This is a genomic window from Lentimonas sp. CC4 (assembly GCF_902728235.1).
GTDB lineage: Bacteria > Verrucomicrobiota > Verrucomicrobiia > Opitutales > Coraliomargaritaceae > Lentimonas.
Map to the genome: position 1 here is coordinate 2,007,501 of NZ_CACVBO010000001.1, position 57,186 is coordinate 2,064,686.

General features: G+C 50.2%; 51 protein-coding genes and 1 tRNA gene (2 of these 52 running past the window's edge). 26 read left to right on the forward strand and 26 right to left on the reverse strand.

Annotated features, from left to right (window positions below; genetic code table 11):
• From GZZ87_RS08765 to GZZ87_RS08780, 4 genes are all read right to left on the reverse strand, one after another.
• A protein-coding gene (locus GZZ87_RS08765; RefSeq protein WP_162027858.1) for an alpha-L-glutamate ligase-like protein crosses the window boundary here: on the reverse strand, positions 1–769 show its 5' portion. Its footprint begins 197 nt before the window's first position; the window shows 769 of its 966 coding nt (coding positions 1–769); it begins with the start codon at positions 767–769; its stop codon lies off the left edge, out of view.
• On the reverse strand, positions 766–2,325 hold the full coding sequence (locus GZZ87_RS08770) for an inactive transglutaminase family protein (RefSeq protein WP_162027859.1): 1,560 nt from the start codon (positions 2,323–2,325) through the stop codon (positions 766–768). The genes GZZ87_RS08765 and GZZ87_RS08770 overlap by 4 nt, the downstream gene beginning before the upstream one ends.
• Positions 2,325–2,939, reverse strand: a complete 615-nt coding sequence (locus GZZ87_RS08775) for a RimK/LysX family protein (RefSeq protein WP_162027860.1) — start codon at positions 2,937–2,939, stop codon at positions 2,325–2,327. The genes GZZ87_RS08770 and GZZ87_RS08775 overlap by 1 nt, the downstream gene beginning before the upstream one ends.
• 117 nt (positions 2,940–3,056) lie before the next feature.
• Positions 3,057–3,827 (reverse strand): phosphatase PAP2 family protein, encoded by a 771-nt coding sequence (locus tag GZZ87_RS08780; RefSeq protein WP_162027861.1) that lies wholly within the window; start codon positions 3,825–3,827, stop codon positions 3,057–3,059.
• Positions 3,828–4,133: 306 nt separating this feature from the next.
• On the opposite strand from GZZ87_RS08780, the gene GZZ87_RS08785 reads away from it, so the two are divergent.
• The 8 genes from GZZ87_RS08785 (at position 4,134) to GZZ87_RS08820 (ending at position 19,498) form a co-directional block, all read left to right on the forward strand.
• The gene (locus GZZ87_RS08785; protein WP_162027862.1) at positions 4,134–4,961 is read left to right on the forward strand and encodes an HAD-IIB family hydrolase; all 828 of its coding nucleotides are present in this window, start codon (positions 4,134–4,136) and stop codon (positions 4,959–4,961) included.
• A 48-nt stretch (positions 4,962–5,009) separates the two neighbouring features.
• A complete protein-coding gene (locus GZZ87_RS19745; protein WP_244648193.1) occupies positions 5,010–7,997 on the forward strand; it encodes an alpha-amylase family glycosyl hydrolase in 2,988 nt (995 codons plus the stop codon).
• Between the two features lie 303 nt (positions 7,998–8,300).
• A complete protein-coding gene (locus GZZ87_RS08795; RefSeq protein WP_162027863.1) occupies positions 8,301–10,043 on the forward strand; it encodes a NirA family protein in 1,743 nt (580 codons plus the stop codon).
• A gap of 33 nt (positions 10,044–10,076) precedes the next feature.
• Positions 10,077–11,672, forward strand: coding sequence for a DmsC/YnfH family molybdoenzyme membrane anchor subunit (locus GZZ87_RS08800; protein ID WP_162027864.1), 1,596 nt, complete (start codon positions 10,077–10,079; stop codon positions 11,670–11,672).
• Positions 11,669–13,924: a nitrate reductase gene (locus tag GZZ87_RS08805; protein ID WP_162027865.1), complete on the forward strand. Its 2,256-nt coding sequence runs from the start codon at positions 11,669–11,671 to the stop codon at positions 13,922–13,924. The genes GZZ87_RS08800 and GZZ87_RS08805 overlap by 4 nt, the downstream gene beginning before the upstream one ends.
• Positions 13,925–13,935: 11 nt before the next feature.
• Positions 13,936–15,669 carry a flavodoxin domain-containing protein gene (locus tag GZZ87_RS08810; RefSeq protein ID WP_244648192.1) on the forward strand — a complete coding sequence of 578 codons (1,734 nt, stop codon included), beginning with the start codon at positions 13,936–13,938 and terminating at the stop codon, positions 15,667–15,669.
• A gap of 335 nt (positions 15,670–16,004) precedes the next feature.
• A complete protein-coding gene (locus tag GZZ87_RS08815; protein WP_162027866.1) occupies positions 16,005–17,480 on the forward strand; it encodes a NarK family nitrate/nitrite MFS transporter in 1,476 nt (491 codons plus the stop codon).
• Positions 17,481–17,764: 284 nt separating this feature from the next.
• On the forward strand, positions 17,765–19,498 hold the full coding sequence (locus GZZ87_RS08820; protein ID WP_162027867.1) for a bifunctional protein-serine/threonine kinase/phosphatase: 1,734 nt from the start codon (positions 17,765–17,767) through the stop codon (positions 19,496–19,498).
• A 128-nt stretch (positions 19,499–19,626) separates the two neighbouring features.
• On the opposite strand, the gene GZZ87_RS08825 is transcribed toward GZZ87_RS08820, so the two are convergent.
• A complete protein-coding gene (locus tag GZZ87_RS08825; RefSeq protein ID WP_162027868.1) occupies positions 19,627–21,939 on the reverse strand; it encodes a VIT domain-containing protein in 2,313 nt (770 codons plus the stop codon).
• A gap of 201 nt (positions 21,940–22,140) precedes the next feature.
• On the opposite strand from GZZ87_RS08825, the gene GZZ87_RS08830 reads away from it, so the two are divergent.
• Together GZZ87_RS08830 and GZZ87_RS08835 are read left to right on the forward strand one after the other, a co-directional pair.
• On the forward strand, positions 22,141–22,632 hold the full coding sequence (locus tag GZZ87_RS08830) for a hypothetical protein (RefSeq protein ID WP_162027869.1): 492 nt from the start codon (positions 22,141–22,143) through the stop codon (positions 22,630–22,632).
• Positions 22,629–23,363, forward strand: a complete 735-nt coding sequence (locus tag GZZ87_RS08835) for a thioredoxin-like domain-containing protein (RefSeq protein ID WP_162027870.1) — start codon at positions 22,629–22,631, stop codon at positions 23,361–23,363. Before GZZ87_RS08830 ends, GZZ87_RS08835 begins: the two co-directional genes overlap by 4 nt.
• 39 nt (positions 23,364–23,402) lie before the next feature.
• Here GZZ87_RS08835 and GZZ87_RS08840 read toward each other — a convergent pair whose 3' ends face one another.
• The 3 genes from GZZ87_RS08840 to GZZ87_RS08850 form a co-directional block, all read right to left on the reverse strand.
• On the reverse strand, positions 23,403–24,245 hold the full coding sequence (locus GZZ87_RS08840; RefSeq protein WP_162027871.1) for a hypothetical protein: 843 nt from the start codon (positions 24,243–24,245) through the stop codon (positions 23,403–23,405).
• A 378-nt stretch (positions 24,246–24,623) separates the two neighbouring features.
• Positions 24,624–25,316, reverse strand: coding sequence for a tetratricopeptide repeat protein (locus tag GZZ87_RS08845; protein ID WP_162027872.1), 693 nt, complete (start codon positions 25,314–25,316; stop codon positions 24,624–24,626).
• Between the two features lie 318 nt (positions 25,317–25,634).
• Positions 25,635–25,931: a hypothetical protein gene (locus tag GZZ87_RS08850; RefSeq protein ID WP_162027873.1), complete on the reverse strand. Its 297-nt coding sequence runs from the start codon at positions 25,929–25,931 to the stop codon at positions 25,635–25,637.
• Positions 25,932–26,147: 216 nt separating this feature from the next.
• Here GZZ87_RS08850 and GZZ87_RS08855 point away from each other — a divergent pair, with 216 nt between their 5' ends.
• The gene (locus GZZ87_RS08855; protein ID WP_178092142.1) at positions 26,148–26,306 is read left to right on the forward strand and encodes a hypothetical protein; all 159 of its coding nucleotides are present in this window, start codon (positions 26,148–26,150) and stop codon (positions 26,304–26,306) included.
• Between the two features lie 33 nt (positions 26,307–26,339).
• Here the strand turns inward: GZZ87_RS08855 and GZZ87_RS08860 are convergent, their stop codons facing one another.
• The 3 genes from GZZ87_RS08860 to GZZ87_RS08870 form a co-directional block, all read right to left on the reverse strand.
• Positions 26,340–27,806, reverse strand: a complete 1,467-nt coding sequence (locus GZZ87_RS08860) for a hypothetical protein (protein WP_162027874.1) — start codon at positions 27,804–27,806, stop codon at positions 26,340–26,342.
• The gene (locus GZZ87_RS08865) at positions 27,799–29,262 is read right to left on the reverse strand and encodes a S1C family serine protease (protein WP_162027875.1); all 1,464 of its coding nucleotides are present in this window, start codon (positions 29,260–29,262) and stop codon (positions 27,799–27,801) included. Before GZZ87_RS08865 ends, GZZ87_RS08860 begins: the two co-directional genes overlap by 8 nt.
• 288 nt (positions 29,263–29,550) lie before the next feature.
• On the reverse strand, positions 29,551–30,900 hold the full coding sequence (locus GZZ87_RS08870) for an MATE family efflux transporter (protein WP_162027876.1): 1,350 nt from the start codon (positions 30,898–30,900) through the stop codon (positions 29,551–29,553).
• 496 nt (positions 30,901–31,396) lie between these two features.
• On the opposite strand from GZZ87_RS08870, the gene GZZ87_RS08875 reads away from it, so the two are divergent.
• The 4 genes from GZZ87_RS08875 to GZZ87_RS08890 all read left to right on the forward strand — a co-directional run bounded on the left by GZZ87_RS08875 (position 31,397) and on the right by GZZ87_RS08890 (position 35,169).
• Positions 31,397–32,740, forward strand: a complete 1,344-nt coding sequence (locus GZZ87_RS08875) for an arylsulfotransferase family protein (protein ID WP_162027877.1) — start codon at positions 31,397–31,399, stop codon at positions 32,738–32,740.
• A 107-nt stretch (positions 32,741–32,847) separates the two neighbouring features.
• Entirely contained in the window at positions 32,848–33,108 is a 261-nt protein-coding gene (locus tag GZZ87_RS08880) for a hypothetical protein (RefSeq protein WP_162071414.1), read from the forward strand.
• A gap of 90 nt (positions 33,109–33,198) precedes the next feature.
• A complete protein-coding gene (locus GZZ87_RS08885) occupies positions 33,199–34,527 on the forward strand; it encodes a sulfotransferase (RefSeq protein ID WP_162027878.1) in 1,329 nt (442 codons plus the stop codon).
• A 108-nt stretch (positions 34,528–34,635) separates the two neighbouring features.
• Complete coding sequence (locus tag GZZ87_RS08890) at positions 34,636–35,169, forward strand: NAD(P)H-dependent oxidoreductase (RefSeq protein ID WP_162027879.1); 534 nt, start codon at positions 34,636–34,638, stop codon at positions 35,167–35,169.
• Positions 35,170–35,221: 52 nt separating this feature from the next.
• On the opposite strand, the gene GZZ87_RS08895 is transcribed toward GZZ87_RS08890, so the two are convergent.
• On the reverse strand, positions 35,222–35,974 hold the full coding sequence (locus GZZ87_RS08895; RefSeq protein ID WP_162027880.1) for a DUF4339 domain-containing protein: 753 nt from the start codon (positions 35,972–35,974) through the stop codon (positions 35,222–35,224).
• A gap of 312 nt (positions 35,975–36,286) precedes the next feature.
• Positions 36,287–37,231 (reverse strand): DMT family transporter, encoded by a 945-nt coding sequence (locus GZZ87_RS08900; RefSeq protein WP_162027881.1) that lies wholly within the window; start codon positions 37,229–37,231, stop codon positions 36,287–36,289.
• A gap of 166 nt (positions 37,232–37,397) precedes the next feature.
• Here GZZ87_RS08900 and GZZ87_RS08905 point away from each other — a divergent pair, with 166 nt between their 5' ends.
• From GZZ87_RS08905 to GZZ87_RS08915, 3 genes are all read left to right on the forward strand, one after another.
• Complete coding sequence (locus GZZ87_RS08905) at positions 37,398–38,027, forward strand: 7-cyano-7-deazaguanine/7-aminomethyl-7-deazaguanine transporter (RefSeq protein ID WP_162027882.1); 630 nt, start codon at positions 37,398–37,400, stop codon at positions 38,025–38,027.
• A gap of 95 nt (positions 38,028–38,122) precedes the next feature.
• A complete protein-coding gene (locus tag GZZ87_RS08910; protein ID WP_162027883.1) occupies positions 38,123–39,046 on the forward strand; it encodes a VPGUxxT family thioredoxin-like (seleno)protein, type 2 in 924 nt (307 codons plus the stop codon).
• 422 nt (positions 39,047–39,468) lie between these two features.
• Positions 39,469–40,146 carry a hypothetical protein gene (locus tag GZZ87_RS08915; protein WP_162027884.1) on the forward strand — a complete coding sequence of 226 codons (678 nt, stop codon included), beginning with the start codon at positions 39,469–39,471 and terminating at the stop codon, positions 40,144–40,146.
• A 486-nt stretch (positions 40,147–40,632) separates the two neighbouring features.
• On the opposite strand, the gene GZZ87_RS08920 is transcribed toward GZZ87_RS08915, so the two are convergent.
• The 5 genes from GZZ87_RS08920 to GZZ87_RS08945 all read right to left on the reverse strand — a co-directional run bounded on the left by GZZ87_RS08920 (position 40,633) and on the right by GZZ87_RS08945 (position 44,241).
• Positions 40,633–41,241 carry a hypothetical protein gene (locus GZZ87_RS08920; RefSeq protein ID WP_162051282.1) on the reverse strand — a complete coding sequence of 203 codons (609 nt, stop codon included), beginning with the start codon at positions 41,239–41,241 and terminating at the stop codon, positions 40,633–40,635.
• A gap of 983 nt (positions 41,242–42,224) precedes the next feature.
• A complete protein-coding gene (locus GZZ87_RS08930; RefSeq protein WP_162027887.1) occupies positions 42,225–42,707 on the reverse strand; it encodes a hypothetical protein in 483 nt (160 codons plus the stop codon).
• 68 nt (positions 42,708–42,775) lie between these two features.
• Entirely contained in the window at positions 42,776–43,231 is a 456-nt protein-coding gene (locus GZZ87_RS08935) for a DUF2314 domain-containing protein (RefSeq protein WP_162027888.1), read from the reverse strand.
• A gap of 91 nt (positions 43,232–43,322) precedes the next feature.
• Positions 43,323–43,778: a hypothetical protein gene (locus GZZ87_RS08940; protein ID WP_162027889.1), complete on the reverse strand. Its 456-nt coding sequence runs from the start codon at positions 43,776–43,778 to the stop codon at positions 43,323–43,325.
• Between the two features lie 58 nt (positions 43,779–43,836).
• Positions 43,837–44,241, reverse strand: a complete 405-nt coding sequence (locus tag GZZ87_RS08945) for a hypothetical protein (RefSeq protein WP_162027890.1) — start codon at positions 44,239–44,241, stop codon at positions 43,837–43,839.
• Positions 44,242–44,329: 88 nt separating this feature from the next.
• Between GZZ87_RS08945 and GZZ87_RS08950 the strand changes: the two genes are divergently transcribed.
• Together GZZ87_RS08950 and GZZ87_RS08955 are read left to right on the forward strand one after the other, a co-directional pair.
• Positions 44,330–44,620, forward strand: coding sequence for a transposase (locus tag GZZ87_RS08950; protein WP_244648024.1), 291 nt, complete (start codon positions 44,330–44,332; stop codon positions 44,618–44,620).
• On the forward strand, positions 44,620–45,540 hold the full coding sequence (locus GZZ87_RS08955; RefSeq protein WP_162026961.1) for an IS3 family transposase: 921 nt from the start codon (positions 44,620–44,622) through the stop codon (positions 45,538–45,540). The genes GZZ87_RS08950 and GZZ87_RS08955 overlap by 1 nt, the downstream gene beginning before the upstream one ends.
• A 106-nt stretch (positions 45,541–45,646) precedes the next feature.
• Here GZZ87_RS08955 and GZZ87_RS08960 read toward each other — a convergent pair whose 3' ends face one another.
• Positions 45,647–46,009: a hypothetical protein gene (locus tag GZZ87_RS08960; protein WP_162026960.1), complete on the reverse strand. Its 363-nt coding sequence runs from the start codon at positions 46,007–46,009 to the stop codon at positions 45,647–45,649.
• A 423-nt stretch (positions 46,010–46,432) separates the two neighbouring features.
• Positions 46,433–46,687 (reverse strand): hypothetical protein, encoded by a 255-nt coding sequence (locus GZZ87_RS08965; protein WP_162026959.1) that lies wholly within the window; start codon positions 46,685–46,687, stop codon positions 46,433–46,435.
• A 219-nt stretch (positions 46,688–46,906) separates the two neighbouring features.
• On the opposite strand from GZZ87_RS08965, the gene GZZ87_RS08970 reads away from it, so the two are divergent.
• Complete coding sequence (locus GZZ87_RS08970; RefSeq protein WP_162026958.1) at positions 46,907–47,884, forward strand: transposase; 978 nt, start codon at positions 46,907–46,909, stop codon at positions 47,882–47,884.
• Between the two features lie 231 nt (positions 47,885–48,115).
• On the opposite strand, the gene GZZ87_RS08975 is transcribed toward GZZ87_RS08970, so the two are convergent.
• Together GZZ87_RS08975 and GZZ87_RS08980 are read right to left on the reverse strand one after the other, a co-directional pair.
• Complete coding sequence (locus tag GZZ87_RS08975; protein ID WP_162026957.1) at positions 48,116–48,832, reverse strand: DUF2971 domain-containing protein; 717 nt, start codon at positions 48,830–48,832, stop codon at positions 48,116–48,118.
• A gap of 148 nt (positions 48,833–48,980) precedes the next feature.
• Positions 48,981–51,521, reverse strand: coding sequence for a DUF3516 domain-containing protein (locus tag GZZ87_RS08980; RefSeq protein WP_162026956.1), 2,541 nt, complete (start codon positions 51,519–51,521; stop codon positions 48,981–48,983).
• Positions 51,522–51,854: 333 nt separating this feature from the next.
• Between GZZ87_RS08980 and GZZ87_RS08985 the strand changes: the two genes are divergently transcribed.
• The 3 genes from GZZ87_RS08985 (at position 51,855) to GZZ87_RS19680 (ending at position 53,644) form a co-directional block, all read left to right on the forward strand.
• On the forward strand, positions 51,855–52,265 hold the full coding sequence (locus GZZ87_RS08985) for a YchJ family protein (RefSeq protein WP_162026955.1): 411 nt from the start codon (positions 51,855–51,857) through the stop codon (positions 52,263–52,265).
• 120 nt (positions 52,266–52,385) lie between these two features.
• Positions 52,386–52,649, forward strand: coding sequence for a GIY-YIG nuclease family protein (locus GZZ87_RS08990; protein WP_162026954.1), 264 nt, complete (start codon positions 52,386–52,388; stop codon positions 52,647–52,649).
• An 86-nt stretch (positions 52,650–52,735) separates the two neighbouring features.
• Positions 52,736–53,644, forward strand: coding sequence for a hypothetical protein (locus GZZ87_RS19680; protein ID WP_178106568.1), 909 nt, complete (start codon positions 52,736–52,738; stop codon positions 53,642–53,644).
• Between the two features lie 244 nt (positions 53,645–53,888).
• Here GZZ87_RS19680 and GZZ87_RS09000 read toward each other — a convergent pair.
• From GZZ87_RS09000 to raiA, 3 genes are all read right to left on the reverse strand, one after another.
• A tRNA-Arg gene (locus tag GZZ87_RS09000) sits at positions 53,889–53,962 on the reverse strand.
• A gap of 89 nt (positions 53,963–54,051) precedes the next feature.
• Positions 54,052–54,417, reverse strand: a complete 366-nt coding sequence (locus GZZ87_RS09005) for a hypothetical protein (protein WP_162026953.1) — start codon at positions 54,415–54,417, stop codon at positions 54,052–54,054.
• Between the two features lie 95 nt (positions 54,418–54,512).
• On the reverse strand, positions 54,513–54,878 hold the full coding sequence (gene raiA / locus GZZ87_RS09010) for a ribosome-associated translation inhibitor RaiA (RefSeq protein WP_162026952.1): 366 nt from the start codon (positions 54,876–54,878) through the stop codon (positions 54,513–54,515).
• Positions 54,879–55,019: 141 nt separating this feature from the next.
• Between raiA and GZZ87_RS09015 the strand changes: the two genes are divergently transcribed.
• Positions 55,020–55,859, forward strand: a complete 840-nt coding sequence (locus GZZ87_RS09015; RefSeq protein WP_162026951.1) for an SDR family NAD(P)-dependent oxidoreductase — start codon at positions 55,020–55,022, stop codon at positions 55,857–55,859.
• A complete protein-coding gene (locus tag GZZ87_RS09020; protein WP_162026950.1) occupies positions 55,856–56,641 on the forward strand; it encodes an RluA family pseudouridine synthase in 786 nt (261 codons plus the stop codon). Before GZZ87_RS09015 ends, GZZ87_RS09020 begins: the two co-directional genes overlap by 4 nt.
• An 83-nt stretch (positions 56,642–56,724) precedes the next feature.
• Here GZZ87_RS09020 and GZZ87_RS09025 read toward each other — a convergent pair whose 3' ends face one another.
• Positions 56,725–57,186 carry the 3' portion of a hypothetical protein gene (locus GZZ87_RS09025; protein WP_162026949.1) on the reverse strand. Its footprint extends 135 nt past the window's final position, so the window shows 462 of its 597 coding nt (coding positions 136–597); its start codon lies off the right edge, out of view; it ends in the stop codon at positions 56,725–56,727.

A 57,186-nucleotide genomic window follows, 5' to 3' on the forward strand; every position in this document is an offset into this window, starting at 1 on the left:
CGAGGTAGCCCATTTCACTCATTTCGTAGCATTGTGAGGAGAGTAGGATGAGCTTGTTCCATTGGGGGACCACGAGTTCTTTGAGCGCGCGGCCGGTATCAGGGTGCTTGTCGATGGGGCGCCCGTGCTGCACGGCGCTGAGGGCTTTGCCGGTGACGAGGTCGATGCCCACGCCGACGGCGCCTTGGTGTAAGTTCGCTTTGCCGTCGGAGGCTTCGGTTGAGAGACGTATCATGGCCATAACTGGATAGCCGAGGAACATGACGACGCGCACGTCGGGCACACCCTGGTAGGAGAAACCGTCAAATGCGTCACTGAATTGGATCGCATATTCGATCATGGCCTTGTCGTTACGACCGCCGAGGCTGTAGAGTCCGCTGAGCGTGTTACTTACATGGCGCTGCAGGTCGTGCAGTGTGAGTTTATCGCCGTTGGGCTTGAGGAAGTAGTCACCTTCGCGCCCCAGAATGACTAGGATGCCTTTGCCTGCGCTGCCTTGGCTGGGTTTTATGACGAAGCTGTTGTGCCCTTCAAGCATCTTGCCCAGTAGCTTAACCTGTGATTGATACTGCACGGTGCCATAGAGCTCGGGCACGTTGAGGCCGAACTCGTTTGCGAGTATTTTTGTCTCTAGCTTGTCGTCGACGCGTGGATACAGTGCGCGCGGGTTATAGCGGGCAATGTATTCGCCATTTCGCTTATTCATCCCGGCGATGCCTAGCTTGCGCAAGTCGCTTGGGCGGCACCATTGGAAGAGATTCTCGATCACGCTGCTCCCTCCTTGTTATCTTTCACCATCGGTGCGAAACGCATGAGCTCGGAGAGGCGGTAGCCGGAGTATTGGCCAAGTGCGAGGATGACGGCGAGTGCGACGAGGAGTAGCTCAGGGAAGACGAAGACTAAGTAGCGTAAGGTCGGGTTGCCCATAGCGGCATAGGCCATGATGGCGACGACGAGGCTGCCGAGTGTTTGAATCCCGACTTCCTTGGGGCCGTCTTCTTCCCAGAGCACGGATAGGCGTTCTACCGTCCATGACAGAATGATGGTGGGGAAGAGCGTCACGGACTGCATGATTTGTAAGTCGAACTTGCCCCCGACTATACCAAAGCCGACCATGATGCCGATGACCACAACGACCACGGCGGAAATGCGTGGCACGAGTAGAAGGTCGAGTTTCGATAGATAGGCGCGCATGGTGAGTCCCGCGCTCACGACGATGACGAACAGAATGAGGCCTGGGCCGAGGTCGGTGCGAAGGAAGGCCATCGCCAACAGGATCGGCATGAACGTGCCTGTGGTGCGGATGCCAATTATATTACGCATGATCACTACGATCAGCGCACCGAATGGAATTGTGAGTAATAGTCGGTAGGAGTCCTGTTGCTCAATGGAGAGGGAAGTGAGAGAGAAGTCGGTGATACTGTTTTCGCGTTGGCGAGAGGCTTGTTCGAGCACGAAGCTGGCGGGGAGCGATTGCTTCACGACAGAGAACTCGACTTTAGCATTATTGCCGCCTTCGATTTCGATCAAAGAGGGGCCGCCGCGTTGCCAAGCCAGAGCATTCTCAATTTTAACAGGCTTGGGGTTGCCCCAAACAAAGGCATATAGCTTGTCTTCATCAAATAAGATGACCATAGGCTCGAGCGCCTGCTTAGTTGAGGTTTCTGCAAGCAGTAACGCGCGAATGAAATGAGATTCGTAGCCGCCAAAGATGATTAGTGTGTTGAGCAAGTGCGCGCGTTGTAGGTCTGTTGGTGCGGAGGCGATGAGTGTCTGGGCGTTTTGATTGCTCTCGTTGTCGAGCATTTGTATCAACTGTCCGGCGAAGGTTTCCGCATCGGCAGAGTGTTGTTTGGCTTTGGTGATGAGTTCTTGGGCTGCGAGGCCCAGTTGCCCTTCGCTATATTTCTCGGATGGGTTCACTTCTGGGGCGTGCAGCTCAACATCTTCGGCTCTGCCTTTTTGATAGACGTCGATGCGGTAATACAGCTCCTGCCTCCCTGTTGCTTGACCCTTGGACCAAATGACGGAGCGGTAGAAGCCTGCGATCTTTGGATCATTGCCGGCGGGGATGAATCCGTAGTCATGTGAGGAGCCTGTTTCTTCGAGTATGCCGAAGCGGGCTTGTTCGCCAGGGACGGCTAGACTGACTTTGACGGGATCGCCGGTGGCTTGGAAGGTCACCTTTGCTTCGATCGTCCAGATTGGAATCTGTTGCTTCGGAATCAGTGGATACCCTACCTGAAAGTGTTTCGTCAGCATGACGCCGATCCCGACGGCCGCCAAAATAAAGATAAGAATGCGAAGTTGAACTTTAGAATTCATTATTTGGCTTGGCTCTTAGCGATGGATTGTTGAGTTGGCTTTGGAAGGGTGTAACTCAGACTGACATCGACGACGGCTATGCCGCGAAGTAGGTTGCGGCCGACAAGCATCGGATAGCTGTAGTTTGAGCGATCAGCTAGGCTGAACTCAAAGAGTCGCGTGTCGTCGCCGAGTTGCACTTTCAGCATGACGACGTAGCGACTCGCGGATTTAGATCCGTGTTGCTTGATCTCAACGACACGCACGACTTTTTCGATGCGTTTGATGCGTTCGTTCGTGTCGAAATTGACGAGGTTAAATTTTACCCATTTCTCGCCGTCGCGCTCAATATGGGTGATGTCTTCTGCGTGGATAGAGCATGTGGTGGCGCCTGTGTCTATTCGAGCATCGTAGGCATATTCTGCTTCGTGCACGTAGAGGCGCTCGGCCTCGCCGATTGTGAGCAGCTCTTCGGCTGCAGGGTCTGGTGCCTGTTGCGGGGTCTGCTTTGGCTGAGTGGTCGGTGCTTCCTGTGTAGCTAGGGGCGCTACTGTTTCCTTTGTGGATGGACTTTCTTTTGGCGCTGAAACGCAGGACGCTAGTGTCAGGTTGAGGAGCAATAAGTATTTAAGCATGCGATTGTGCGATTGTTGTCTCATTATAGCCGCGATTGAAGAGGTCTAGCTTGCGATGGCAAGGCTAGGGCTAACTTTGTTTTTTTTGCGTAGTCTCCCGGATGTAGCTGTTAGTAGTTAATAACGGAAGCTTAAGCCAAGTGTCTGCTCTTCGGCTCCTAGGTTGGCTTCGATTTGCACATCGCCATCTTCGGGGAGGCCAAAGATGACATCATTGATGAAAATTGCGGTGAAGCGGCCGAGTGCTGCGCCGAACATGACGTCGCCTAGGTGATGGCGGTCGGCTTCGACGCGAGACCACGCCACTCCAGAGGCGAGGGCGAGGTTACCATATTGAGCCATCCTGAGTTTGCCTTGGCTCATGTTTGAGTGCTGCAGGTTGTAATTATTGAGTGTGGCGGCGGCAAAAGCGTTGCTGGTGTGTCCTGAGGGGAAGCTCTTGTCGTTGTCTCCGTCTGGGCGCTCGCGTTTGACGGTTTCTTTGAGCACGCCAGTCGTGGCGCTGGTTGCTAGAAGTGCGGAGCCTTGCCCTATGAATTTTTGATAGGGTTGATATTGTGGGTCGTCGATCAATAGCGACGTGGCGAGCCATTCGAGCTCGAGTGCTCCGTCGAGGTAGTCGCTCCAATCGTCCGCGGCGCTTTCACTGCCGAATATCGGGGTGTTATCTGATGCCCAGTCTGAGATGTCTTCGTCGTAGTCGGTCGCCATGAGTGCGCCGGATCCTAATGCGCCAACAATGACGACGGGGTCTTTTATCGCACGGCTGAAGGCTGCGGGTGCACGGTCCCAGCTAAACATTTTTGTTTTGGGTTTCGAGCTGTGGCAGCCGCTAAGGAGTATGGCTGCGGTAGAGATAAGTGCGAGGGAAGCTAGGCGTGTGTGCATGTGAGTGTATGGGATTGAGTCGTGACGTGTGGCTTTAATGGGATCGCGCTAACTAGGGTTCAATTTCATTTTTATTTGAAAGGGTGTAAGGCTGCCTGTTAGAAGGAGTTTGGCTGTGTTTTTGTTTATTGGCATAGGATGTGCTAGGGACTATGCATGTATTATATTCAGCATATATTGAAATCGGCGCTATGGGCGAGTTTTGCACGGTTGGCGCTGTGTATCGATGCATTGAGTGGGGCGTATTGCTTGCCTGCTCGGCTGGCAGCAGTCAGTTGTGTTGAGTCATAATTATACAATAGAGTAATGTGTGCTAAAAAAATGATGGTAGTGACGGACTTGGATGGTTCGTTACTAGATGACCACTATTCTTGGGCGGCTGCTGCGCCAGCTTTGAAGCGCTTGAGGGCCTTGAAGGTGCCGCTGGTGCTGAATTCGAGTAAAACGCTATCGGAAATGCGTGAGCTAGCAAATTCATTGGGGACGATGGCTCCTTTGGTCGCGGAAAACGGTGGTTTGCTTGTTGTTCATGAGGATGCTGGCTTACTCAATAAAGATGACGCCTTGGTGCGTTCGGGGCGATATTTGATCGAGGTTAACGGCTTGTCGCGTGATGAGATCTTAGCGCAGGCGCATGCCTTGCGGGAGAAATTCGAATATCAATTTTCTGGCTTTGCGGACTGGTCGGCAGAGCAGGTGTGCGAGCATACGGGGCTGGAGCTTGGTATGGCTGAGCGCTCATTGGAGCGGCATGCCACAGAGCCGATCCTCTGGCGGGATACGTCAGAGCGTTTAGTTGAGTTTACCGAGGCATTAGCTAAGGAGGATATTCGTATCTTGCGAGGTGGGCGTTTCTTACACTTGATGGGTATGGCGGATAAGGCGGATGGTATGAATGCTGCCTTGAATTTATATAAAAAGCAGAAGCCTAACACCGAGTGGTTGGTTGTGGCTGTCGGTGATAGCGCGAACGATTTAGCGATGCTAGAAGCTGCTGATATTGCGGTAGTCATTCCACATGAGGATGGGCCGCATATCCAACCAAAGGCAGCGCGTGTGATATATGCCACTGCGCCATCCGCTGTCGGGTGGAATGAGGCAATTTTAACGATTATTAAAGAAGCGGTCAGATAATCTGGGCTCCTTCGATCGAACTTTTATAGAATAACTATTTTTAGAATTATGGGTGACTTTCATCAACACGGACAAATTACAACATTGCATCAGCTGAACAAGCGACCTCTTGAAAAGCTGGAGGCTGATCTAATGGAGTTTAAAAAGCGCCGCCCAATGGGGCTGGTGTTGCCATCGCTTTATTCGGAGCTGCAGGGGCCTGCGCTCTCCTCGATTGTTGATCAAATTGCGCAGGTTCCATATTTGGATCAAGTCGTGGTTGGCTTGGATCGTGCAAATCAAGAGGAGTATCAGCATGCGCTGGAGTTTTTTAGTCGCTTGCCGCAGCAGCCAGAGGTTCTTTGGAATGATGGGCCGCGCTTGCGCAAGATCGATGCATTGCTGAAGGAAAAAGGTTTGGCGCCTAAGGAAATGGGTAAAGGGCGTAACGTTTGGTATATGTTCGGCTACGTTTTAGCGGCGGGGAAGGCGGAGGCGGTTGCGCTGCATGACTGCGATATTACGACGTATGATCGCGAAATGCTGGCGCGCTTGATCTATCCTGTGGCTAATCCAAGCTTCAGTTATAAGTTCTGTAAGGGGTTCTATGCACGAGTTGCAGGGAATTCGATGAATGGCCGTGTGTGTCGTTTGTTGGTGACTCCTCTGTTGCGTGCGCTGCGTAAGGTTTGTGGACCGAATGATTATTTAGAGTATTTGGATAGTTTTCGTTATCCGCTAGCTGGTGAATTCTCGATGCAGCGCGATGTGATTGAGGATATTCGTATTCCATCGGATTGGGGCCTTGAAATGGGTGTGCTGTCTGAAATGCAGCGTAACTATGCGACGAACCAGATCTGCCAGGTAGATATTGCAGATACCTATGATCATAAGCATCAGGATCTGTCTTTGGAGGATCGTTCTCGTGGGTTGTCAAAAATGAGCTGTGATATTACCAAGTCTCTGTATCGCAAGATGGCGACGCAGGGTGAGGTGTTCTCTGCTGAGCGTATTCGCACGATTAAGGCTGCGTATTACCGTATCGCATTGGACTTGGTGGAGAGCTATCATAATGATGCTCAGATTAATGGTTTGAGTTATGATCGCCACACTGAGGGGTCAGCGGTTGAAGTGTTTGCTGAAAATATCATGCAAGCAGGGGTGGACTTTTTAAATCCTGAGAATTCGATGGATGTGCCGTTTATGCCTAGTTGGAAACGTGTCATTTCTGCTGTGCCAGATATTCTCGATCAGCTTGTGCAGGCAGTGGAGGATGATCGTCAGGAGTTTGGCCAAGGTGCGGTGCTGAATCCAGCGTTGCACCCGAAGGCGCAGCGTGTGCGTCAGCGCGTAGCGCTGCACGTAGAGGAGATCTATGGCGCAGAGGACACAGAGTCGATTACGGACAAGTTATTTGAAGCGGCGAATATGTCCGAGCAATCTTCGGCGATTGCTGCGGGCACGAGTAAGTGGGATCAGTCAGATGTGATGATGATCACATATGGTGATTCTATTCTTCAGGAGGGTAAAGCGCCCTTGCAGAGCTTGCATCATTTCTTACGACGTGAGCTGAAAAATACGATCAGCGGGGTGCATATTCTTCCGTTCAATCCGTATAGTTCGGACGATGGCTTTTCGGTGATCGACTACCTCGCTGTGAATAAAGAGTTGGGGCACTGGGGCGATATTGAAGCAATTGGGAAAGACTTTAATTTGATGGCTGATCTGGTGATCAATCATTGTTCCAGTGAGTCACTGTGGTTTAAGAATTTCCTAGAAGATCGTGAGCCAGGTCGAGGATACTTCGTCGAAGGCGATAACTATCCCGATATTACTAAAGTGATTCGGCCGCGCAGTTCACCGTTGTTGACTTCGGTGAAAACGGTGAAGGGCAAGAAAGAAGTATGGTGCACGTTTAGCCCAGATCAGGTTGATTTAGATTTTAGTAACCCTGAGGTGTTGCTAGAGATTGTTCGTGTGATTCGTGAATATGTGAATCGTGGTATTCGGTTTTTCCGCTTAGATGCGATTGCATTTTTATGGAAGAAGTCGGGCACTAGTTGCGTGCATTTACCGCAGACGCATGAGCTGATTAAATTACTGCGTTTGGTGATTGAGAATTTGGAACCTACGGCTGTGGTCATTACTGAGACGAATGTGCCCAATCGTGAGAACTTGAGTTACTTTGGTAACGATAATGAGGCGCATTTAATTTACAACTTCTCGTTGCCGCCGCTGTTGGTGCACGCCTTGTTGAGCGGTAATAGTAAGCATTTAAAAGTGTGGATGATGTCGATGCCTCCAGCGCGTCGTGGTCGAGCCTATTTGAACTTTATCGCATCGCATGATGGTATTGGTCTGCGGCCTGCAGAAGGGTTGTTGAGTGAAACCGAGTTAGATGGCTTGGTTGATGTGTTGCGTGATTCCGGTGGTGAAATATCGATGCGTCAGGCGCCGGGCGGAGGCCTGAAGCCGTATGAAGCGAATATCTCGTTGTATAGTGCGATGGCGCGCACGATTGGTGGTGAGGCTGACGGCTTGCAAATGGCTCGCTTCCTCTGTGCTCACACCGTGATGCTTGCGCTCGAAGGATTGCCTGCCGTGTATATTCACAGTATGCTTGGCACTGAAAATGATCGTGCTGGCGTGGCTCTAACGGGGCGTGCGCGTAGTATTAATCGCCATCGTTGGGACGCGGAGCGGTTGCAGGAGACTTTGGTAGATACACAGGCACATAATGGAGCTGTGTTTGCCGAGATGAAGCGTTTGATTCAGATTCGCCGTGACCAAGAAGCATTTCATCCGAATGCGACGCAATATACGCTCCACTTTGGTAATCAGATCTTTGCGTTCTGGCGTGAGAGTTTGAATCGTGATCAGAGTATCTTTGCTTTGCACAATATGTCGGATCAGCCGCAGACGATTCCATTGGTTGAGTTGAATTTGATCGCGACCGAGTTATGGACTGATTTGCTCAGTGGCACATCCTATGATGATTTAGAGGGCACTATTGAGTTGCCGCCTTACGGTTGCGTATGGATCAGTAACCGCAGCTAAAATGAACCGTGCGTCGGACCCTCAGGGGTTCGTCGTCCAGTCAGCTTCGCGGCGGAGCGCCGGCAATCGCTTCCTGTTCTTGCTGTCGGTTAAGCGTTTCTTTTGATCGCTAAACAGCGTTGAGGTTCGTCGCGAATTGGCACTGTCAATGTGTTTTGTGTAATCATCCGCGTGCGAGTCCCTCTCGTTCAGTTGTTTAGGTGTTTGGATTAGAAATATTCATGCATTTGATGAAATGGTCGAATTGTATTAATTCAAGCATTTGCAGATCTTGGCATGGCAGTGGCTAAATGTTGGTTCAACATGACCGCAACATTTGATTCAGCACAAAAACAATACCTCGAAGGCTTCTTCTCTGGTGTTAACCAGCGTGGAGGTATGCCTTTTCTCGGGCAGAATACTGACGGGCAATTTACCGACAATCCGGCTGAATCTGTTGAGTATGCGGTGTATGGCACGCCGGTCGACGAGCTTTGTAAGGAGGAGTTAATTAAGCATGAGCGTAATGGTCTAGACGTCTGGGATCAGATGTTTGCCAATGCCGAGGCGAATCAATTTCCCGAGGCTGACGACATGTTTCGCTACAAGTTTCACGGCTTGTTTCATGTGAAGCCTGCGCAGGACTCTTTTATGTTACGCACCCGTGTGGCTGGTTGTGCGCTCTCATCGCATCAATTTGCGGGCTTGGCGGACATTGCTGAAGACTTTGGAGGTGGTTACCTCGACCTGACGACTCGCGGGAATACGCAGGTGCGCGAGATCCTACCGAAGGACACGATCGCAACATTGACGTCGCTCGACGAACTTGGTCTCACCGCAAAGGGCTCTGGTGCAGACAATTTACGTAATGTCACAGCAAGTCCAACCAGTGGCTTCGACCCTGAAGAGGTGTTAGATGTTTTGCCATATGCACGCTCGATGCATCATTACATTTTGAATAACCGAGATCTGTATGGTCTGCCTCGTAAATTCAATATTTCATTTGATAATGGTGGGCGTGTGTCAGTCTGTGCAGATACCAACGACATTGCTTTCTACGCAGTTCGTGTTGGCGAAGGGAAGGGCGTTGAGCCGGGTGTATATTTTCGGGTTCAGCTCTGTGGCATTACAGGACATAAGCAATTTGCATCGGATTGTGGTATTTTGATCAAGCCCTCGCAAGCGGTGCCATTGGCTGCCGCGATGATTCGTGTGTTCATTGAGAATGGAGATCGCACCAATCGTAAGAAGTCGCGGTTGAAGTATTTGGTGGATAACTGGGGGCAAGCGAAGTTCCTGTCTGAAACGGAGAAGAAGATTACTTTTGAACTGCCACGTATTGCGTTGGATCAATGTGAACCGAGAGGCGCGACCATGCAACATGGCCATATTGGTGTGTATGATGAAAAGGAATCGGGTTTCAATTATATTGGCGTCGTCGTTCCGGTCGGTCGTATGATGCCTCGGCAAGTGCGAGCGATTGCAAAGTTAGCGGATACGTATGGTCGTGGGGATATTCGTCTGACGGCCTGGCAGAATTTAATTATCCCAGGTATCAAAGATGCCGACGTCGAGGCGGTGAAAGCCGCCATCCTTGAGATGGGCTTTCATTACAAAGCGACCACTGTTTCCGGTGGGTTGATTGCATGCACTGGTAGTGCGGGTTGTAAGTTTGCTGCGAGTAATACGAAGAGCCATGCGGTGCAGCTTGCTAAATATTTAGAGTCTGAGATCGAACTGGATCAGCCGATTAACATTCACCTGACTGGTTGTCATCACTCGTGCGCGCAGCACTACATCGGCGATATTGGCCTGATTGGTGCGAAGGTTAAGATCGATGGTGAGAGCGTCGAAGGGTATAGCGTTGTGCTCGGTGGCGGTGTCGATGAGCGCCAAGCGATTGCACACGAAGTCTTTTCAGGGACTGCGTTTGATGATTTGAAGCCACTGCTGTTGAACGTGCTGAAGACCTATCAAACGAAGCGTTTGAAGCAGGAGACATTCTTCGCCTTCAGTCGTCGTCATACTGCTGAAGAGTTGCGTGAACTGTTCGCCGTCGCCGCTTAGTTCGCGATTACGATTAAGATTTAAAAAACAATCATGCCTACAGGACTTACAGTAGAAGATTCACCGATTGAAATGCTTTTAAAGGAGCAGGGGACTTTACAGACGCCTGTGAGCACTTTTTCTGCAAAGCATGAGAATGCTACGATTGCACCTGAGCAGGCGCAGTTCTATAAGCAGTTGATCCCGCTATCGAAGCCTAGTGCAGGCGAGCAGTATGCCTTTAAAGTCGATCTTGATCGTTGCACCGGTTGCAAGGGCTGCGTGTCTGCATGTCATAGTCTGAATGGTCTAGATGATCATGAGACATGGCGTGATGTAGGGACGATTCACGGAGATCTTAAAGGTGCGTCATATACGCAAACTGTGACGACTGCTTGTCACCATTGTGCGGATCCTGCCTGTTTGAACGGATGCCCAGTGTTGGCATACGAGAAAGATCCTGAGACGGGCATTGTTCGGCACTTAGATGATCAATGCATTGGCTGTCAGTATTGTGCGTTGAAGTGCCCTTATGATGTGCCGAAGTATTCTAAGAGCCTCGGCATCGTGCGTAAGTGTGATATGTGCCATAGTCGTCTGGCCGAAGGCGAAGCGCCTGCGTGTGTGCAAGCATGCCCGACGGAAGCGATAAGTATCACGATTGTGAATACGCAGGCAGTGATGGATGCATCGAGCTCGGGGGCAAAATTCTTGCCGACTGCGCCGGCTCCGGATTACACCGCTCCGACTACGCAGTATGTGACCGAGCGAGAAATTCCAGAAAATGTGGTAGCGGGCGATCGCTATGCGCTACACCCCGAGCATGCGCATTTTCCTCTAGTTGTGATGCTGGTGCTGACGCAGCTGTCCGCAGGGCTCTATATCTTTGCACTTATTTCGAGTGATGCTGCTATTACGCATTCTGCGCGATTGATTGCCTTCGTTGCGATGGGGATTGGCCTTGCTGCTTCGACTTCGCACCTTGGGCGGCCACTTGGCGCATGGCGCGCCTTCCTCGGGTTGAAGCGATCTTGGTTAAGCCGTGAAATTGTGGTGTTTGGCGCTTTTTCTGGTGTTGCCGGAGCGTATACTGCAGTGGGATTTTTCGACGCGATCCCTGAGTCGGTAGAATTCGTCTTAGGTATTAGCACTGTGGTGAGTGGTTTACTCGGTGTTTTTTGCTCGGTGATGATTTACCATGATACACAGCGACCGTTTTGGGATTTTCCAGTCAGCTACGGTAAGTTTTTCGGCACCACCTTGATGCTCTCCTTATCCGCTTTCTTGATGGTGACGTCGATCGTGGGGCAAGGTGCTCTTCCGTTACTCGGAGTGATTGCACTAATCGTCTTCTCTTTGATGAAGTTAGTTCTGGAGGCGACTCAGCTACGTGCTGCATCTCAGTCTGAGATGGCGCCTGCTAAAAAGTCGGCCTTGCTCATGTTGAAGCCTCTGAAGCGGATCACGCGCGCTCGTTACTGTTTCGGTGCGCTAGGCATCTTGAGCTTCTCTGCCGCTGCGCTCGGAGCCTTACCTGTTGCACTTTCAATTCTTGGCTTCAGTAGTTTGCTTGTGGGCGAATTGCTTGAGCGTGTTCTCTTCTTCAAGGCGGTTGCCGCTCCAAAAATGCCGGGGGCATACACATCATGAGTCCTGTGAATCTGATCAAAGACCAAATGCGAGTTCGTTGCCACGATGGCGTATTGACGGAGCGCCTCGTGCAAGCCCCAGCAGCGTATGGCCTGGGGCGTGTGCCTGAAGTGGTGAAACCGGATGCGACCGTCGACAGTGTGTGCGGCTATTGTGGCACGGGTTGCTCTTTGAAGGTGCACTTGCGTGATGGGGCTGCTGTGAATCTGAGCGGAAATACTAGCTATCCAGTCAATATGGGCATGGCTTGTCCAAAGGGCTGGGAGGCACTTACCCCGCTATCTGCCAAAGACCGTGCAACGACTCCGATGCTGCGTGGCGCGGATGGCAAACTGGCGGCAGCGTCATGGGAGGAGGCGATGGGGGCATTTGTCGGTAAGTTTAAAGGCATCCAAGCTGAGCATGGCGACGCCTCGGTGGCCTTTCTCAGCACTGGACAAATCGTAACCGAAGAGATGGCTTTCCTTGGCTCACTTGCGAAGTTCGGAATGGGCGTGGTGCATGGCGATGGGAACACGCGTCAATGTATGGCCACTGCAGTGGTAGCGTATAAGCAATCTTTTGGTTTCGATTCGCCGCCTTATACGTATCAAGATTTTGAGGAGTCGGACGTGTTGATTTTTGTAGGTGCGAACCCATGCATTGCGCACCCGATTATGTGGCAGCGTGTGATGCGCAATCAGCGCAACCCAGAGATCATCGTGGTCGATCCGCGCAAAACGGAAACGGCGATGGCTGCGACGCGTCATCTGCCACTTGCACCGAAGTCTGACCTCGCCCTGTTTTATGGATTGGCCAATCGAGTGATAGAGTTGGGCATGATTGATCAAGCGTTTCTGGATGCACACACGAATGACTTTGATGCGTTTAAAGTATTTCTCGCTGACTATAGCCTAGAGCATGCCGCCGAAATGAGTGGTTTGCCATACGACGAATTGGACTCACTGGCTCGTTTGATTGGTTCTGGTAAACGCGTGTCGTTCTGGTGGACGATGGGGGTGAATCAAAGTTATGAAGGCGTGCGTTTAGCGCAGTCGATGATTAACCTCGCGTTGATGACGGGGAATATCGGCAAGCCTGGAACGGGTGCGAATTCGATTACTGGTCAGTGCAATGCGATGGGGTCACGACTATTTAGTAACACCACAAGTTTGTTGGGTGGGAGGGCTTTTGAAAAGGACGAGGATCGCCAAACTGTTTCCGATCTAACCGGTATACCAGTTGAGCGTATTCCGAGTGAGCCGAGTTATGCCTACGATCAAATCATCGATGCCATTGAGCGCGGCGAGATCAAAGGGCTATGGATGGTTGCGACCAACTCTGCGCATTCATGGATCAATCAAAAGCGCTTTCGCAAGATTCGTGAGAAGCTCGATTTCCTAGTGGTGCAGGATATGTATCATACGACGGAGTCGGCTGAGATTGCAGACCTTGTGCTTCCTGCAGCGGGTTGGGGCGAGAAGGATGGCGTGTTTATTAATTCTGAGCGCCGTATCGGGCGCATTCGCAAAGTGCGTAAGGCACCAGGGGAGGCCTTATCAGACTTCAATATCTTTCGTTTGATTTCTCACTATTGGGGCTGCGGTGAATTGTTTGCCGAGTGGTCGTCGCCCGAAGCAGTCTTTCAAATTTTGAAGCGCCTCAGTGAAGGGAAGCCTTGCGACATCACTGGTATCGAAGATTACGATCATCTAGACCGTGAAGGGGGCATTCAATGGCCTGCGCCTGCGGCGAGTGATGCGGCTTCGCCGAGTGGTAGTGAGAGTGAGGGTGCGCCTGCGGCGAGTGCGGGTGAAATCGTTAGGCAACGCCGCCTGTTTGAAGACGGGAAGTTCTACCATGCAGATGGTCGGGCAAAGTTTCTCTTCGAGGCTCCACGCTCGATGCCTGAACCGCCGAATGCGGACTATCCTTTCATCTTGCTGACTGGTCGTGGCACTTCCTCCCAATGGCACACTCAGACGCGCACGAGTAAGTCAGATGTCTTGCGCAAGTTGTATCCGCAGGATGCATACGTAGAAATCAATCCGATTGATGCCGATCGTTTGGGGATTGCGCCCGATGATTTGATCACTGTGTCGTCACGACGTGGCGAAGTCCAAGTGAAGGCGGTGTTGCTCGCTAGTGTGCAGCAAGGGCAACTCTTTATGCCAATGCACTATACAACAACGAATCAGCTCACTGCCGATGCCTTTGATCCTTATTCACGCCAACCTTCTAGTAAGGCCTGTGCGGTGAACGTAACTAAGTAATTTTAAATAACATGACAGCTCCCTTTATTCCAGAAACAGCGCCCTTTAGTGAGGATCAACGCGCATGGCTCAATGGCTTTCTCGCCGGTATGTATTCCTCAGACAGTCATGCGGGCGGTGCGCCAGCGGTAGCCGCTACGCCTGTGACTATCTTATTCGGTTCGCAGACCGGCACCTCCGAGACGCTTTCTAAGAAAGCTGCAAAGCAGCTGAAGGCGGCGAATTGCGCACCGACCATTCTCGATATGGGTGATTGCTCAGTCGATGATTTGAAAGATGTGCAGAATCTGCTGATTATTACCAGCACGTATGGTGAGGGTGAGCCCCCTGACAATGCACAGTCACTGCACACTGCATTGATGGCAGATTCTGCACCGTCGCTCGAAGGTGTGCAGTATTCGGTGCTTGGTTTAGGAGATTCCTCATATGCCGATTTTTGCCAATGCAGTAAAGAGTTCGATGCACGTCTCGAAGCTCTGGGCGCGAAGCGCTGTGCGGATATGGTTGAGTGCGATGGTGATGCCGATGAGCCATTTGCTCAATGGATTGCTGCGGTGACTCCAGTGTTAGGCGAAGCGGGTGCAGCACCTGTTGACGCTGGAGATGACGAGGAGGGCAGTGATGAGCCTGAATTCACCAAGAAGAATCCATTCGCCGCAACATTGCTCAAGACCGAGAATTTGAATAAGGAAGGTTCGTCCAAACAGACGCACCATATCGAGATTTCTTTGGAAGGTTCAGGGATTGATTACGAAGTCGGTGACGCCTTAGGTGTTTGGCCTGAGAACAATGCACACCTTGTGGATGAAATTATTGCTGCAGCGGGTTTTGAGCCAGATGAGTTAACGCCTTTGCCTCACGATCCAGATGCGCAACTCTTCGAAGCGCTTCGCTTTCACTATGATGTGAGTGTCTTGACCGAGCCGTTCTTGATCGCATGTGCACGATTGACGAAGCACCCAGAGCTCAAGGAGATTGTAGCTGACGAAGCAAAGCGTAAGGCTTACATCGCTGGCCGAGGCTTAGTCGATCCGATCGTTGATTTCGAAGTGAAATTTCCAACGACTGAATATTTGGTTGCACCGCTCAAGCAGCTGAGCCCGCGCCTTTATTCGATTTCTTCCAGCCCGAAGGCGCATCCAGGCGAAGTGCATCTGACTGTGGGTAAAGTGACGTATGATACACATGGCCGTAAGCGACAAGGGGTGTGCTCGACGTATCTGTCGGATCATCAGTTGGATCGTCCTGTTAAAGTTTACATGCATTCGAACAAGGCTTTCCGCCTGAGTGAGAATGATGATGCACCCGCCATCATGATTGGGCCTGGGACAGGCATCGCGCCGTTCCGTGCGTTCCTCGAGGAGCGCGAAGCGCGTGGTGCCAAGGGAAAAAACTGGTTGCTGTTCGGAGATCAGCACCAAGCGACTGATTTTCTTTACGAAGATCAGATCACAGACTGGATGAAAAGTGGACTGCTGACGCGTTTTGATACCGCGTTCTCACGCGACCAAGCGGAGAAGATTTACGTGCAGAATCGAATCGTTGAGCATGCGGAGGAATTTTACGCATGGCTCGAAGAGGGGGGCGCTATTTACATCTGTGGCGATGCTAGCCGTATGGCGAAGGATGTGGATGCCGCGATTCACAAAGCCGTTGAGGTCGCTGGAGGTAAGTCCGAAGACGAAGCGAAGGCTTACGTCGAAGCACTGAAGAAGGCGAAGCGCTACCTGCGGGACGTGTATTAGAGCGTCATGTTATGGCATCAGCCGCATCTGGTTGTGCGAAATACCTGCTTTCTGTTAGCGCTGGCTTAGGCCAGCGCTACTTTTTTGCACATCGTGTATAAATTTGATACTAGGTCTGTTGATGATCTGGAGGTGTCGATTTGCTCGTATACGCTGTAATTCGGTGAACTAGAGGGAGATCTTGTTGGTATTAATGATATTCATGCATAACTCTAGAAATTATAAAGGTGTTAATGCATGCATTTGGCACAGTTGGCATGGTGTTGGCTAAGACAGGTTTCTAAGGGTGGCATTGCTCCACCAGCGAATAATTACTTAGAAAATCCTTATAGTTAATGAGCCAGACTAAATTCAACATCTTCAACTTGAAGAATCCTAGCATGCGAACGCTCCACTTTTCGTGGGTCGCGTTCTTTATTACCTTCGTTGTGTGGTTTAACCATGCACCGATGGTGTCGGCTATTACGGAGGCCTTTGGTCTGACTAAGCTGCAGTGGAAATCGATTTTGATCCTGAATGTGGCGCTGACGATTCCATCGCGTATCGTGATTGGCATGTTGGTCGATCGCTTTGGGCCGCGTGCGACATATAGTTCGCTGCTGATGGCTTCGGGCGTGTTGTGCACCTTTTTCGCTTTGGCTCAGTCGTATGAGCAGTTGGCGTTGGCTCGTTTTCTGATGGGCTTTGTGGGGGCAGGTTTTGTGATCGGTATTCGTATGGTGGGGGAGTGGTTCCCTGCGCGTCAGGTCGGTGTGGCCGAAGGTATCTACGGTGGTTGGGGCAACTTCGGTTCTGCTGCCGCTGCGATGGGGCTTCCGACACTTGCAATGCTGTTTGGCGGAGAAAACGGCTGGCGCTACGCGCTCTTAGCAACTGCTGCCGTCGCATTCATCTACGGCTTTATCTACTATCGCTCGGTGCGTAATACCCCAGAAGGCGCGACTTACTTTAAGCCAAAGAAGACTGGGGGGCTCGAAGTGACGAGTCGTCGTGATTTCTACTTCTTGATCTTTATGAATATTCCGATGTTCATTGCCTTAGCTGTTCTTACCTGGCGCTTGTCTTCGGGTGGTGTTGGTCTTCTGACGAATACGATGGCCACTGTCATCTACGCTGGCTTAGTGGCATTGTTTATCTTTCAAGTGAGTCAGATCTACCGTGTGAATAAGGATATGCTCAAAGACCCTGAGTCGATTCCGGAGATGCACCGCTACCCGTTCAGCCAGGTGGCGATCTTGAATGTGAACTATTTTGTGACCTTTGGCTCGGAGCTCGCAGTGGTTTCGATGCTACCGTTCTTCTTCATGAGCACCTTTGAGTTGTCTCCTGTGACGGCTGGTTTCCTCGCCTCTGGTTTCGCGTTTATGAATTTGGTCGCACGTCCGGCGGGTGGCTTAATCAGTGATAAATTCGGTCGTCGTATGACGATGATTATTTTCATCCTCGGGCTGGCTGTCGGTTACTTCATGCTTTCGCAAGTTTCGAGCGCTTGGCTACTTCCAGTTGCAGTCGCTGCGACGATGTGCTGCTCGTTCTTCGTGCAGGCAGGTGAGGGCGCGGTGTTTGCTTTGGTGCCATTGATCCAACGACGCATGACCGGACAAATTGCTGGTATGACGGGTGCCTATGGTAATGTCGGTGCAGTCTGCTTCTTGACGGTCTATTCATTCGTGGATGCTTCGACTTTCTTCATGGTGATTGCGGCATCGTCACTTGCTGCCTTCGGCGCTTCGATGTTCTTGCGTGAACCTGCGGGGCATACGGCAGAAGTGATGCCGGATGGCTCTGTGCAGCTGATTGAGGTCACTTAAACTGTTTCGTGTTATACTCACGCGCATCAAATATTGTGACTTTGTCAAATCGAAGAATCTGGCTTAGGGGTGCTGCTTGTGGCACCCGCGAAGGCAGCTAAAGTTTAACAACTTCCGTTGCGTGTGGCCTTTGCGCGGTCTTCGCAAGCAAAGCCCCTACAGCAAGATAGCAAAATAGTATGAATGCACTTTTCACAAATCATGATGCGCGTGAATATATATTAGTATTGTTGGCTGCGCCTTACGCATTTGCGTAAGGCGCAGTTTTTGTTATGAGCAAGGGTATGCATATTAAAGGGGAGCTGCGGGTGCGCTATGGGCAAGCCACGTCTGCGGGTGTAAAGCCGCAGAACGAGGATTGCTTGGGCATTCAGATCCCCGATGGCGACTTGCTCACGACGAAAGGGCTCGTTGTGGTCGTTGCGGATGGCGTCTCTGCGGCAGAGGCGGGCAAAGAAGCGAGCGAGTTCTGCGTGAAGAGTTTTATTAACGACTATTTCAGCACGCCTGAGACGTGGGAGGTGAAGACCGCGGCGCACCGTGTGTTGGTGTCTCTGAATCGCTGGTTGTTTAGCAAAGGGCAGAGCCTAGCTGACGAGCGTCGTGGCTACGTTGCTGCGATGAGTGCGCTAATCCTAAAGGCACGCTCTGCGCATATCTTCCACGTGGGAGATACACGGATCTATCGCTTTAGAGATGGAGCTTTGGAGCCTTTGACGCAGGATCATCATACGTGGGTGTCTTCGGAAACGTGCTACCTGAGCCGGGCGATGGGGATGGGGATCAATCTCGATATTGATTATCGCAAGACTGTTATCGAGCCGGGTGATGTCTTGTTTTTCTCGACCGATGGGGTGCATGAGCATTTGAAGAACAGCGATATCTCGGCACTGTTGGCAGATCCGGATGTTGAACCTGACGCCGCCTGTCAGCAACTGATCGATCTGGCATTGGCGAATGGTAGCCGCGATAATTTAAGCTGCCAGATTCTACGAGTGGAGAGTCTTCCTGATGCGAACTCGAACGATATTTACGATGCGCTGAGTCGTTTGCCCTTTCCGCCGGCGTTGAAAGTTGGGATGAGCCTCGACGGGTATCAGGTCGAGGCGGTGTTACACGAAAGCTCGCGTAGCCAACTTTACCAAGTGCGTGATAAAGAAACTGGCGAGCGCATGGCGATGAAGACGCCTTCGGTTAATTTTAGTGATGATGCCGCCTATATTGAACGCTTCATTATGGAAGAATGGATCGGTCGCCGTATTGCGAATCAACATATTGTCCGGACGGTCGAGCAAGCTCGGCCTCCGCAGTGCCTCTACTATTTAATGGAGAATGTGGAGGGGAAGACCTTAAAGCAGTGGATGACTGAGAATCCGAGTCCAGAAATTGGTATCGTGGTCGATATTGTGCGGCAAATAGTGGATGGCTTGCGTGCTCTGCATCGGCGCGAGACATTGCACCAAGATTTAAAGCCTGATAATATCATGATTCAATCCGATGGGGTGGTGAAGATCATCGATTTAGGATCGGCCTATATCGCTGGTATTCATGAGACCAGTGTGCCGTTTGAGCGTGAGCAGAATTTAGGCACGATGAAGTATTCAGCACCTGAATACAAGTTGGGGCGTAGGCCTTCGACGCGTTCGGATCAATTCTCACTCGCGATGATTGCATACGAGTTGTTCACAGGTGGGCAGGGCAGTCCATACGGAGAGAAGTTTGCTGCTGCCCATACGTTACGTGATTTTAGCGCGCTTGGCTATCAGCCTGCGGCGCGCACTAACCCGCTCGTTCCTGGGTGGGTGGATGGCGCATTGAAAAAGGCGCTTAGTTTAAATTCGGAGCTGCGCTATGAAGTGCTATCGGAATTCGTTGTGGATTTGAAACAGCCGAATCCACAGTTTTTAGAATCTGGAAATATGCCTTTGATTCAACGCGATCCGCTCCGTTTTTGGAAGGGCTTGTCTGCGGTGCTCGGTGCGATGGTCGTGGTGTTGCTATTTCTATTGATGAAGTAGGGCTGCTGCTTGTGGCACCCGCGAGCGTTTGGCGTGTTCCGAAACTTCGTGTGCTTTTGGCCTATGCGCGGTCTTCGCAAGCAAAGCCCCTACGTTGGATTGTTCATTACGATGAATCTAATCTCCATTTATGAGCGTCGTGGTCTGCGCTGCACGAGACGATAGCCGAGTGTGCAAATGCCTAGGATGAGTGCGTAGTGCCTTGCTTCGGGCACGGTGGGTGTGTGGCTAGGGTCGCCCGCCTCTAGGTCGTTTTCTTTATACTGGCGGTCAGTCTCCAATACGACGGCTCCGCTGATCTGTGTGACTAAGTAAGCCTCTGCTGCTTTGTCTGCGAGTTCTGCGATTTTAGATTTGAAGCGTGCGGCACCTAGGCGTGCTTGTTGGCTGTAGGTGCGCTCTGCGAGTGTGCGCGTTTGGTTCGCTAACCAGGCACGATATGCATGGCTGGAGCCTCGGGGTGCGGTGGCGCTGCTTTCTGCTGGTTCAAATGTGATGGTTGGATTCTGGAGATTGCCATCTGTATCGAGTTGCAGTGTGTTGCAGTAGGAGAGGGGTGCGAGTTCGTAGAGCGCATTGTAGTCGCGAGAGGTCAGGCATGCGACGATGTCTAGGTGAAGCTCTCTACGCTCGAAGAGCTGACGGATCTTTTCGGTGCCACTGAGCTGGATTGGTTGAGGACCGCTGAACCAGAAGAGCGTTTGAGGTGTTTCAGCGCTTGCGGAGGGGAGCAGTGCGCGAATGGCTTCGGTGAGTGCGGGCACATTGTCCTGCCCACCGACGAAGTCTTGCTGTTGTATCCATTTAGCGCAGGCCTTGCCATTGCCTTGGAAGGTTCGCACCTCGTCACTGGCGAAGTATAGCTGCAGCGTGCCGTTGTAGTGGCTTGCCCATTTTGCGATACTGTTCTTGTGGTCGCGCATGGCGCGTGAACCATCGATGACAATGGCGTTCGGTGCTGCTACCGACTCGTTGTTCGGCAGCTTAGTGGTGAATGTGATCGTTTCGTTTGGGTGGGTTGGGTGTGTGCTAGTGAAGCTGGGAAGGAGCGGGTGTGCTGTTGCCTGAATCGTGCTTCGGGTGGAGTGGAGCTGACGCATGGTCATGTCTTCGGCCGCACGGCTGAGCACGCCACCGCTTGTCTTTTCTTCATACCAGACGGAGTGTTTGAGTTGGTCCGAGATCGTGAAATTTTCTGCGACGATGGTGGGGTAGCGGTAAGCGAGTGTGGTGTGGCTGTCGGCTTCGAGCGGAAAGCTGATGCCAATGCGAACCTTCATCTTCCCGCCATCGGGCTGGATTGGGAAACACTGTGCCAGTAGGAGATCTGGGCCAGCCCAATTCACCAGGATGGGATCGCGTCGTTGGCGCACCGCCACGCTTTGATATGCGGCACGCACTTTGGCTTTACTGCCAAAGGCGGCTTCGCGTGGTTCGCCATTCACCCATAGTGTGACTCGGGAGGCGACGCCGCCTGTGGGGATTGAAATGAGCATGCGTGCTTCATGTTGCTGCCATTCATCATCGTTACGGAAGACCATCGTCCATTCGACATAGCCAGTGCCGAGCTCAGGTTCGAGGATTCCATCGAGCCTGGATTCTTCGAGGTGGATATCGTCGATGCGTTGACCGACATGTTCGCCGCCGAGATCGCGGTCGTTGGTGCGTCCACGCATGGCGAAGAATTCTTGTTCTTTGCGATTGGCATTAAAGGACTCACCAGTGACGCGATAATAGAGTTGGCGTGCTTCTTCGGTGCTGACCGCGTTGCGCGAGCCGCCCCAGAAAAAGACATCTTCGGATTGCTGGTAGCAGGCATTGAGTAGTGCTTTTTCGCTGCCAAAGGTGCGAAGCAGTCGTATGGCGGCATGATCCTCTTTGGTGCCGACGCGCCCATACTGTGCGATGCCGTAATCGGTGATGATGCGTGGGATTGAGCCGCAGCATAGCAAGGTGATGCCGAGGAGGAAGCCCACTGCTAAGTGGCGTAGTCCGATTGGCCATTGTTCCGCGACTCGGTGTTTCATTTCCTTACGGATGCGATACGCGCAAAGTAGGGAGATGAGCGGGGAGAGTGGAAGGAATCCGAGGCCGTAAAAGGCGACACCGATCGCGGCGAAGGGTGCGATCGGTAAATAGACAATCGCATAGACACTGGTAATGCCGAGGCAGAGACTGTTGAGGTGGAGATCCCATTTGCGTATCGGTTGCTTGCGGAAGCAGCGAATGGCGTTGAGCGCGATGATGATGGGAGTCATACCGATCAGTATGGCATGGTAAAGATTCGGAATGGGGTTGATGTAGATATTGTCGCTTAGCCCTGTAACGATCTCAAAGCCGAGGGCGAAGGCCGGAAGGAGTGTGCCGAAGATTAGATAGAGAATGAACCGACCTGTTGAAAAGGGCAGTGTTTGTGGCTGCGAGTGTTCTGAAGTATCCATAGTAAGGTTTAATTTTTCCGCCTGGAGTATTGTTTTGAGTAACGTAATTAGGCTGTGGGATACAACAGTAGGCGACTTGTGTGAAGTTTGTGTGAAGTCGTAATGTGATTTGTGTGAGATCGTCCTGGAGGTGGTTGATTTGTATTTACGTAATAACTCTGTGAGATTTAAATAACTGTTATGAGTTCATGTCATTTAATTTTGTCTCTACGGAATCTATTGAGTGCGTGCGGTGCTTGTTTGCTATTTTGTAGCTCAGTCAGTGCGGCGCCCGTCCAAGATGTGGGCGACGTGGCTGCTGCGAGCCTGCAGCAAGCGGTGACATCTGGCACGATGTTGACCGCACTCGATGTCTGGTATGGCAGCGCTCACTACCGGTTAAATCGGAACCCTTCTGTTTATGAGAAGTCGCGTCGAGTGACGTTGCAGCGCGAAGCAAGTGGATTGGGGGCTTTACTTTCTTATGAGGTGCTGAGTGTGGATCAACCGATCGAAGAAAGTGCGATCGTCTATGCTGTCGTCAAATACGAGAGCGGTGCCGTGTTCGTGAAGCTTATTTATTATTTACAAGTCGGAGGATGGGATTTGAAGCGCTATAAAACCTGTATGAACCCGACACACATTCTCCCTGACTCACTGTATGCTCCCACTTCCGAGGCGAGCTGTTCTCCATCAACCTCCGATGCTCTATGAAATACTTAATAATTACATCTCTTTGTCTCATCCTCAGCCTTGGTCGTGCCTACTCTGCGGGGTGGGATCAGTTTTTTTCACAGGGGTTGGTGAATGCCTCGGGTGACTCGGTTGATCCGGCCTCCTTAGATGGCAAACTCGTGTGTTTGTATTTTTCGGCTTCATGGTGTGGGCCGTGTAAGGGCTTTACGCCTAAACTGCTTCAGTTTTATGAAACGTATAGTGATCAGATCGAAGTGGTGTTGGTCAGTAAAGATCGGAGCGCAGATGCATTTGCTGCTTATATGGCTGACTATAAGATGCCATGGCTGGCAGTGCCGTGGCAGAATTATAAGGACGGAGATAATCAAATCAGCGACTTTGTTAAGAAATACCGAGCCGGAGGGATTCCTAAGTTGGTCGTGTTATCGCGTGATGGCGAACAGGTGATCGAATATGACGCACGCATGCAGGTCTCTATGCTGCCTGAGGATTATGCAAAAGATCTTCGTGAGCGAGACGGGCACCGGTCTGCTACTATGTGGAAGCAGCGAACTCTGAAGAAAGGGGGGACTGTGACCGAGGAAATGTATGCGCAGCAAGTTGCTCGTTATGAGAGCGGTTATCGCTCAACAGCTGAAAAATACGAAGCGGCATCTCTAGCAAGTATGCGTCTCGTGACACTCGGAGAATCTCCTGAGTGGTTAGATTTTGTGCATGACTACTACCGCATCCTGCGTGCCCAGAAATAGTATGAGTGGTCTCGCGAGTCCACGATGTCTCTATGGGGCTTATTGGACTCGTTTGACCATGACAGTGTAGGATTCGACACGATCATAGGGCGATTCAAAATACACATCAATGACGCCATTTTTCGGTATAATTGATGGCTCGAAATGAGCACTGCCGAACTTTTCGTAATTGGAGGAGCGAAATTCACAGCCGACCTCTGACTGCATGTCCATTTCAGTCAGGTTTTGAATCCTAGCCCACACGCGAATGCGCTCGCCGTCGATCGGGTGCGCTTCGACGCGTGCGAGTCGCACATCAGATGTATAAGCTTTTGCTAGCTTTGTGCCATCTGGCACTAGCACGATGCCGCCCCAGTCTCGTGGGAACTCCACTTGCGCCTCCTTTGGGAGGTGTAATGCTGTGGTTGGTGTCGACTCCGGTTGAGCTAACTGTTCCGCTTGTGCTGTGGTTTTAGCTTGAAGCGGTATTTCTAAAGCGATTGCTGAGGCCGCTATGGTGATGGGTTGCTCTGGTATGACAGGTTGCGGTGTAGGAGATGGCTCCAACTTCGCGATAACGGCCGGTGGTGTGCTCAATTTACCTTCGTCGGTCTCTCTATAGTTGGGCGCGACTTCGCCTTCTTTTAGAGTTTCGAAGGATTCATTAAACTCTGTCGAGCTGTCAATTGCATGGGGGAGCACGCCCGGAACCTCACCGTCAACGGCGAGTAGTATCTCGGCGGCTTCTGGCAATGCTGGGTCTGATAGGAAATGGTATCCTAGCGCGAGGATGCAGGTCAGTGATGCTGCAATAATTAAGGGCTTTGAGCGATGCGAACCATGTGGTGGCATTGCGTCTGCGGGGATTCCTTCGTTTGCTAATTCTTCAAAACTCGGGGGCATGATGATTGTTTGTGGGGTGAACTTTAGGGTATTCTAGTATGGTAGAATTACACTCCAAAATTACAAACAAATCACTATCTTTGTTTTTGTTTTAACATATTAATGACAGTCTATGGTGAGACTGAATCAATTTACCCTTTTTTCTTCTTCTTTCGCTTCGCTGGCTGAGTCCTATTCCCCTTTGTGGTAAGGTCTTTACCTGGTTCTTTGTCTTCCGCTTTCCACCGGCGAGCCTCGGCTTTAAATTGGTTTATCTTCTTAAAATTGCATGCATTCCAGTCCATAGTGTGTCCTTTTTCTAGTTCACCCGAACAGACATGCAATTGGTGTAAAATTGTCGTCGGGCTGATCGTTTTAATTCGATCGGTTGAGTGTCTTTTAATGGCCTGGGATCTTGGGGATCGCAGCCAGTGTTAAATATTGGTCGAGCGGCACGAGTAGGTTTTTCGCGTTGGTCATCTGATCGGAGAGTGCTTGAGCCTCTTGGATCATTTGCGGCGTAAGGCCGCGCGTGCCTGAAATGTTTTGTTTGGCATTGTTTTGCGGAGACGAGTCGAGCGTGGCCGATTGCAGGAGCAGTGCAATGCCTGCGGTCTTATTCACTGGCACGCCGTCGCCTCGAATATACAACATGCCTAGATTACCAATGGCGAGCGGGTCACCTTGAACGGCCGCTCTGCGATACCATTCGTTTGCTTCTGCGAAATCGACTTCTGTGCCACGGCCATTTTCGTAGAGAACCGCTAGGTTGAATTGTGCGAGCGAACTGCCCTGTAATGCAGCTTTAAGATACCAGACAACTGCTTCCTTTGGGTCTTTTTCTACGCCAATGCCATTTTCATACATTAGGGCGACATTAAATTGAGAGTCGAGATGGCCTTCGTTGGCAGCTGCCAGAAACTCAGTGTAGGCTAGGGGTAAGTTGTTGGCCTCATAGGCTTCGAGTCCGGCCTTGAAGTGAGCTGGTAGTGGTTGATCTTCAATGCGCTGAGCCTGAGCTGTTGTTGCGATCGCTACGGCGGCAAGAATGCATGCGCCGAGAGTGAGGAATCGTGTTTTGAGGTGTATCATGTCGGTTCGATTTGAGAATCTTGTTACTTTGATTGATAGTGTGACCGCTTAAGCCGTCATAACGCAGATGCTAGGTTCGATTACTGCTTTGACCAGTTTCAAATCAACCGAGTTCCCTCTCATCGTAAGATTTGTGTGCCAGAGGCCTCCAGCGCAGATTTATGGATCGATCTTAGTCGCCTCCTGAGTTTTCTGGTGTGGGCTTTGATGGATAATGCATTGCTCCACAGTAAGTAAATATAACAATAGAGTTATGCGTTTATCCAAAAAAGTCCTGTAGCTTTTGGCTACAGGACTTTGGAGAGTGATGAGTGCAAACTAGGCGATCGAACTGTCAACCTGCGTGAGGTCACTGGTCGACTTGCCTTCCTTGTTGTCGCCTTTTTTATCGCCACAGCTACCTGCAACTAGGCTGGAGGTCTCTGTTAATCCTGTTGCTCCGCCTTTTTCTTTATCATCTTTTTTGTCACCGCCACATGCCACGAGACTTGAATGAATGGTCAGGCCTGCTGTTTCGCCCGTTTTCTTGTCGCATTTGTTTTCATCGCAACCTGCACCTGCATGGGCGAGTGAGGAGGTGAGAGCGAGAATGGAGAGTGTGAGTAGTTTTTTCATGGTTTTATTTTTATTTTGATTTTTATTTGTCTGGGATTGGTTGCCCAAACAGATATCGCACGAGACGCCTTTTAGATTACAAAGTTTTCTCAAATATATTGGCCCCTTTTGTATTCTTCAGCATTCGGGCATTCATATAAAGCCGGACTTTTGAATGAGTGCAGTGCAGTTGATGGGTGCAGAGCAGCATCGTTGCTTGCAGGCGCGCTCCGTTGAATGAGTGATCCTTTATATTTGAATGAAGAAACGCTTCAGCGATTCATTAACCCGCGCGAAATCGGTGACATCGTGACTTTCGTCTGTAGTGACCGTGCCGCTGTGATCAACGGTAGCAGCTTGCGTGCAGAGGGCGGCCTGATTGGCTCCGCGTTCTAGTATGAGCGATGACTAGGCGAGAATGGTGCTCGCCTAGTTTCCTTGGCTCGTTGCTCGCGGTATACTGTAATGCTCCAAGATGCGTTGAGTGGCGCTCTCCATTGTGGCAACGTCGAGGACGATGTGTTTGAGCCCCTGGTCGGGCATAAACTCGATGCGGTGGAATTCGTCTTTCGGACCAGCGAGCGCTTCGGCGACATCTTCGATGGTCTCGATCGTCTGCCCGTTGATACGATCCACGATGAGTAGGCGGATGCCTTCGTAGCCGTGATTATAGTTGTCGGGGATGATGGAGGATAAGATCACCAGGCCGTCGCGCTCGGGGAGCTCCGCGTTGTAGCTGTAGTAATCGAGTGGCAATGGCTTGTTTTTACCATAGGCGCTGAGATAAGGGCCAGTGATCGGCTGGAAGAGCAGGCCGCCTGCAATTAAATATTCTGGGGCTGCGTCGTATATCTCATCGGGCACGAGATCCTTCTCGAATTCCGCCCGTGGTAGAATGTAATCGACGGTGATCGCTTGGTTGTCTCTCCAGACTCGCATGGGGAGGGTGTCGCCTGCGCTTTCGTTACGCGTTGCAAGCCCATAGAGTGATAAACGCCCGTAGGTGGGATCGATGTATTTGCCATCGTTATCGATTTCAAATCCGTCGATCTCGAGTAACACGTCGCCCACTTTTAAGGTGTTGGCAGCGAGCCTTCGGTTTCCGACCTTAGTGACGACGACACCGATGTTGGAGGTCGGCATGCCTTTGGATTGGAGGAGGGCGGGATTCTTGCCGTCCATGACGCTGAAGTCTAAGTGACCGATGCCTGAGCCATTGGCACTGGCTTTTTGTTTGAGCACGGAGGCGATGAAGGGGGCTGGTAGTATGGTGAGCTTGTCGTCGACGGAGGATGTGGTGAGTCCGATGATTTCGTCTTTAGATAGGATCACTTCGGCCCAGCCTGCTCCAGACATTTCGGTCGAGGCAGAAAGTGTTAAGTGATGCACGTAGCTCATTTTACTTTTGCCGATGTAGAGCCGAATAATTTCGGCAGCGCGCTCTTCGATACGACCATTGCGCCAGCGGATGATTTGTAGTGCTCCGGATTGTGGAATCTCTTCGGCTAGGTGTGTTGGGTGCATGCCTTCCCAAAAGGCGGGATCTTCGACATTGAGGATGGCAAGGTTGGCGTAGTAATCGACCCACTTAAGTGTGGCTGTGTATTGATGTGTGACGCCGCCTTTGCGTATGCGGCAGAGTGTTTGCCCTGAGAAGCCGTCGGCAGTCGTGAGGATCTGATGGCCGTCGATGACGATGCCGTTTTTCCTGCTCTGTAGGTTGCGGCTATTCCAGGGAAGTGTGTAGTCGTAGCGGGTCTTGGTGATTTCAATCTCAACCAGTGCGGTTTCGCTATCGAAGGGAGCGGCTGCTTCGGTGCGTGTTTGGCTGCCTGCTTGGGTCGCCTGAACGGCGCAGAGCCCGCAGAGAAGTGTGAGTGCTAGATGCTTAATCATTGTGTGCCTCGATTCTATAGGCTTGTGGGATCTGGTAGGTCTGGAGGAGTTCGGCGTTCGCTTGTTCGGCATCGTCGCGGCGAAGTGCTTCCACGCGTCCAGATAAGAACTCAAAGCGATGGAAATCGTCGTTGCTGGCATCCAGTGCAGCCTGCAAATCCTGCATGGAATGTATTTCTTGGCCGTTTAGCTTCGTGAGAATGGACTTCGGATAAGCTCCGAAGTCGACGTTACTCGGATGTTTGAGCACTTTCGAGAGCACGATCGGTGTGGCGCGGGCGCCTGCTTCATCTTGGAAGGCACGATAGAGGAGTTGGTAGAGGGTATCGTTGCTGAAGTTGCTCAACCAATTTTTGCCGTATGCATTGCAGTAGTTGTTGCTGAGCTCGGTAAAGACGATGCCACCGACGATCAGGTAGGGGGGCGGGGTGTCGTATTGACTGCCGGAGATGCGGTCGGCATTGTTTTTGTAAACGGGTAAGTCGATGTTGAGTGGTTGACCGTCGCGCCAGATCACCATGTTGAGGGGCTCGCCGTGTTGCACGGCGTCGAAGAGAATCGAAACGTGCAGGCGGTTGCCTTCATATTGAATCATGCTGTCACTGCCGACTTCGTAGCCTTCGACTTCGAGGATGACGTCATTCTCCCGTAGTAGTTCATGTGTTTCTGGGAAAGGCTGTAAAATCATGTCGACCCGTGCACCGATGTTGTTGTCGGGGAGTTGGAGCGCTTTGCGGAAGGCTGGGTTACGCAAATTGGCGGTGCTGATGCCCGCGTCGGGAAAGCCTTCGTAGCAGCCATCTTCAATGTCTTTTAGAAAGTGGCGGATGATGGTGGGCGGAATGAAGAAACCTGCGTTTTCGAGGCTCGGGTTGCCTTGAAACGAGACGCCGACGACTAAGTCACCTTGAAGTGCTGGGCCGCCGCTATTACCAGGGTTGATTGCGGCATCCGTCTGCACGGTGAGTAGTGAGCGGTTGTAAATGTGTGCGTAGCGTTGCACTTCGATTCGTGAGATGACCCCTTGTGTATAAGAGATTTGTTGTCCGCCAGCAGGGTAGCCGTAAGTCGTAACGGCAGAGCGCACTTTCGGCAGTGTGCCAATCTCTAGTGGCACGATGCCTTGGTAGAATGCAGGGTCGAGCACTTTGAGCACGGCGAGGTCACAATCATGTCCGATGTGTTCGATCACGGCTTCGTAGAGCTTCGGGTCTTGGTGGCGGCGCACTAAGATTTGTTTGGACCAGCTGACTACGTGTGCGTTGGTCATGATGCGATCACCGTCGATCACGAATCCGCTGCCGGTGTATTGGGCGACACGTGTGGAGCGCCAGGGTTCGATCCAATTCGGTTGCTGTGCGAAGTTGATAATCTGCACCACGGCTTGTTCGGGAGCGGCAGCACGTAGCGCGTAAGGGCTAAAGATCAGCAATAGAAAGAGGCAGCGTAAAATCATGTGGGGTCAGTGTTACTATTCAGAAGATCACGTCAAGTGAGTGGCGCACGAGTCGTTGATCAAAAGGTTCAATTTAGAGGAATCACCCACTGCTCTACTGCTGCGCATCAAGTATTGTGATTTTTGCTCAACACTTTGAGTCGCTCCTTATGAGACTCGGCATTTTTCACAAATCATGATGCGTGCGAGTCTCACCTGCGTCTTAGGCTCCGATGCCTGTTTTACTGACTTCGCTCGGTTTGTTATTTCTCACGCATCGATCTAGGGTGCCGAATCAGACGCCATTCTTCAGGCGCTAGAAGGTGTATGATTTGAATCTCTGAGCAACTTTCGAGTGATGAAGAACGCGAGTGCACCTCCGAGTAAGTTGGCGAGTGCCAGACCCCCCACCAGACCAGTGAAGCCGAACAGGTAAATGCCTAATAAAGTCAGCGGCATGATGAATAAGAAGACGCGGCTTAAGTTGATCAGCAGCACCGGTTTCGGTTTGCCCATGACATTGAGCAATTGACTCGACCATGTGCACAGGTGCAGGCCGCTGTGTCCCAGCGCGGCAAAGAGCAGATAGGTGACACTCATTTGAATCACCACGGGATCGCTGCTGAACCAACTTGAAATCCATCTCGCACTTGGGATTAACAGCAAAAAGGTAATCCCTGCATAGATAAACGCCAGCCGGTTGCTGATGCGTCGCGTTTCTTGAACCCGATCGTGGGCGTTGGCACCATAGTTGTGCCCTACGAAGGGGATAATTGCCATGGAGTAAGACATCGAAATCATAAACACAATCGATTCGATCCGCGTGCCGGTAGCCATCGCTGCCACGGCTTGGACGCCGCCGACCGAAGCTGCTAGTCGTATGTAATAGCCCTGCGCCACAGGCGTGAGTGCTTGCGTGAGTGCTGCGGGGATGCCGAGGAGGATAATGGTTTTCCAGGAGTGAAGCAGCGGCTTAAGCTGCGGCCACTGCCAGTCGATCAGGCGGTATTTGTAATGGAGAATCAGCAATGACGCGCAGGCGCCCACTGCGCGTGCGATGACCGTCGCAATTGCTGCGCCATTGATGCCAAAGGCTGGAATCGGTCCCCAGCCAAAGATCAGTATCGGGTCGAGCACAACATTCAGTATCGCACAGCAAATCATGACAAACACCGGACGAACCATGTCTCCGGCAGCGCGTAGACAGCCATCGCTGACCGGCGGCAATATTGCGAAAACGGCGCCGAAAAACCAAATGTTCATGTATCCGCTCACTAACTCCAGAACATGGCCTTCGGCTCCGAGCATCGAAAAGAGAGGGGTGACTGTGAGGAGGCCAAGAATACTGACCAATATCGTTCCAAATATCGTTAAAACCAGCCCGTCCGAAATCGTGCGTCTAGCTAAAGCCCTCTGGCCGGCACCCAGTGCTCTTGAAGTGATCGATCCTGCTCCTGTTGAAAAGCCGATCGCCAATGAGCCGACGATCATGATGACTGGGAAGGTGAAACCCATCGCAGCGAGTTCTTCCGTGCCCAGGCGTGAGACGAACCATGTGTCGGTCAAGTTGAACACCATGATGGCGAACGTTCCAGCGATGGTCGGTAAGGTTAGCCAGAATAGACGTTTTTTAACATCTCCTGTGAGTAGGTGGCTCATTCGTAATGACTGGCTGCGTCGTGCTGCATGGTATACTCGCTTTTATATATAAATCAAATGATTGTTTCAAATGCGCATTTGAATGTTGTAGCGTTAAATACAAATCGGTCAAGGCATCCGATGGACTATTTCTTGGATTTGGAGATCGAGAGCATGAACTAAGCACGATTTTTATACTTGCGGCTTTGCGTGATTTTCCTCGGTTCTGGCTTTTTCGAGTTAACGAGGGCGACCGCTTGGGATAAATTACTACGCGGTTTAGAATTAAGAGCCACACATGGCATTCTTTGAAGGTCTACATGTATCAAGTTGCTAATTCTCAGAGAAGCCTATCAGTAAGCAATTGACATTCATATGGAGATAGCTCCATTAAAAAACTATATATAATATAATAATCTTCACTCATACTTACATCCAGTTCTGGTCTGATGGTAAAGTCGCGAATAGCTTGGGTCGCAGATAGTAGAATTGAGTTCATTAGATAAGGAGACGGTTTATGCTTAAGGGGGAGGTTGCTAAATTTACATACTACGCCACCAGTGCTGTGCTGGCGTTGAGCTTGGCATTTGTGCTGGGAGTTTATTCGGGGGGGACAGTGTTTATGGCACCCATCAAAGATAAGCTTGATGCCTCCATGGAAGTCATTCGGACGGAGTTACCCATGCACCTTCAGAATCGCCCGGTGCACTTCTTACAGCCTGCAAAATTCAAGGGTGATGGCGTCACTGTAAATGCAGCATCAAATAGCGTAGATGAATTAATATTCATGGCAGGTTTTTTTGATAATGAAAATCAGCTCAGGCTCATTCGTCGAGATGGTAGCATTGTGGCAAAGTGGCCAGCGTCTTACACTGAAATATTCCCTTCTCCAAGCCATGCAGGATTGCGCCCGAAAACTGACTGGAATACTGATATTCACGGTTCTCTAGTGCTGCCGGATAAATCAGTGATTTTCAATTTTGAGTATGCGGGACTAGTTAAATTGGATAAACTAGGGCAGGTCGTCTGGAAAGTCGCCCGTTCCACCCATCACTCGGTAGAGTTGGCCCAAGATGGCGGCTTCTGGGTTCCAGCTCGTCGTTATTATGGCAAAGATGCGCCTATATTATTCCCTCCATTTGAGGCTCCGTATTACGAGGATACAATTTTGAAGGTGTCCTCTGATGGGGAGGTGATTCAGGAGGTTTCAGTCCCAAAGTTGTTTTATGATAACAATCTCGAGGCTCTACTGACCTCTACTACCAGTGGCGTTTACAGAAAGAATAAGGGGCATGGGGAAATTGTGCATCTCAATAAAGTTGAAGAGTTAACCGCAGATGTCGCGGCGAATTTTCCGATGTTTCAATCCGGAGATCTAGCGCTTTCGTTTCGAGATTTGAATCTAATTATGGTCGTTTCTCCGGAGACTGGGAGAGTCAAGTGGTGGAAAATCGGGCCATGGATTCGTCAGCATGATCCTGAATTTAGAGAAGACGGTAAGATCGTCATCTTTAATAATAATGCCTATCAAAGTGCTTTTACCCAGACTGCGGAGGTGCATAAAGTAACCCCCATTGAGCATCATCGGCAGTCTAATATCCTAGCAGTAGACCCTGCCTCTGGAGAGACTGAGATCATTTACGAAGGAGATGAGGCGCATCCTTTTCTCTCCGTGATACGCGGGAAAGTCGAAGTTACAGACAGAGGAGGGTTACTGATTACTCATTTTGAAGGTGGACGGGTCATCGAATTAGATCAAAATAATCAAATCGTATGGGAATACATTAATCGTTACAATGACGACGAAGTGGCTGAAGTGACTGAGGCCATGATTTATCCGACCAGCTACTTTGAACAGTGAAGCTTTGCTTCAGGAAAACCATAGTTTAACCTTAAATTAAAAAATAACGTAACCTTAGGCGAAGTGTTAGCAGCTGTCTGCTATCTACAACGTCTTGGTTCAAATGATTGACGCCTAGTAAAATAATGATGCTCATCGATCCCATTGCCCTAACTATTCTTGCCTATATTGGCCCTGGCATTGGCAGCGGCACTCTTGGCATCATTCTTGGTATTATCCTTTCGTTCTTCATGGCAATCCTAGCCCTCGTTTGGTATCCGGTCAAACGACTGATAAAGAAGAGGGGGAGTAAGGGCGTAAAAAAGGTGGGTAATGAAGCAGTCAACGGCGAGGTTCCAACAGAGGACTCGTCGTCAAAGATCGACTAGAGCGCCATGGTTTGGATATTGGCGAGCTTCGTTGGGATATTCGGGGGGGAGTTTTTCCTGCGAGTGCCGATATTGAAAACTCTGAGGGTGATGAAAGTTACAGGGCAGAATGCCCGGAGGCTCTTTTTATCGCCAAGTATTTGTGACGAAAAGAAGGAGAAGGTCATGCGCGTGTATGCACTGCGCATGTTTACGAGCACGCTTCTACTCTTCTTCTACCTTGTTGTTCTGGTCGGGATACTGGCCGTGCTACATCTAGCTGGGAGACTGGTCGGATTGGACTTGTTCGTTTTTCTGAGCACTCCCGTAGGGTTGATTTATGTGACAATGGTTTCCTCTATTTATACGGTGATGAAACTGAAGGCTAGGAGATCGGACTATGGCCTGCTCTCTCGTATTCTTCACACCATTGCGCTGGGTAACCGGTCAGTGCCCGAAGCCTCATTCGATTTTGAGCAGGGGCAGTTGAAAATCGAGACTGAGGCGGAGCCCTTAGCGTCGCATGTCTTTATTTGTGGGCTGGCTCGGGCGGGGACTACGTTGCTGATGCGTAGGTTTTATGCGACCTCTTCCTATCGATCACTGACTTATGCAGATATGCCATTCGTGCTCATGCCTAATATTTGGGCGAAGTTTTCTGCGATTAATAATGCCAAAGCCGTCAAGCAAAGACGCGCACATGGAGATGATCTGCTCGTCGATATCAATAGCCCAGAAGCCTTGGAAGAGGTCTTTTGGAAAACTTTTTGCGGAGATCAGTATATTGGGGCGAACAGCTTGATACCTATGGATGCTGACGACGAAACTATTGGAAAATTTCGTGCTTACGTTACAGCAATCACATACAATGAGCGGGAGGCTACCGATGACCTATTGCCTTACCTCTCCAAAAATAATAATAACATTTTACGGCTAAATAGTATCACCCGCGCCTTTCCTCATGCGCACATCTTGATTCCATACCGCGAGCCCTTACAGCATGCCTATTCGCTTCTTAGGCAGCACCGTAACTTCCTCAAGCAGCAGAAGGAAGATCCCTTTGTTCGCAAGTATATGACTTGGTTGGCACACCATGAATTCGGGAGTGACCATCGGCCTTTTATGTTTTCTGATAATACGGAGTATAGCTCTAATACTGATAGTCTTACGTATTGGTTAGAGGTATGGGTGAATACCTATTCATGGCTTCTTGAACATGCGCCCAGCGCGGTAACTTATGTGAGTTATGAAAAACTCTGCGCCAAACCAGAATCTACATGGCAGGATTTATGTGCCATTGCAGGTATCGCTCCCCATGTGATGGGTGCCGATGTCATTCAGCTGACTTGGCGGGATGTTCCAGAGGCATATGATGCTGCGCTAATGACCCGCGCGAATAAGCTCTACGAGGTTCTTAGCGTTCATGCACGCAGCCTATAGAGACTTTCTATTAGTCGACTAGGGCTGGTCGTTGAATGAGTGAGCATTTGTATTGGAATCACGACATGCTCTCGCTATCACTCGCTGTTGATACCACTCACAACCATTATGAAAAAAATCCTCATCTTAGCTGCTAGTAATAGCACCTCTTCAATCAACCGAGCCCTTGCGATTTCGGCGGGCAGCTTGATCGAACACAGCGAACGCACGGTGCTAGATCTAAATGATTATGAGATGCCGATCTACTCTCCCGAGCGTGAAGCGAGCACTGGGGTGCCTGCTGCGGCGCAGCGCTTTGTTGAGCAAGTCGAAGCGTCCGATGCGATCATTCTGTCGCTTGCCGAGCACAACGGGAGTTATAGCGCCGCTTTTAAAAACGTGCTCGATTGGAGCACTCGGCATAAGAAAAAGCTTTGGTCAGAGAAGCCGATGCTCTTGTTGAGCACCTCTCCAGGCGCACGCGGCGGTGCGACGGTGATGGCTGCGGCTCAGCAAACATTTCCCCATCTCGGAGCTCAGATTAAGGCCAGCTTCTCGTTACCTTCCTTTAACGATAACTTCTCCGAGTCCAGTGGTGTCACGGATCCTGTTTTACAGAGCCACTTCAAGGCAGTCGTCGCTCAATTGACTGCGGCGCTCTAGTATGCGGGATTAAAGAGATCTTTGATTGTAACGGGCTTCTTATCTCCGAAGGTTAGATCTGACTAAATATCGCCATGAATTCCTTAGGTGCCATCGCGATCATGCCTGCGGCACAATTAAGGCAGAAAAACCAATAGATCGCAATCGAACGCCAGCAATCATGCCAAAATTTGATGACGTATACCAACGCTACGCCTGGTATGAAACACGCGAAGCCCCAAAGTGGTCCATTCTTAAACTGACAATGCAATGAGTAGCCAATGGTGGCGATGCCATTTAGTCCACTAAACATAATCCACCAGATTGCACTCGGGTGAGCGGTAATATTCTGCGGTAACGTATTTCTGTCGATAAAACTAGTAAGCAGCGCGCCGATTGCTGTGATAATGGTAAACCAGATTGCCCATTTCGCTGCGAATGACCGGCTGTGATAGAATCCTGCAACAGCATTTTGGGGCATCTCTGGTTCACTGCTCACGAATGAGCGTGAATCTTTACCGGGCTGCACGCCATGAGCATGCTGTAGCATTTCCTGAACTGATAGGGACTGCGGTGCTGGTGACTCGGCGGGTGGAGCTGAGAATGCCTCGGTGGAACTCATACTTAGCTTCGTATCGTATTTAGGGAGGAATGCCGCGAGTGCATCAATCGATTCAACGGGCAACCAGTCATCCATGCCGCTTTTCCACACCATGGATGTTCGCCCCAATTGACGTTTGATGATCAGGTCAGTGAGATCTGAGAAATCTAAAGGACCGACAGGCTCATTCCCTGACTGGTAATACCAATCTGCTATATTTGTCATGGTGAGGTATGTTCTATTTAAAAAAACGTAAGTCCATTGTGAATTAATTCACAGAGCATTAAAATTCGGATATGCTTGGTCTGGCTGGTTGAAACGAATCGGCACTGCATTTGAAAATGGTTGAGCTCTTTGTTGTTTCTGGCTGCTCTTGTGTCAGCCGTAATGTTTGTCGGAGTGGTGTGGATACCCTCAGTGTCGTTTCTGAGCAATTTTTGCGTGATAAAGAAGGCGAGTGCCCCGCCGAGCATGTTGGCGAGTGTCAGACCGGTCACCAGACCCGTGTCACAGAACTCGTTGATTCTCGGTTTCACGCTATGGCCGGATGCAGCGCCCTTCAGGGGGTGCTTGTTCGATGCGTGCCACTGCTATTAGGCAACCGAAGATGATGACTGCGCCGATCACAATGCCGAGGCGGAGGGTTTCTCCAGGGATGAAGAGGACCGATTCGATGACGCCAAAGAGCGGAATGATGAAACGAAAGCTTGAGAGGACGTTGACGCTATAGTGCTCGATCAGTTGGTTCCAGATGGCAAATGCCGCTGCCGATAGAAAGGCCAAATAGGCCGTCACAAGTAATGTAGTGATATTAAAATGACTGAAGTAGCTATGCCAATAAGGCGCTGCTGTGAGTAGTAGGAGTATTCCGCCTATAGCCAGTGAAAAGGCGGTTGTGGTGCGCGCTCCTGATATGGGGGCCACGCGTTTCATGAAGGTCGCTGCGATTGCGCCCGAGAGTGTTGCGCATAGAAAGGCGGTTGCGCCGAGACCCACATTGATGAAATCACTGCCCGGGGTATATGCCGCAAATGCAATGCCGATACAACAGCCCGCGAACAGCACCCAATGTAAGCGTGTCGGAGCGGGCGTTTTTAGGACGAGTGGCGCAATGACCATCCACCAGAAACTGCCGGATCCCACGAGTAAGGCGGCGAGGGTGCCAGATGAGATGCTGAGGCCGTAATAGAAGAAAATGTATTGGAAATAGGTCTGCCCTAAGATGATCGCGATCAGTGGCAGGCGTGGGGATTTTCGGATCTTTTGAATAATTGAACCCCTGCAAAATGGCAGCAGTAGTAGCCCCGCTAGGGCGAAGCGACTGCCAGCAAAGACGAGTTGCTCGCCGTAGCTCTCGATGTGGAGCTGTGAATAGCTGTTTTTAATCACCGGAAACGCGCTTCCCCATAGCAACGCACAGAGGATCACCTGCAGGTAGAACCTCAGAGGGAGTCTTGTTTTGACTGGTAAAGCGCTGGCCATGTTTGCTTCACCATGTGGGTCGTCATTGAGGATGCAATTCTAGTCCGTGCCATTCTCTGCGCCTGCTCATTAAGGCACAAACAGCCTGTTCGAGAACCTTGGCTGTAATGAAAAAGCTCGGCGTCAACGGCACATGCTGCCATGTGAGTTAGGATCTTTTCCAGTCATGCAGTCTAATCATCCATCCGCCCACAGTTTACTACGGCTCATCGCCTTACACGTCTTTTTTATCGCGGCGAGCAATTACTTGGTGCAATTCCCGATTCAGGTCTTTGGACTCCATACCACTTGGGGGGCTTTCAGCTTTCCATTTATCTTTCTGACTACCGACTTAACCGTGCGTATCTGTGGTGCGCCGATGGCGCGTAAGGTGATCTTCATTGCAATGTTTCCAGCTTTGTTGGTTTCATATCTGATCTCAGTGCTATTCTTGGATGGAGCATATCAAGGAGTGGGGCAGCTGTTATCTTGGAATGCTTTTGTCGCGCGTATCGCGATGGCTAGTTTTGCTGCTTATGTGATCGGTCAGCTGTGTGATGTGCTCGTGTTTAATCGACTACGTCAACGCACGCAGTGGTGGTTGGCTCCCGCGGCATCGAGTGTCTTTGGTAATGCGGTCGATACCGGCGCCTTTTTCGTGATCGCGTTCTACGCGTCCAGCGATGTATTTATGGCGCAAAATTGGCCTGAAATTGCGGTGGTGGATTATGCCTTCAAATTGCTGATCAATGTTCTCTTGTTTCTGCCGATTTATAAGATGATATTACGAAGCTTACAGCGTCGTTTTGAGCGCTAGGCTTGAGTGTCGCGAGACAGGGGCAGTATATTACAGGAAATGTTCTGGGCTTCACCTTTTCAGGAATATTGGCGGGCGCTCAGACTCCCAGTTAAATGAAAGTCGCCATTCTCTTCATCACGCTTCTCGGTTTGTTAGCTGCTTGTTCGGTGCGTGCATCGATTGAGACGGGGGCGGTGGAGTGGCAGCGCGATTTTGATGCGGCCTTAGTCGATGCCGAAGCGTCAGGTAAACCAGTCTTTTTACTTTTTCAGGAAGTGCCCGGTTGCGCCGGATGTCAGCAATTTGGCAAAGAAGTGCTCAGCGACCCACGTCTAGTTGCAGTCATCGAGCGAGAGTTTGTGCCCGTGCTGGTGCGCAACAATGTGGGAGGGAAAGAGCGCGAGATTCTTAAGCGCTACAATGAGCCTGCATGGAATTTTCAAGTTGTCCGTTTTCTAGATGCACAAGGCAAAGATCTCATCGCGAGGAAAGATCGTGTTTGGGAGACCGTGCCCCTTGCTATGCGCATGCAAGCAGCCTTAGAAGCCGCTGGTCGACCCGTGCCCGAGGATCTCGCGGACATCGTTAGTGGCAAGCCTACGCCCGAAGCGGAAGTTGTGTTTGCCATGTATTGTTTTTGGACAGGGGAGGCTAAGCTCGGCGCATTAGAAGGTGTCACCACTACCGAAGCAGGGTTCTATGACGGCAGGGAAGTGACTCGAGTGAAATATGCTCCTAGCATCATCAGCACCGAAGCACTGGTCGATAAAGCCAAGCAATTCAAATGCGCTGACAAAGTGTATTTACCAAAGTCCGACCTCGCGGGGAATTCCGCAGTCACTGCTGAAGCGTTTGCTGCGAAGGACTATCGAGTGGCTCCCCGTTCAGACCAGAAAAAGCAACTGTCCGGCACTCCGCTGCAGTCGGTTCAGTTGTCACCTGAGCAAGCCACGAAAGCCAATGCGTGGATACGTCGCAACCCTGAGAAAGCACTCAGCTATCTAAGCGCTGAGCAACGCTCGGCGATTCGACGGTGAAGATGTTAGAAGCATCCAATCGTTTCTGATCAGAGCCTACCGTGAATCATTAAGCATTTTAAATTACTGTCTTTCAATCAAGCGATTGCTATGGGAATTTCATGGGCCGGTTTGGTATTCTGAGCTTTCTAACCGTCGGGGCGTTGCTCGTCGACGACCGCGCACATGCAACGGGGACATTCGTTATTGTGAAGTCCTAAGTCTGAGATGAGTTCTGCCCGAGTGGTGCCCAGCAAAACGAAATCGAATGCAGGTCTCTTTTTTGTGCTGTGACTAGCGAAATCTGGAAAAACGGGAATGCCTCCTTTTTCTGCTACGAGTTTAACTGCATCAAATGAGCTATTCGGTTGAAAAGTTCGAAGTTGCTTCATTCCGATAGTTGAATCAGGGTGAACTATAAACTCAAATATCAGTAACCTATTATGAAAGCTTTCATTACTTTGACAATCGTCCTGTGTTCCTGTGTTCCTGCGCTGGGTAGTGTCGCTCGAATCCTATGCTACGATAAGCCCTCCAATGCGCCAGATGTCGTTTACATCTATGTGGACAGTCAACTGCATGGCGAAGTCGAACTACCTAAGTTAAAATTTGGTGAAGATATTGAACTTAAAGCCAGCGGAAGCGATCTTCAGATTGTCCTTTCTCCAAAGATTATTGAAAAGGGACAAGAGCTTCCATCTGAATTGCCTTCCATCAAAGTGAGTAAAGATTGGAAAAAGTTTCTGATCATTGTGATCGAGGATAAGAACAATGAAGCATTGCCGATTAAGCCTTTCGCGATCAACGCGAATGATGATTATTTCGGAAACAAGGATTTCCTTTTTATTAACCTGAGCCCGAATTATGTGGTCGGAACATTTGGGGATAAGGTGATCGAGCTAGAACCTCAGAAGATTCAGGTTGAAAAGATGTCCGCTTATAGTGGTGAATTTCTGGATGCAAAATTGGATTATGTAAGGCCTGACGATAACGGTAAAAGACGTTGGATGGTCTATAAAGGCTGGAGAGTCCTTCCGGACCGAAGAACCTTGGTGTTTTGTTATCCTCAATCGGGGCGCACGACCATGAAGTATTTTGCAACCCAAGTTAAAAACATGTAGCGGGTATGATCCGAAGACATCGGTAACAAGTCTTCTAGGGGAGCAAAAAAAGGGTCGCACGAAAAGTATAAAGATCCTCTTGTCAGTCTCATTTTTGGTGTGCTTTGGTTCGGTGGACAGACAGGAATGTCTGTATCACGTTCTTCTTCTACTCCGCAACCGCCTTCAATTCCAACGGCACGAGTTTGATGGTGCTGTTGGCTTTGGCATCTGCGATCGAGAGGCTGAAGCGATTAATTCGTAGGGGCGTTGCTCGTCGACGACCGCGCACCTGCAACGGGGGAATCCGTCATTGTGAAGTCCTAAGTCTGAGGGTGAGCTTTGCCCGAGTGCTGCCCAGTAAAACGAAATCGAAAGCAGGCCTTTTTTTGTGTTGTGACTAGTGGAATATAGAAACCTACGGAATGATCCCATATTGCCCTGTGCCTTTTTTAGGAAATAGAATATCCCTATTCCTCGGTCAGAGCGCTCTGAATGCTTATATCGTTAGCGCCGGCGACGCATCCCCAAAGGAACTAGTGTGGCAACGATCACTAGCAGGCCAGTTGCCGGCTCCGGAATCGCGGTGCCAATAGTCCAGTTCATGGCTCCAGCATCGGTGTTTGTTGGAAACGCTGTATCTAGTGCAGCCCGATCCATGTTGAGCCATGTCGCTCCACCGGCTGCCACTCCCCCCGCATAATATATGGGGGTATCATAAGTCCAATCCACTGACACGTCATTCCCGGCGACATTGAAATCAGACTCGAGCTTTAAACTAGCTCCCTGAACAAGTGTAATTGAATTGGGAGTAACGTATAGCGCAAAAGCGCCACCATTGCCAGTGGCTGAAGAGTTGATCCCAATACTACTTCCAATATAGGCACCAACTCCTCCTGATGGAGTAATCGTAAAATTCCACGCCTCAATTGCTGAATGACCCACATAATACTCTCCACTGTTGCTCGAATGTTCAGTTCCGCCTGCAGTATTTACTGTAATACTACCAAAAAAGTCAGCATTCGCTTGAAGGCCAGGGTGGCTACTGAAGTTGTAAATATGGATGGCTGCTCTGAGTGGGGGAGTGGCACCATAAAAAATGAAAGCCAACAACATTAAATATCGCACTAATCTTATCAAATATAGAGAATAGAATTCTCTAGCTGAGCTGCCGATCAGACTATAAGGGAACTGGCTATGGAGCAACGTGTTTTGGCGGTATTTCATGGGGCATAGACTTAGGTCGGGGGAATCTAGTATACTGAATGACTATCGAGATGAATTATAATCAATAAGTATATAAGTTTAATCATAACTCCGTAGGTTGCAAACCTTATGCACTGTTTTGCGACCGAGCGCTCGAATGAGGTCAGTCCAGAATATCACTAACTTAAGAGTCTGCCGGATAGTGGGAAGACTGCTACGTCCGTCTTTTCCTGATTTTATATAGAACCCTACGGAATGCCCCTTTCTGCTCCTCTAAATATTGTTTGTAGGGGCTTTGCTCTGCGAAGGGCACAAAAATGGGGCACAAAAATGGGGTCGCACGCAAAATATAAAAGATCCTCTTGTCAGTCTCATTTTTGGTGTGCTTGGGTTCGGTGGACAGGCAGGAATGTCTGTATCACGTTCAATTTCTACTCCGCGATCGACTTCAGTTCCAGCGGCACAAGCTTGATGGTGCTGTTGGCTTTGGCGTCTGCGATTGAGAGGCTGACGCGATTAATTCGTAGGGGCGTTGCTCGTCGACGCCCGCGCACCTGCAACGGGGGAATCCGTCATTGTGAAGTCCTAAGTCTGAGGGTGAGCTTTGCCCGAGTGCTGCCCAGTAAAACGAAATCGAAAGCAGGCCTTTTTTGTGTTGTGACTAGTGGAATATAGAAACCTACGGAATGACCCCTTTTCTTTTCCGCTTCGTATTGCGATTACTTCCTCTAGGGCTTTATCAATAGAGGCAATATTTGCTCCAGTTTCTGAAATCCAGTCTAACGCGGTATCATTTTCAAATGCATTTGCTCCCCAAGCTCCCATGATTTTATCCTTTTTCTATTTAATGCCGTATAACGATGAGGTGTGACATAGATGAGCGCCAGCGAAATCTATTGATCACCACCGACTGGATCTGACCTCATGATTCCATCCAGTATGGTGATTGATTCAGTGTAATTCTTCAAGGTAGTAGGTGCATCCTCGAAGCAGTCGAAGAACTTCACATACCCTGTATGCTCACCAATGCACTCTTTGTTCTTTTTCATTCCCAATAGTGCTCTTGATGAAATCTCTCGCCCAAGGTCATCTGTCGCCTCCATAAAGGTTTTCTTGTCGATTTGGATCGCATCCCACGCGCAGCAACTGATCTCGCAATAGGTCGCAACTCTCTGCAGGAATGCTTCTTCATCGCGGGAATGTAGTAGGATGATAGCTTCTTGTTTTAGCTTTTCAGTTTCTACTCGCCGATTAGAGGCGACCTGTTGATTTCTTGTTTTCGAATCGCATGGCATGCACAGCCCTTCAGTGTGCTTTGCCGTAGTCGGCAATATCATTGCGCCACAAATCGGGCAAGGCTGGCGGGGTGCATTCATTTCTTACTCAGATCGTAGACGAGAGGAATAGATGAGCGCCAGCGAAATCTATTGCCTCATCGGACTGGTTAGAAATTATTTTCACGGTAGACCCTGATGCCTGCCGATTCGTCAAATTCTGCTCGTTCAGATTCAGGGATTTTTTCTCTCTGTAGTCGAACGCTCCAACCGCCAATCAGGTATCCATGATCGTTAATCATCCAATCTGAGATCTTATCGAAATCGACTTCAATTTTTTCAAAGTCCTTAAGGTCTTCAGGAATATTATAGTGGTAGGCGAACAGCTTACCATTTTCTTCTTTCTCAAAAGTATACCAAAGAAAATGACGCGTGCCGTCGCTATCTGTCGCGTCCATTTTGATCGCAAAGTAGACTCCCAGGTTCTCCTTATGCTCTGCATGGATATCTAAGAATGTTTGAATTGTCCTATGTGCCTCTGCTTTCCCTTCTAGGAAGCTGGGATCATCCTTCTTGATCGCCATTACCTGAATCTCATCTTCGGCTTTAATTTTTTCTTCTGACATGGCTGGGAATGGGATTAGTGCTACGAGTAGGAATTGGAAAATTCTCATTCTTCTAACGTGGAGGGGTGGGATAGATGAGCGGTAGCGAAATCTATTGCCCACTCCCGTCTGGTTCAGCCTTAGGTTGCCGAATGAAGTATTCCTTGCCACATATCTTCCCTTCGGCTTTCGGCAGTTCAATCCAATACTGATCTTGATTCACGAAGTGAAGGGTTGCTGTCATTACTTCTTCATTTTCGTCTATCCATTTTATCGACAGCTTGTCTTTAGTTTCTGCTACAATTCTATAATCGGTGATGGATTCCCATTCTTCAATGCCTTCATCGGCTTCCATTCGAGCAATGCTTTGTGCCTTGGTGTAGGTGATGGTCATTCGACCAAACAGGTTCTCAAACCTCTCTTTTAGGTCTTCTTCGACCGATGAGTCTAGGCGTGTAGCTTTAAGCGTAAGTTCCTTACTTGATTTCCAGGTCCCGATTAAACTAGGAGCTCCGGAAATCAGATTTGCTGAAAACATTGCGACGCTGATGAGGCATGGGATTTTCATTCTTTTGCTGAACGTAGAGTGTGAGTATAGATGAGCGCCAGCGAAATCTATTGTCTCATCACGACTGGTTGGGGTTGGTGATCTCTGCAACCAAGCTGATCAAGTGCAATAGGCTGCTCAACTCAATTTCTGTTAAATCCTTACGTCTCATTTGTTTGAGTTCGATTAGACTGTCATAAAAATCATGCCATCCATCGGTCAGTCCATTTTGAGAGAGGATTCCAGGGATTAGGATTGAGAGGCTCTTTAGATCTCTCCGATCACATAAGGAGTCTGAAAGTCTTTTCGTTTCTTTTTCTCTTTCGACATACTTGACGTCTTCGAGACATCTAAGCTCTAAAGCCTGTGGATCTGTTCCAGTATGCTCAACAATTCTATTTTGTTTGTCGGTGCATTTAGCTGTATAGCAGTTATTGGATGTCTCGCGAATTGAGATAGCCCAGTCTGGATAGATTTCTTTCATTCTGATTCCCCAACGTGAAGATGTATCGATGGGGTGATGTGTCCTGAGAAAACTGGACACGGGATTCTCTTACCAAGAGGATCATACTATGAAAAAGCAACGCTACACTGCGGAGTTCAAACAAGAGGCAGTTAAACTGATACTAATCGACGGGACTTCAGTGAAGGAAGTTTCGAAGCAACTGGGAGTCCCTGAAGGGGTTCTCTACAGCTGGAGGCAGAAGCATCTGGACGAATTGGAGGCGAATGCTCCAGAGGGTGCTCAAAGTCCAAAGGCATTGGCCAAGGAGAACGAACAGCTACGTAAGGAGCTGGCGAAAGCTCGGCGAATGAATGAGATTCTAAAAAAAACGGTGGGCTACTTCAGCGAGGGCGCGTGATGCAGTATCGATTTATTGATCAGAACAAGGATCGCTACAGTGTGAAGGAGCTGTGCGAGTGCTTCGAGCTGAGTCGGAGTGGCTACTACGACTGGCAACTGCGCAGCCCGAGCGCACGCAGCCTGGAGGATAACTCCTATAAGAGCCATATTCTCGAAGTTCACAAGCAAGCCAATGGGCGCGTCTACGGGCATCGTCCAATCCACCGTCACCTTCAAGATGAAGGGCTCGATTGTGGCCGCGACCGCACCCTGCGTTTAATGAAGGAACTACGGATCGACAGCACTCAGAAGAAAGGGTTCAAGCCATTGGGCACAAACAGTAAACATGATTTCGGTTACAGCCCGAACCTACTGAAGAAACTCGGCAAGCCGCAGGGATGTGATCAAGTTTGGGTAGCCGACACCACTTATCTACGCGTTCAAAACGGCTGGTGCTATCTGGCGACAGTGATGGATCTGTTTAGTCGGCGCATTATTGGTTGGAGCGTCTCCTCTGACAATGACTCGAAGCTGGTTTGCAAGGCCCTTAAATGCGCGGTTCTGACCCGAGGTGGTGATCTGCCGGAAGGACTGATCCATCACAGCGACCGAGGCAGCACCTACGCCAGCTACAGCTATGAAACATTGCTCAAGTCCTTTGGCATCTGTCAAAGTATGAGTGCTAAAGGCAACTGCTATGATAATGCTGCCCAGGAATCTTTTTACGGGAGATACAAAACATCGAGTGTCGGTGATACCATCTTCTTTGATGAGGCTGCCGCTCGTAGTCATGCCTTCGAGTATATCGAAGTCTTCTATAACCGTTTCAGAAAACACTCTTCACTGGACTACAATAACCCCATTCAGTTTGAGGAAAAATTTTACCCCCATGGGGGTAAGCAGAACGCAAGCCTACCGGCTTGCATCAATCACAACTAAACCACATAACACTAACAAAAGAACGGAATCCTCTGTCCGATAAACTCAGGACACATCAGAGTGGAGGCGGAGCCGTAACGGAATTGATACGATCGACTGGTTCTCATTACCGTAAGTGCCAGATGTAGAAGATAAACCCTAAAGTTCCACATAGATGTGACCGCTGGTATTCGTCATGTTTGCTTAGGAAATCTGTAGCGATCTGCTCAACACCTGAACCATCGCCGTTCTCCTTGTATGTCTGATGAAACGCTTCACAGTGCTTTTTTACAAATTCTATTGCATCCGTATGCACTGAAATCGCTCGATCTAAGTAATCTGCATACACTTCTTTTTCAAAACCCGAAATGCGTCTCTTCATCGCGGAGATGGCTTTCGACTTATTCTTCCCGTAACTATTGTAGTCTATAAGGCGTTGAGCAGTCTCAAGTGAGATCTTCTCGAGTCTGATCTTTTCTTCTTTAGTCATCCTTTTTTTGAGAACGTCGAGGACTATCGCGTAGTGGAGCGCGGAGCGCGTAACGGAGTTGATAGCTCCGACTGGATATCATGTTTTGGCAAGAGGTAGATCACCACAAGACCAATAAGCCAAGTAAAGGAGAGTAAAAACCATGCTGGATGCCGTCCCTTTTTTCTAACGAAACGCCAAAACCCGATGTAATAGCAAAAGGCTCCAATAATGCCGATCACGTAAACTGTATTCCTTATAGTGGCGGGGAGCGTGACGTAAGTAATGAAAAAGCTACCAATCCAATAGGCTCCCCAAATTAGGACTCCTAGAAAGAGTAGCACATTAGCTGAAAGCCCTTCTTTTCTTCCTTCTTTCATTTTCTGATATCGTCAAAGTGTGGCACGGAGTGAGGCACGAACGGAGTTGTCCACTACTGCCTTGTTACATCTTATTAGTTATTGAGATGTTATCGTATGGTTTAAATTGGCTATAAATGCCCGATTCTTCATCATATTCAGCCAATCCAACCATTATTCTTAAATTAACTTCAAATTCCGGAATACGACGACTAACCATTTTAACAACCATGGGGATCATTTCTTCATCTGCAACGACCAAGAAGATGCAAACCTCATGAAAAGAATCTTCATTCAATGCGTAATAGGCTTTATAAATAATTTCATCTAGACGATGCATGATGAATCGCGGTTCTCTCACCAACCTCACTTCGAATCCATATTTCTGATTCTCTTTATAAGCGATAAAACTAGGAAAACCTCTCCTGTCTTTTTCAATTTCATCGAAATAATTACTTAACCACTCATATACGGAATTTTCTAAAGGTAGATTTTATAATCAGGCAATAAAATGATGGGGCGGTTTGCGTTTGGGCGATGGGTTGTTATTGTTGCTGTTATGAAGCGCACTAAAGTTGAGGGGAGTTCCGCGGTCTATCATGCTATGAGTCGTGTGGTTGGTGGAGAAATGCTACTGAAGGATCGTGAAAAAGAGGTGTTGCGTAAAATGCTTTGGCAGGTGTCGGACTTCTGTGGGGTGGAGATCTTCACGTATTGTGTGATGACCAATCACTTCCATGTGCTAGTGCGGGTTCCTGAGAAGCAGTCTCTTTCCAACACAGAATTGCTGCGTCGCTTTAAAGTGCTTTACCCTAAGCCGACCAAATATCAAACAGCGGAGTTTGCTCGACTTGAAGCATCCTTGATGGCAGGGGATGCCGATGCGGAAGCCATTCGTGAGCGCTTATTGGCGCGGATGAGCGATCTGTCTGAATTCATGAAGACGGTGAAGCAGCGTTTTTCTATTTGGTATAACCGTAACCACGGGGACCGTAAGGGGACTTTGTGGATGGATCGCTTTAAATCAGTTCTCGTTGAAGGGCAGGGTAATCCGCTGCAAACCATGGCGGCTTATATCGATCTCAATCCTGTGCGTGCGGGTCTGGTTGAGGACCCGAAGGATTACCGCTTCTGTGGCTATGCGGAGTCTGTGGCGGGTGAGGTTGCGGCTAAGAAAGGCCTGATTGCCATTTGGGCGGATCGTGGCGCGAAGCGTATCGACTCAGCGCTGCGGGCTCATCGTTCGTTGATTTTTGGTAAGCGCGCGTCTGAGCCTGGATTGGCTGACATGACGCGGAAGCAGGCGTTGAAGGTGCTCGATACGGATGGGCATTTACCGAAGGCGGCGATGCTGCGCTGCCGGGTGCGCTATTTTACCGATGGGGCGATTCTGGGCTCTGCAGAGTTTGTGAGAGGCTACACGGGTGCGTGGCAGATGGAGCGTGAGCGAAAGCATCCTCCGAAGGTGAATGCAATGCGTGGCGATTGGGGCGGCCTCGCGGTGATTCATGGGCTGCGCAAGCAGGTGTTTGGCTAGTCGCCGACGACGCTTATGGTTTTGAGCAGTGTAGAGGAACCAGTAAGGGGGCATTTCGTAGAACCAATAAGGGGCGCAGACCTACGTCGCTAATTGACGCTGATTCGGGGGGTTGAAACTCATCTTATTGTCTGTCACATCAGAGTCAGTCGTATCAATAGAGTCGGGGCGAGCGTTTAAAAGATGAGTAATTGTGAGGTGGCGGAAAGACCCCATTTCCCGTTTCGTTTTTCATACATATGGAGACGTGGTCTCTAATGTTTTTATAGGTTTACCCATCCTAGAAAAGAATAGTTGTTCAATCATGAAGTTATTTCGTTTGTCAACTAAAGGGCCTGTTCTTACGGACTTAATGCATTCAGGAGTAATCGGCACATTGATATATCGTGTAAGTCCTGTTGTGCAGGGCTTGAATTCAATGTCTGCTTTAAAGGTATCTTGTAGAACGAAAAAACGAATTTCTGATTCAGCTTCAAATGATTGGTGCTTAATTTGGATAGCCATTTCTTGAAGCGCTTTAATAAATGCTGTGCTAGAATGAATATGATCCACATTATCTGGATGAAATTGATTCATCGCCTTATACCAGTCGTTATTCCTAACAGATTGAACATATTGTTCGAGTAGGATGCGCTCTTTATCTTTAGAATAAACACATTCATGTGAAACGGGCATGTCACATTGTAACAATTTGCGTAATTGCTTTTCCAATTCTGCTTTATCAAATTCAATACAAACTCCTGAGCCTTTTTGAGTATATGATCTCCACTGGCTTAAGTCATCTCCAAGTCTGGATGTTGAGAAGCCAAAGGACTGATACTGAAATTCATCAGTGTTATTACGTTTAAAATAAAACCGAGGAGGTAGCTCTAATTCGCTGAATTCATCTTCATATATTTCATGCAAGAGCTCATTATCAATTTTTGTTTCAAGGGGGTCATTCATCATGGCGAAGCTGCCAAAATGTAGTGACTTCTTCGTTACGATATTAAAAAGAGACTCAATGCTCGTGTAGTGGAAGCAAGATTTACTCATGGATTACCTTGGTTTTACTGACTGATGGCTAGCTATTATCAAATGTGAATTGTCAGTCTCCTTACTCCGCCACCGCCTTCAATTCTAACGGCACGAGTTTAATGGTGCTGTTGGCTTTGGCGTCCGTCATCGAGAGGCTGAAGATAATTTGAAAGTCGTTGAGCTCTTCGTTGTCGACTAGAGTCTGTTCGATGGTCCAAGTTTGGCGGTCGTCGGATTCGATGATGTTCGTGTTGCGCTTGTTGCGGGCGCCTGGGTCGAGACGGATCCATTCGTGGCCTTCGTAATAGGCGTCCATCGCGTTGCTGAGGGCGGTGTATTTCCACCTTGCCTCCGGGAACATCTGATCGAGCTCGAAGGTTTCGTCGATTTCTTGATAGGACTCGTTGGCGAGCATGCGTAGGAAGCGGAAGATCTCGTTGCGCACGAGGCGGGTGAAGGCTTCGCGGTCGCGGGTGATGTCGCGTGGCCCGGTGGGGGCGGGCAGGCTCTCGTCGAGGTTCGGTTTGTAGTCGGGGTCTTTGAGTGTCTCCCATTCATCGAGCAGGCTGGAGTCGGTGATACGCAGCAGGTTCTCGATGTAGGTCACGACTTCATCAACCGCTTCGGTTTTGAAGGCGGGCGGTATGGTATTTTCCAATACACGATAAACGTTGGTGAGGTGACGCAGGAGTAGGCCTTCGGCACGCATCAGGCCATAGACTTTGATGTAGTCGGCAAAGCTGCTGTAGCGCTCGAACATTTCGCGGGCGATGGATTTCGGGCGAATGTTTTCCGCGCCCACCCACGGGTGCTCGGCGGCGAATTTATTATAGGTCTCGTAGATGAATTCGCTTTCGGGCTTCGGGTATTCCATCTTTTCGAGCTCTTCCATGCGGGCGTCGTATTCGATGCCGGCGGCCTTCATCTCCATCACCTTGTCAGTCTTGGCTTTGTCGAGCTGTTTGCGTAGAATGATGTCAGGGTTTTCCAGAATCGCTTCGACGAGGCTGAGCATCTTGAGCTCGTAACCTTCGGCGGTGGTATCGAGCAGGCCGAGGGTGTCGATACAGTAGAGCGAGAGCGCTTGGTTGAGCGAGAAGTCGTCTTGTAGCTCCAAGTTGACGCGTAGCTTCTGCTCGTCGCCCTTGGGCATTATTTGAATGATGTTGCGGTCGACCAATGCGCGAAACAGTTGGAAGGATTGCTTACGCATCTTTTGCTTGGACGTGTCGCTGTTGTGGCAATCGGTAATGAGCTGGCGCATGGCGCCGCAGCCATCGCCTTGACGGCTGAGCACGTTGAGTAGCATGCCGTGGGTGACTTTGAAGCTGGAGGTGAGCGGTTCGGCGGGTGCCTTTTGCAGGCGGGTGTAGGTTTGCTCGTCCCAATGCACGAAGCCGCGCTCGGGTGGCTTGCGCTTCACGAGCTTCTTTTTCTTTTTCGGATCACCAGCGGCTTTGGCTTCGAGGCGCTTGTTTTCGATCACGTGTTCGGGCGCGAGCGCGACGACGAAGCCGACGTCGTCGAATCCCTTACGGCCAGCGCGTCCACTGATTTGGTGGAAGTCGCGGGCGGTGAGGATGCCGGTTTTGGTGCCACCGTATTTGCAGAGCTGGGTGAAGAGCACGGTGCGGATCGGCACGTTGACGCCGACGCCGAGGGTATCGGTGCCGCAAATGACTTTGAGCATCCCTTTCTGTGCGAGTTTTTCAATGAGCACGCGGTATTTCGGCAAGAGCCCGGCGTGGTGCAGACCGATGCCGGCGCGCAGGAGCTTTTTGATCTCTTTGCCGAAGGGGCTGGTGAAGGGCACTTCTTGCAGCTCCTTGGTGATAGCGGCTTTTTCCTCTTTGGTGCAGACGTTGAGGCTGAGCAGGCTCTGCGCAGTTTCGGAGGCGGAGCGTTGGGTGAAGTGGACGATGTAGACCGGGAACTTGTTGGCGGCCTGCAGCTTTTCCAGTGTCTCGGTGAGCGTATCTTCTGCGTAGGTGAATTCGAGCGGCACGGGGCGCTCGGTGCTAAAGACGGTGACGGCCTCGTTGCCAGTGACGCGCTCCATCTCGCGCTCGAAGAAGCGGGTCTCGCCGAGGGTGGCGGAGATCAGGAGAAAGCGGGACTGTGGGAGCGTGAGGAGGGGGGCTTGCCAGGCGCCGCCGCGTTCGCCGTCGGAGTAGTAATGAAATTCGTCCATGATCACGTCGTGGACTTTGGCCGTCTCGCCGTCGCGCAGTGCGATGTTGGCGAGGATCTCTGCGGTGCAGCAGAGGATGGGCGCGCCGCGGTTGACGGAGGCGTCGCCGGTCATCATGCCGACATTTTCGGGTCCGAAGTCTCGGCAGAGTGCGAGGAACTTTTCGTTGACCAGTGCCTTGATGGGGCAGGTGTAAACCGATTGGCGGCCTTGGGAAGCGGAAAGAAAGTGGAGTGCTGCGGCGACGAGGGATTTGCCCGAGCCGGTGGGGGTGTTGAGGATGACGTTCTTACCGGCGAAGATTTCGAGGATGGCTTCTTCCTGTGCAGGGTAGAGCTCGATGCCTTTCTCGAGTGCATACTCGAGGAAGTGCTCCATGAGTGCATCGGGATCGGTAACGTCGGTCAGTGGCTTAAGCGGGAAATTCATTGTGCGTGCGCCCAGAGGGCGAGTGAGAGTGACGCCTGTGGCGTAGTGAAAGTGAAGGTGACGCCTGTGGCGTGCTGAAAGTGAGAGTGGCGCCTTCGGCGTAGTGAAAGTGAGAGTGTGGAGTGAAGGTTAGAGGGCGACTTAGTGCAAGTGTTGAGAGTGGTGACCTCGATCGAGTGAGGGGAGGTCATTGTGTTTGCTGCGTTGTGGTGGTTTTGTTGGTTTTTTGACGTTTGAGATGGTTTTGTGTGGTCGCGGTCTTCGCGAGCAAAGCCCCTACGTTCGTGTGCAAAATGCCTTTTAATCTGTGGTTGTATGGCTAGGGTATGCAGCATGACAGATCCGAATTCTTTATGTGCCTGTGGCAGTGGGCTGGCGTATGTCGCGTGTTGTGAGCCGTTGCACCTAGGTCAGGCGAAGGCGCCGACCGCGGAGGCTTTGATGCGTTCGCGGTATTGCGCGTATGTGTGTGGGCAAATCGATTATTTGGTCGGCACGACTTTGCCTGCCGCGCGGACGACAGATCTGTGGGTGAATTATCAGTCGACGGCGGAATCGATCCAATGGATCGGGCTGGAGGTGTTACGCACGCAGCAGGGGGGTGCGAAGGATAAGGTCGGTAAGGTCGAGTTTAAGGCCAGCTATATTCAAGGCGGTGAGCGGGCGATCCACCATGAGCTGTCACGCTTTAGGCGTAGTGGTGGCGATTGGTATTACGTGGATGGCGTGGTGGAAGAGGGGTGAGGGAAGAGGCTTGAGAGCTGAGGTGGAAGAGAGCTGAGGTCTGAGAGTTGAGTGGACTTAATCTTAATCCTACGCTTACTCATAATCTTCTTAGGATTAGGATTAGGATTAGGATTTTTTGTGATTTGGAGTATATACATATTACGTTGTGGCGACGGCACGCTGTATACGGGCGTGGCGACGGATGTTGCGCGCCGGTTTGAGGAGCACTCATCGCAGGGGCCGAAGTCGGCCAAGTATGTGCGGGGACGTTTGCCACTGCAGATCCTCTATACGCGTGAGGTCGGCACGCGCTCTGAAGCGCAGAAAGAGGAGTGGCGAGTGAAGCGGTTGACTCGTGCCCAAAAGGAGGCGTTGGTCGGCTTGGAATCGTTGGAGAACTGATCGCGCTTGATAGCGTTTCTTTTTTTACAGTTCATTCTCCAATGTAAGCTTGGCAAGCACGGGGAGGGGGATCTTTATCTTCTGTCATGTCTGACTCCCATAAGCCCCATATGTCGCCTCAGAAGGTGGCTCTCTTGAAAATGTTTGTGATGTTTGCGGTGTTAATCGCTGGTGCAGTCTTCTTTTTTAATTGGGCAAAGAAAGATACGAAGACGCAGTTTGCGTATGAGGTGCGTGAGGTGATCGGAATGGAGCACCCGTTGGGAAGTGAACCAGAGCCGGTGGTTGTTGTTGTGCCAGAGCCAGTGGTGGTGCCTGAGCCTGTGCCCGAGCCGGAACCTTTTGTAGAAGTGGTGGCTCCACGCCCTTTGGCGATTGAGATGAGCTACGCTGATTTCGTGAGACAGCCGGATCTTTGGCCTGAGACCTTGGAGCTCACTTTGGAGACGAGTGTGCAGATTCTGTATCGGGAGCGTGATTTCGGCACGATGCGTTTCGTGCCTGGCTTGATTCTGGAGGTAGATAAGGTGCTCGCGTCGAAGGAAATCGTGGGCTCCGTGAATGGGAACTACTTGATCGTGCCAGCGGAGAAGACCAGCCTGATGCCATGGTTCCACGATACGTATCGTGGCAAATATTTCATGCGCTATCCAGGAGTAATGCCATCAGCTGAGGGTGCTGCGGTTGATGACGGGCGTTTCCATATCGATCTACTCGAGGGTATGCGTAAGTGGTGCTACATTAATTTCGGAGACTGCACGTTTGACATTACAGATGATGCGTTGGTGCTGCGCTGGAGGCCAGAGGAAGATGCGCCGATTGATTTTCGTGCAGAGGCGCGGACGATTGCCCGTGAGTATTTGAAGTGGCAGGCAGAGCGGGGAGCGACGGATAATTATGCGCCTTGTGAAATCTACGATCTGTCCTCGGGACGTTTGTCGGGTATCGGCTCGTTTTTTGTCCCGTCGTTTGTGGCTCAAGAGTTCCAGCAGTAGTTTTGCTGGCTGGTTGTCGTCGGAGAGCTGCAGGGATTCTACTGCAGCGGAGCCGTGGCAGGGCTTCGTGCGGAGAGTGTCTCCACCAGAGAAATAGAACGATTAAGAGCCCCGCATCCATATAACCGATTTGCTTGGGTTTCAGTGATTTTGAGACAGTTTCCGAGCAAAGCCCCCTACGGATGCTGGTATATTGACACAAAAAAAATCCCTAAGTCTTGAAGACTTAGGGATTTTAAAAGAATACACCCGAAGGGACTTGAACCCCTAACCTCCTGATTCGTAGTCAGGCGCTCTATCCAATTGAGCTACGGGTGCTCGTGAGGAAGCCGGGATAAAGACAAAGTGAGCGCAGGAGATCAAGCAGAACTTTTCAAAAAATGCATTTTTTTTTGAGCGCTTGATTGTTACCCCTGAAAGCGCACGTAGTAGACCATGGCAGTTGCGATAATTCCGAGGCCTAGGATGCTCCACCACAGTGCTTTAGCGAGCGCAGGCTTGCGATTGATGAGAACGATGACGCCGCCGAGTGCGAGCCAGATCACCATTTTTACGATCAGCCAGGGAGCGGTGAAGCTGTGTCCTAGCTTTGAAATCATGCCAAAACCGGCGATTAAAATGAGAAGGAGGCCGATTCCGCTGGTCATCGAACCGAGTTTTCGCACGGGGGCGCTGTCGCTACCGGCTAGGCTGCGGGCGAGTAGGGCACCATAGCCCATAAAGAGCATGATGATTCCGGTGACGTGAAGGATTTGGTAGATGTATGCAGGCATAATAGGGCTGCACGTTTATGAAGTTCCGAAAAAAAGCAAGCCCGACTCTCAAAGAGAGTCGGGCTTGCGGTTAGTTATTGGGCGGTATTGGGAAGCTAGCTAGCCTTTGGAATGTCGACAGGGATGTCGATTTCATGCACGTCCTTACGCTTTACCTTCTTGAGGCGAGAGCGTCGCCGAATCATTCGATCGAGTTTGTTGACCATTTCATCGATTGACTTGTAGAGGTCGTCCGTCTCCGCATGTGCGTTATGGTCGTTGCCACGCACTTCGAGGTGCCCCTTGGCGATAAATTCTTTCTGGTGGGAGCGTTTGTGGCTGTCGTATTCTAGCTCCACACGCATACGGATAATTTTATCTTCGTGTTCGAAGAGCTTTTCTACTTTCTGTTTTACCACATTTTTGATCGCATCGGTGAGATCCATATTCAAACCGGAGATGATTAGATCATGCTGCTTCATATATTATTTTGTCCTTTTCTATTGTGGGTTCTCGTTTAACGGGGTCGGTTGACCCTGCCTCTTTGACTTAGATGAGCAAAAAAAGTGCCAACACTATTTTGATCGCAACGATCAACCATGTTGGCATCTACTAGTCTATATATGCCAAAACCGACTCTATCTGAATATTTCAAACGCACGTCTGTAATCATCGTTACAGGTGGTTCGTCGGGTATTGGCTGCTCAATCATCAAAGCAATTATGAAGTTAGCCCCGGCTACCAGGGTTTGCAACCTTTCTCGGTCGAAACCGGGCGTTTTTTTTGATGAATGTGGTATTCATATTCCGACGGATTTGAGTGATTCGAGCTCGCTGGCGAGTGCGGCAGATCAATTGCGTTCTATTATTGCTGAGGGCGGCGAGGGGGAGGTGCTTTTAATCAATAATAGTGGGTATGGCGACTATGGTTGCTTGCATGACTTGGACCGTGTGAAGCAGTTGAACATGATTGACCTGAATGTGAAGGCCGTGGTGGATTTGACTGCACAGTTACTGCCTCAAATGCTGGAGCGCGGTGGTTGTGTGGTAAACATAGCTTCGACTGCGGGGTTTCAGCCGACTCCGTATTTGGCGACCTATGGTGCAACGAAGGCGTTTGTGCTCAATTGGACGCTGGCGCTGGGGGAAGATCTGCGTGGCACCAAGGTCAGGACTTTGGCGGTGTGCCCTGGGCCGACGCGCTCGAACTTCTTTAAATCTGCTGGTTTTGATACGCCTCCGATGCGTGAGGGAGCAAACGGCGGGCTGGATATGACCTCCGAAGAGGTGGCTGACTTGACCTTGCGTGCGCTGGCTAAGGGGAAATCGTTGTTGGTAACCGGTTGGAAAAATAAGCTAATTGCATTTTTCGGTAGTAAAGTGCCGATCATCGTTGTGACTCGGATCGGAGGCGCCATATTGCGCAAAATGCGTTTAGAAGCACACAAAGGAGATTCGAAATGAATCCATACGGCGAAGAGGCTCCCCTTGTAGATATGGCTGTCTTTCCTGACTGGATAGTGCAGGAGGATGAGAATCTGCTGATTATTAATAAGCCAGGCTGGTTGGTCTGTCATCCCTCTAAGAATGGGCCTATGTCGAGTTTGGTTGGCGTGGTGCGTGAGCATACTGGAGCCGAGAAGTTGCACCTTGTGGCTCGCTTGGATCGCGAGACGAGTGGCTTGATCGTTTTTGCGAAGCGCCCATCGGTGGCACGCAAGTTCCAGATGGCGATTCAGAATCGAATCGTGACGAAGGAATATTTGGCAATTTTGGAGGGAGAGTTTGCCGAGCCGATTCATGTGGATGAGCCGATCGCTCGACGCAAAGGCGGCCCAGTGTTTGTGAAATCGGAGGTGAGTTATGATCGGACTTCTCAGACTGCGGTGACGGACTTCATCCCGTTGATTTCGAAGAATGGTTATACGCTCTGTCGCGTGGAGCCTGAGACGGGGCGCAAGCACCAGATCCGCGTGCATGGGGAATTTTTAGAGAAACGTGTGGTCGGCGATAAGATTTACGGGCCGGATGAGACGCTCTATATCGATTTTATCGAGAACGGCTGGACGGATCGCTTGGAGGAGGCGCTGCCCATTAAGCGCCAAGCGCTGCATTGCTATCGGTATGTGTTTAACTTCCCGGAGGGGCCGATCACGTTTTCGGCTCCGTTGCAGGAAGATATGCTGGAGTTCTGCCGAAATGAAATGGGGCTGAGTGATGACGAGGTCGAAGCTGTGTTGGGCTAGCTGAATCAAAAAAGGCCCACATCGTTGAAGATGAGGGCCTTTTTGTGTGACTTCTGCTCATGGCAGAAGGCTGAAATGAATGGCTACTGCTTCGGTTCGCGAATGATCATCGGTGCCATTTTGTTGACATCTGGGCGTGCTCCAATTTTTGCCAGTGGTGCGTTGTAGCTTGGCTTTAGGATGTAGTCATTCTGCTCACTTTCGGCGTCCGCTTTGGTTTTCATACTGCGGATGGTGTCGTCGTTGAGTGTGCCCTTTGAGTAAGCTCTGTTATCAATCGGTAGCACTTGGCCGTTGATCTCAAGTGCTACGAAGTAGTAAGGAGGTGTCTTAGGTAGGCGGTCACGCTTTACGACCACACCTGGCATGTAGAAATAGACGTTTTCTGTCTTACCTTGTTCGATCGAGATCACTTCGACTTCGGCCTTGTAGAAGTCAAAGGTTCTGGCTTTGCGATCACGCTCGTATGCGAAGTAGCCTAGAACTTTAATATTATCGACGAAACGTTCGTTTTTGGCGTCTGGGGAGGTGTTTTTGAAGGCCTT

What these genes read in the sequence shown, in the direction of transcription:
- GZZ87_RS08770 (WP_162027859.1), bottom strand. Translation starts at nt 2,325, where the DNA reads ATGAATTCTAAAGTTCAACTTCGCATTCTTATCTTTATTTTGGCGGCC.
- GZZ87_RS08775 (WP_162027860.1), bottom strand. Translation starts at nt 2,939, where the DNA reads ATGCTTAAATACTTATTGCTCCTCAACCTGACACTAGCGTCCTGCGTT.
- GZZ87_RS08780 (WP_162027861.1), bottom strand. Translation starts at nt 3,827, where the DNA reads ATGCACACACGCCTAGCTTCCCTCGCACTTATCTCTACCGCAGCCATA.
- GZZ87_RS08785 (WP_162027862.1), top strand. Translation starts at nt 4,134, where the DNA reads ATGTGTGCTAAAAAAATGATGGTAGTGACGGACTTGGATGGTTCGTTA.
- GZZ87_RS19745 (WP_244648193.1), top strand. Translation starts at nt 5,010, where the DNA reads ATGGGTGACTTTCATCAACACGGACAAATTACAACATTGCATCAGCTG.
- GZZ87_RS08795 (WP_162027863.1), top strand. Translation starts at nt 8,301, where the DNA reads ATGACCGCAACATTTGATTCAGCACAAAAACAATACCTCGAAGGCTTC.
- GZZ87_RS08800 (WP_162027864.1), top strand. Translation starts at nt 10,077, where the DNA reads ATGCCTACAGGACTTACAGTAGAAGATTCACCGATTGAAATGCTTTTA.
- GZZ87_RS08805 (WP_162027865.1), top strand. Translation starts at nt 11,669, where the DNA reads ATGAGTCCTGTGAATCTGATCAAAGACCAAATGCGAGTTCGTTGCCAC.
- GZZ87_RS08810 (WP_244648192.1), top strand. Translation starts at nt 13,936, where the DNA reads ATGACAGCTCCCTTTATTCCAGAAACAGCGCCCTTTAGTGAGGATCAA.
- GZZ87_RS08815 (WP_162027866.1), top strand. Translation starts at nt 16,005, where the DNA reads ATGAGCCAGACTAAATTCAACATCTTCAACTTGAAGAATCCTAGCATG.
- GZZ87_RS08820 (WP_162027867.1), top strand. Translation starts at nt 17,765, where the DNA reads ATGCATATTAAAGGGGAGCTGCGGGTGCGCTATGGGCAAGCCACGTCT.
- GZZ87_RS08825 (WP_162027868.1), bottom strand. Translation starts at nt 21,939, where the DNA reads ATGGATACTTCAGAACACTCGCAGCCACAAACACTGCCCTTTTCAACA.
- GZZ87_RS08835 (WP_162027870.1), top strand. Translation starts at nt 22,629, where the DNA reads ATGAAATACTTAATAATTACATCTCTTTGTCTCATCCTCAGCCTTGGT.
- GZZ87_RS08840 (WP_162027871.1), bottom strand. Translation starts at nt 24,245, where the DNA reads ATGCCCCCGAGTTTTGAAGAATTAGCAAACGAAGGAATCCCCGCAGAC.
- GZZ87_RS08845 (WP_162027872.1), bottom strand. Translation starts at nt 25,316, where the DNA reads ATGATACACCTCAAAACACGATTCCTCACTCTCGGCGCATGCATTCTT.
- GZZ87_RS08850 (WP_162027873.1), bottom strand. Translation starts at nt 25,931, where the DNA reads ATGAAAAAACTACTCACACTCTCCATTCTCGCTCTCACCTCCTCACTC.
- GZZ87_RS08855 (WP_178092142.1), top strand. Translation starts at nt 26,148, where the DNA reads ATGAGTGATCCTTTATATTTGAATGAAGAAACGCTTCAGCGATTCATT.
- GZZ87_RS08860 (WP_162027874.1), bottom strand. Translation starts at nt 27,806, where the DNA reads ATGATTAAGCATCTAGCACTCACACTTCTCTGCGGGCTCTGCGCCGTT.
- GZZ87_RS08865 (WP_162027875.1), bottom strand. Translation starts at nt 29,262, where the DNA reads ATGATTTTACGCTGCCTCTTTCTATTGCTGATCTTTAGCCCTTACGCG.
- GZZ87_RS08870 (WP_162027876.1), bottom strand. Translation starts at nt 30,900, where the DNA reads ATGAGCCACCTACTCACAGGAGATGTTAAAAAACGTCTATTCTGGCTA.
- GZZ87_RS08875 (WP_162027877.1), top strand. Translation starts at nt 31,397, where the DNA reads ATGCTTAAGGGGGAGGTTGCTAAATTTACATACTACGCCACCAGTGCT.
- GZZ87_RS08885 (WP_162027878.1), top strand. Translation starts at nt 33,199, where the DNA reads ATGAAAGTTACAGGGCAGAATGCCCGGAGGCTCTTTTTATCGCCAAGT.
- GZZ87_RS08890 (WP_162027879.1), top strand. Translation starts at nt 34,636, where the DNA reads ATGAAAAAAATCCTCATCTTAGCTGCTAGTAATAGCACCTCTTCAATC.
- GZZ87_RS08895 (WP_162027880.1), bottom strand. Translation starts at nt 35,974, where the DNA reads ATGACAAATATAGCAGATTGGTATTACCAGTCAGGGAATGAGCCTGTC.
- GZZ87_RS08900 (WP_162027881.1), bottom strand. Translation starts at nt 37,231, where the DNA reads ATGGCCAGCGCTTTACCAGTCAAAACAAGACTCCCTCTGAGGTTCTAC.
- GZZ87_RS08905 (WP_162027882.1), top strand. Translation starts at nt 37,398, where the DNA reads ATGCAGTCTAATCATCCATCCGCCCACAGTTTACTACGGCTCATCGCC.
- GZZ87_RS08910 (WP_162027883.1), top strand. Translation starts at nt 38,123, where the DNA reads ATGAAAGTCGCCATTCTCTTCATCACGCTTCTCGGTTTGTTAGCTGCT.
- GZZ87_RS08915 (WP_162027884.1), top strand. Translation starts at nt 39,469, where the DNA reads ATGAAAGCTTTCATTACTTTGACAATCGTCCTGTGTTCCTGTGTTCCT.
- GZZ87_RS08920 (WP_162051282.1), bottom strand. Translation starts at nt 41,241, where the DNA reads ATGTTGTTGGCTTTCATTTTTTATGGTGCCACTCCCCCACTCAGAGCA.
- GZZ87_RS08930 (WP_162027887.1), bottom strand. Translation starts at nt 42,707, where the DNA reads ATGAATGCACCCCGCCAGCCTTGCCCGATTTGTGGCGCAATGATATTG.
- GZZ87_RS08935 (WP_162027888.1), bottom strand. Translation starts at nt 43,231, where the DNA reads ATGTCAGAAGAAAAAATTAAAGCCGAAGATGAGATTCAGGTAATGGCG.
- GZZ87_RS08940 (WP_162027889.1), bottom strand. Translation starts at nt 43,778, where the DNA reads ATGAAAATCCCATGCCTCATCAGCGTCGCAATGTTTTCAGCAAATCTG.
- GZZ87_RS08945 (WP_162027890.1), bottom strand. Translation starts at nt 44,241, where the DNA reads ATGAAAGAAATCTATCCAGACTGGGCTATCTCAATTCGCGAGACATCC.
- GZZ87_RS08950 (WP_244648024.1), top strand. Translation starts at nt 44,330, where the DNA reads ATGAAAAAGCAACGCTACACTGCGGAGTTCAAACAAGAGGCAGTTAAA.
- GZZ87_RS08955 (WP_162026961.1), top strand. Translation starts at nt 44,620, where the DNA reads ATGCAGTATCGATTTATTGATCAGAACAAGGATCGCTACAGTGTGAAG.
- GZZ87_RS08960 (WP_162026960.1), bottom strand. Translation starts at nt 46,009, where the DNA reads ATGACTAAAGAAGAAAAGATCAGACTCGAGAAGATCTCACTTGAGACT.
- GZZ87_RS08965 (WP_162026959.1), bottom strand. Translation starts at nt 46,687, where the DNA reads ATGCATCGTCTAGATGAAATTATTTATAAAGCCTATTACGCATTGAAT.
- GZZ87_RS08970 (WP_162026958.1), top strand. Translation starts at nt 46,907, where the DNA reads ATGAAGCGCACTAAAGTTGAGGGGAGTTCCGCGGTCTATCATGCTATG.
- GZZ87_RS08975 (WP_162026957.1), bottom strand. Translation starts at nt 48,832, where the DNA reads ATGATGAATGACCCCCTTGAAACAAAAATTGATAATGAGCTCTTGCAT.
- GZZ87_RS08980 (WP_162026956.1), bottom strand. Translation starts at nt 51,521, where the DNA reads ATGAATTTCCCGCTTAAGCCACTGACCGACGTTACCGATCCCGATGCA.
- GZZ87_RS08985 (WP_162026955.1), top strand. Translation starts at nt 51,855, where the DNA reads ATGACAGATCCGAATTCTTTATGTGCCTGTGGCAGTGGGCTGGCGTAT.
- GZZ87_RS19680 (WP_178106568.1), top strand. Translation starts at nt 52,736, where the DNA reads ATGTCTGACTCCCATAAGCCCCATATGTCGCCTCAGAAGGTGGCTCTC.
- GZZ87_RS09005 (WP_162026953.1), bottom strand. Translation starts at nt 54,417, where the DNA reads ATGCCTGCATACATCTACCAAATCCTTCACGTCACCGGAATCATCATG.
- raiA (WP_162026952.1), bottom strand. Translation starts at nt 54,878, where the DNA reads ATGAAGCAGCATGATCTAATCATCTCCGGTTTGAATATGGATCTCACC.
- GZZ87_RS09015 (WP_162026951.1), top strand. Translation starts at nt 55,020, where the DNA reads ATGCCAAAACCGACTCTATCTGAATATTTCAAACGCACGTCTGTAATC.
- GZZ87_RS09020 (WP_162026950.1), top strand. Translation starts at nt 55,856, where the DNA reads ATGAATCCATACGGCGAAGAGGCTCCCCTTGTAGATATGGCTGTCTTT.